41 protein-coding genes and 1 rRNA gene (1 of these 42 running past the window's edge) are annotated in these 57671 nt (G+C 72.4%); 19 read left to right on the forward strand and 23 right to left on the reverse strand.

Features of this window, described 5'->3' with window-relative positions:
- A 5S ribosomal RNA gene (gene rrf / locus AB0472_RS38880) occupies positions 1–87 on the forward strand; the annotation flags it as partial.
- 111 nt (positions 88–198) lie between these two features.
- Here rrf and AB0472_RS38885 read toward each other — a convergent pair.
- Genes AB0472_RS38885 through AB0472_RS38905 form a run of 5 tightly spaced genes read right to left on the reverse strand, consistent with a single transcriptional unit; the run spans position 199 to position 5851 of the window.
- The gene (locus tag AB0472_RS38885; RefSeq protein WP_366363887.1) at positions 199–1509 is read right to left on the reverse strand and encodes a DUF58 domain-containing protein; all 1311 of its coding nucleotides are present in this window, start codon (positions 1507–1509) and stop codon (positions 199–201) included.
- Positions 1509–2498, reverse strand: a complete 990-nt coding sequence (locus tag AB0472_RS38890) for a MoxR family ATPase (RefSeq protein WP_366363974.1) — start codon at positions 2496–2498, stop codon at positions 1509–1511. The genes AB0472_RS38885 and AB0472_RS38890 overlap by 1 nt, the downstream gene beginning before the upstream one ends.
- Positions 2498–3694, reverse strand: a complete 1197-nt coding sequence (locus AB0472_RS38895) for a DUF4350 domain-containing protein (RefSeq protein ID WP_366363888.1) — start codon at positions 3692–3694, stop codon at positions 2498–2500. The genes AB0472_RS38890 and AB0472_RS38895 overlap by 1 nt, the downstream gene beginning before the upstream one ends.
- Positions 3691–4476: a DUF4129 domain-containing protein gene (locus tag AB0472_RS38900; protein ID WP_366363890.1), complete on the reverse strand. Its 786-nt coding sequence runs from the start codon at positions 4474–4476 to the stop codon at positions 3691–3693. Before AB0472_RS38900 ends, AB0472_RS38895 begins: the two co-directional genes overlap by 4 nt.
- Before the next feature lie 4 nt (positions 4477–4480).
- Positions 4481–5851, reverse strand: a complete 1371-nt coding sequence (locus AB0472_RS38905) for a hypothetical protein (protein WP_366363892.1) — start codon at positions 5849–5851, stop codon at positions 4481–4483.
- A 140-nt stretch (positions 5852–5991) separates the two neighbouring features.
- Here AB0472_RS38905 and mtnA point away from each other — a divergent pair, with 140 nt between their 5' ends.
- From mtnA to AB0472_RS38945, 8 genes are all read left to right on the forward strand, one after another.
- Positions 5992–7131 (forward strand): S-methyl-5-thioribose-1-phosphate isomerase, encoded by a 1140-nt coding sequence (gene mtnA, locus AB0472_RS38910; protein WP_366363894.1) that lies wholly within the window; start codon positions 5992–5994, stop codon positions 7129–7131.
- 381 nt (positions 7132–7512) lie between these two features.
- Positions 7513–7722, forward strand: coding sequence for a PLDc N-terminal domain-containing protein (locus AB0472_RS38915; protein ID WP_366363896.1), 210 nt, complete (start codon positions 7513–7515; stop codon positions 7720–7722).
- 266 nt (positions 7723–7988) lie between these two features.
- Positions 7989–8678, forward strand: coding sequence for a two-component system response regulator MtrA (gene mtrA, locus AB0472_RS38920; protein WP_015659998.1), 690 nt, complete (start codon positions 7989–7991; stop codon positions 8676–8678).
- Position 8679: 1 nt separating this feature from the next.
- Complete coding sequence (gene mtrB / locus AB0472_RS38925) at positions 8680–10725, forward strand: MtrAB system histidine kinase MtrB (RefSeq protein ID WP_366363898.1); 2046 nt, start codon at positions 8680–8682, stop codon at positions 10723–10725.
- Positions 10715–12571: an LpqB family beta-propeller domain-containing protein gene (locus AB0472_RS38930; protein WP_366363900.1), complete on the forward strand. Its 1857-nt coding sequence runs from the start codon at positions 10715–10717 to the stop codon at positions 12569–12571. Before mtrB ends, AB0472_RS38930 begins: the two co-directional genes overlap by 11 nt.
- Positions 12572–12879: 308 nt before the next feature.
- Positions 12880–13827 carry a ComF family protein gene (locus AB0472_RS38935; RefSeq protein WP_366363902.1) on the forward strand — a complete coding sequence of 316 codons (948 nt, stop codon included), beginning with the start codon at positions 12880–12882 and terminating at the stop codon, positions 13825–13827.
- A gap of 282 nt (positions 13828–14109) precedes the next feature.
- Complete coding sequence (gene raiA / locus AB0472_RS38940) at positions 14110–14835, forward strand: ribosome-associated translation inhibitor RaiA (RefSeq protein WP_366363904.1); 726 nt, start codon at positions 14110–14112, stop codon at positions 14833–14835.
- A gap of 207 nt (positions 14836–15042) precedes the next feature.
- Positions 15043–15792, forward strand: coding sequence for a response regulator transcription factor (locus AB0472_RS38945; protein WP_366363906.1), 750 nt, complete (start codon positions 15043–15045; stop codon positions 15790–15792).
- Positions 15793–15834: 42 nt separating this feature from the next.
- Here the strand turns inward: AB0472_RS38945 and AB0472_RS38950 are convergent, their stop codons facing one another.
- Both AB0472_RS38950 and AB0472_RS38955 read right to left on the reverse strand, forming a co-directional pair.
- Positions 15835–17052, reverse strand: a complete 1218-nt coding sequence (locus AB0472_RS38950) for a crosslink repair DNA glycosylase YcaQ family protein (protein WP_366363908.1) — start codon at positions 17050–17052, stop codon at positions 15835–15837.
- A 49-nt stretch (positions 17053–17101) separates the two neighbouring features.
- Positions 17102–17677 carry a GNAT family N-acetyltransferase gene (locus tag AB0472_RS38955; RefSeq protein ID WP_366363909.1) on the reverse strand — a complete coding sequence of 192 codons (576 nt, stop codon included), beginning with the start codon at positions 17675–17677 and terminating at the stop codon, positions 17102–17104.
- A 290-nt stretch (positions 17678–17967) separates the two neighbouring features.
- On the opposite strand from AB0472_RS38955, the gene secA reads away from it, so the two are divergent.
- Positions 17968–20808, forward strand: a complete 2841-nt coding sequence (gene secA / locus AB0472_RS38960) for a preprotein translocase subunit SecA (protein WP_366363911.1) — start codon at positions 17968–17970, stop codon at positions 20806–20808.
- A gap of 109 nt (positions 20809–20917) precedes the next feature.
- On the opposite strand, the gene AB0472_RS38965 is transcribed toward secA, so the two are convergent.
- Positions 20918–21379 (reverse strand): Rv3235 family protein, encoded by a 462-nt coding sequence (locus AB0472_RS38965; protein ID WP_366363913.1) that lies wholly within the window; start codon positions 21377–21379, stop codon positions 20918–20920.
- A gap of 337 nt (positions 21380–21716) precedes the next feature.
- On the opposite strand from AB0472_RS38965, the gene AB0472_RS38970 reads away from it, so the two are divergent.
- The 3 genes from AB0472_RS38970 to AB0472_RS38980 all read left to right on the forward strand — a co-directional run bounded on the left by AB0472_RS38970 (position 21717) and on the right by AB0472_RS38980 (position 28508).
- A complete protein-coding gene (locus tag AB0472_RS38970; RefSeq protein WP_366363976.1) occupies positions 21717–22232 on the forward strand; it encodes a hypothetical protein in 516 nt (171 codons plus the stop codon).
- A 92-nt stretch (positions 22233–22324) separates the two neighbouring features.
- On the forward strand, positions 22325–22990 hold the full coding sequence (locus tag AB0472_RS38975) for an HAD family hydrolase (RefSeq protein WP_366363915.1): 666 nt from the start codon (positions 22325–22327) through the stop codon (positions 22988–22990).
- Positions 22991–23570: 580 nt separating this feature from the next.
- The gene (locus AB0472_RS38980) at positions 23571–28508 is read left to right on the forward strand and encodes an NAD-glutamate dehydrogenase (RefSeq protein WP_366363917.1); all 4938 of its coding nucleotides are present in this window, start codon (positions 23571–23573) and stop codon (positions 28506–28508) included.
- Between the two features lie 99 nt (positions 28509–28607).
- On the opposite strand, the gene AB0472_RS38985 is transcribed toward AB0472_RS38980, so the two are convergent.
- A complete protein-coding gene (locus AB0472_RS38985; RefSeq protein ID WP_366363978.1) occupies positions 28608–29465 on the reverse strand; it encodes an ABC transporter ATP-binding protein in 858 nt (285 codons plus the stop codon).
- 22 nt (positions 29466–29487) lie between these two features.
- The gene (locus tag AB0472_RS38990) at positions 29488–30405 is read right to left on the reverse strand and encodes an ABC transporter permease (RefSeq protein WP_366363919.1); all 918 of its coding nucleotides are present in this window, start codon (positions 30403–30405) and stop codon (positions 29488–29490) included.
- 380 nt (positions 30406–30785) lie between these two features.
- On the opposite strand from AB0472_RS38990, the gene AB0472_RS38995 reads away from it, so the two are divergent.
- The 3 genes from AB0472_RS38995 (at position 30786) to AB0472_RS39005 (ending at position 32855) form a co-directional block, all read left to right on the forward strand.
- Entirely contained in the window at positions 30786–31412 is a 627-nt protein-coding gene (locus AB0472_RS38995) for a TetR/AcrR family transcriptional regulator (RefSeq protein WP_366363921.1), read from the forward strand.
- A 78-nt stretch (positions 31413–31490) separates the two neighbouring features.
- Positions 31491–31868, forward strand: a complete 378-nt coding sequence (locus AB0472_RS39000; RefSeq protein ID WP_366363923.1) for a DoxX family protein — start codon at positions 31491–31493, stop codon at positions 31866–31868.
- A gap of 60 nt (positions 31869–31928) precedes the next feature.
- Complete coding sequence (locus AB0472_RS39005; protein ID WP_366363925.1) at positions 31929–32855, forward strand: RNA polymerase sigma-70 factor; 927 nt, start codon at positions 31929–31931, stop codon at positions 32853–32855.
- A gap of 7 nt (positions 32856–32862) precedes the next feature.
- On the opposite strand, the gene AB0472_RS39010 is transcribed toward AB0472_RS39005, so the two are convergent.
- The 3 genes from AB0472_RS39010 to AB0472_RS39020 are packed head-to-tail and all read right to left on the reverse strand — an operon-like array spanning position 32863 to position 36073.
- Entirely contained in the window at positions 32863–33801 is a 939-nt protein-coding gene (locus AB0472_RS39010; protein WP_366363927.1) for an ADP-ribosylglycohydrolase family protein, read from the reverse strand.
- A gap of 19 nt (positions 33802–33820) precedes the next feature.
- On the reverse strand, positions 33821–34801 hold the full coding sequence (galE, locus tag AB0472_RS39015; protein ID WP_366363929.1) for a UDP-glucose 4-epimerase GalE: 981 nt from the start codon (positions 34799–34801) through the stop codon (positions 33821–33823).
- Between the two features lie 54 nt (positions 34802–34855).
- On the reverse strand, positions 34856–36073 hold the full coding sequence (locus AB0472_RS39020) for a glycosyltransferase 87 family protein (protein WP_366363931.1): 1218 nt from the start codon (positions 36071–36073) through the stop codon (positions 34856–34858).
- A 355-nt stretch (positions 36074–36428) separates the two neighbouring features.
- Between AB0472_RS39020 and AB0472_RS39025 the strand changes: the two genes are divergently transcribed.
- Positions 36429–38009, forward strand: a complete 1581-nt coding sequence (locus AB0472_RS39025; protein WP_366363933.1) for a glycosyltransferase family 39 protein — start codon at positions 36429–36431, stop codon at positions 38007–38009.
- A gap of 24 nt (positions 38010–38033) precedes the next feature.
- Here the strand turns inward: AB0472_RS39025 and AB0472_RS39030 are convergent, their stop codons facing one another.
- Positions 38034–38534, reverse strand: coding sequence for a MarR family transcriptional regulator (locus AB0472_RS39030; RefSeq protein ID WP_366363935.1), 501 nt, complete (start codon positions 38532–38534; stop codon positions 38034–38036).
- Between the two features lie 135 nt (positions 38535–38669).
- Here AB0472_RS39030 and AB0472_RS39035 point away from each other — a divergent pair, with 135 nt between their 5' ends.
- Positions 38670–39086, forward strand: a complete 417-nt coding sequence (locus AB0472_RS39035; protein WP_366363937.1) for an organic hydroperoxide resistance protein — start codon at positions 38670–38672, stop codon at positions 39084–39086.
- Here AB0472_RS39035 and AB0472_RS39040 read toward each other — a convergent pair.
- The 9 genes from AB0472_RS39040 to AB0472_RS39080 all read right to left on the reverse strand — a co-directional run bounded on the left by AB0472_RS39040 (position 39076) and on the right by AB0472_RS39080 (position 56413).
- Entirely contained in the window at positions 39076–40545 is a 1470-nt protein-coding gene (locus AB0472_RS39040; protein WP_366363939.1) for a hypothetical protein, read from the reverse strand. The two genes, AB0472_RS39035 and AB0472_RS39040, sit on opposite strands and share 11 nt — an antisense overlap.
- A 72-nt stretch (positions 40546–40617) precedes the next feature.
- Entirely contained in the window at positions 40618–41970 is a 1353-nt protein-coding gene (locus tag AB0472_RS39045) for a hypothetical protein (RefSeq protein ID WP_366363941.1), read from the reverse strand.
- Positions 41967–44192 carry a CDP-glycerol glycerophosphotransferase family protein gene (locus tag AB0472_RS39050; RefSeq protein WP_366363943.1) on the reverse strand — a complete coding sequence of 742 codons (2226 nt, stop codon included), beginning with the start codon at positions 44190–44192 and terminating at the stop codon, positions 41967–41969. The genes AB0472_RS39045 and AB0472_RS39050 overlap by 4 nt, the downstream gene beginning before the upstream one ends.
- A 2-nt stretch (positions 44193–44194) precedes the next feature.
- Positions 44195–46387, reverse strand: a complete 2193-nt coding sequence (locus tag AB0472_RS39055; RefSeq protein WP_366363945.1) for a bifunctional glycosyltransferase family 2 protein/CDP-glycerol:glycerophosphate glycerophosphotransferase — start codon at positions 46385–46387, stop codon at positions 44195–44197.
- Between the two features lie 124 nt (positions 46388–46511).
- Positions 46512–48773 (reverse strand): bifunctional glycosyltransferase family 2 protein/CDP-glycerol:glycerophosphate glycerophosphotransferase, encoded by a 2262-nt coding sequence (locus tag AB0472_RS39060; RefSeq protein WP_366363947.1) that lies wholly within the window; start codon positions 48771–48773, stop codon positions 46512–46514.
- Positions 48774–48929: 156 nt separating this feature from the next.
- A complete protein-coding gene (locus tag AB0472_RS39065; RefSeq protein WP_366363949.1) occupies positions 48930–49769 on the reverse strand; it encodes a carbohydrate ABC transporter permease in 840 nt (279 codons plus the stop codon).
- Positions 49766–51097: a sugar ABC transporter permease gene (locus tag AB0472_RS39070; RefSeq protein WP_366363951.1), complete on the reverse strand. Its 1332-nt coding sequence runs from the start codon at positions 51095–51097 to the stop codon at positions 49766–49768. The genes AB0472_RS39065 and AB0472_RS39070 overlap by 4 nt, the downstream gene beginning before the upstream one ends.
- Before the next feature lie 7 nt (positions 51098–51104).
- A complete protein-coding gene (locus AB0472_RS39075; protein WP_366363953.1) occupies positions 51105–52481 on the reverse strand; it encodes an ABC transporter substrate-binding protein in 1377 nt (458 codons plus the stop codon).
- Positions 52482–52633: 152 nt separating this feature from the next.
- Positions 52634–56413: an FHA domain-containing protein gene (locus tag AB0472_RS39080; protein ID WP_366363955.1), complete on the reverse strand. Its 3780-nt coding sequence runs from the start codon at positions 56411–56413 to the stop codon at positions 52634–52636.
- 431 nt (positions 56414–56844) lie between these two features.
- On the opposite strand from AB0472_RS39080, the gene AB0472_RS39085 reads away from it, so the two are divergent.
- Positions 56845–57671: the start of a serine/threonine-protein kinase gene (locus tag AB0472_RS39085; protein WP_366363957.1), read on the forward strand. 925 nt of this gene lie beyond the right edge of the window; 827 of the gene's 1752 nt are visible here — the first part of the coding sequence; it begins with the start codon at positions 56845–56847; its stop codon lies beyond the right edge, outside the window.

The following is a 57671-nucleotide window of genomic DNA, read 5'->3' on the forward strand; positions in this document are numbered from 1 at the left end:
GGTTACATTCCGAACCCGGAAGCTAAGCCTCACAGCGCCGATGGTACTGCAGGGGGGACCCTGTGGGAGAGTAGGACACCGCCGAACAAATATTGGGAAAGGCCCACGCCATTGGCGTGGGCCTTTCTGCGTTTACGGGCTTTTGAGAGCTCCGGTAGAAACCGGCAGAGGCCGGCTGCGGCCCCTGCCGTCCGCGAATCAGAGCCGGCCCGCGGCTTTCAACGCCAGATACGCGTCCGCCAACGCGGGAGCGAGGTCATCCGGCGTCGCGTCCACGACCGTCACTCCGTGTCGGCTGAGTTGCTCCGCGGTCCGGTGCCGTTCGCTCTGCGCCTGCGCGGCCGCCGCTGCCTCGTACACCGCATCGGCGTCTCCACGGGCCGTCGCCATGCGGGCGATGTGCGGGTCGGCCACCGAGGCGAGGAGAACCGTGTGCCGTTGGGTCAGCTGGGAGAGCACCGGAAGCAGACCCTGCTCGACCGGAGCGGTGTCCAGCGTCGTGAGCAGGACGATCAGGGAACGCCGCGGGGCCGTGCGGAGTGCCGTGGCGGTGAGGCCGCGGGCATCCGTCTCGACGAGCTCGGGCTCCAGCGTGGCCATCGCGTTGACCAGGGAGGGGAGGACGTCGCCTGCCGCCCGGCCCTGGACCAGAGCGCGGACCCTACGGTCGTAGGCGAGCAGATCCACACGGTCGCCCGCGCGTGAGGCGAGGGCCGCCAGGAGGAGTGCCGCGTCCATGGACGCGTCCAGGCGGGGCGCGTCGCCCACCCGGCCGGCGGAGGTACGTCCGGTGTCGAGGACAAGGAGGATGCGCCGGTCGCGCTCGGGACGCCAGGTGCGCACCGCGACCGCCGACTGCCTGGCCGTTGCCCGCCAGTCGATGGAGCGGGTGTCGTCGCCGGGAACGTACTCGCGGAGGCTGTCGAATTCCGTGCCCTCGCCGCGGGTCAGGACGCTGGTGCGGCCGTCGAGCTCACGCAATCGGGCGAGTTTCGACGGCAGATGCTTGCGGCTGGTGAAGGGGGGCAGAACCCGTACAGTCCAGGGCACTTGGTGGCCGCTCTGGCGGGAGAACAGGCCGAGGGGGCCGTAGGAGCGGATCGTGACGCGGTCCGCCCGGCGGTCGCCGCGGCGGGTGGGGCGCAGGCGGGTCGTGACGCGCCGGCGTTCACCCGGGGGGACGGTCAGCTGGTGGCGCGAGGCCTCGACCTCGGTGCCCGGCTGCCAACTGCTGGGCGGCCAGCCGTCCCTGAGCCGGGCCCGGAGGGGGCGCCCGGACGGGTTGGTCACCGTCAGGGTGACGTCCGCCGTCTCGCCCAGGCGGGCGGACGTGTCGCCGGCGCGGGTGAGCGAGAGGCGTCGTACCGGAGCCGCGAGGGCGAAGTCGCAGGCGCAGGCGAGGGCCAGTGGGCCGTCGACGGCGAGGATGCCCGTCCAGCTCGGCCCCCAGATGCCGATCGGGATCGATCCGATGGCCGCGATGAGGGCGGCGCGTCCGGTGAGGGGCATCAGCGGGGGACCGGGACGTGGGCGAGGATCGCGTTGATGACGGAGTCGGCGGTCACGCCCTCCATCTCGGCCTCGGGGCGGAGTTGGACGCGGTGGCGGAGGGTCGGCAGGGCGAGGGCCTTCACGTCGTCGGGGATGACGTAGTCGCGGCCGGTCAGCCAGGCCCAGGCGCGTGAGGTGGCCAGGAGGGCGGTGGCGCCGCGCGGGGAGACGCCGAGGGTGAGGGACGGCGACTCGCGGGTCGCGCGGCAGATGTCGACCACGTACGCGGTGATCTCGGAGGAGACGTTCGTCTTGGCGACCGCCGCGCGGGCGGCTTCGAGGTCGGCGGGGCCCGCTACGGGGCGTACGCCGGCGGCGCGCAGGTCGCGCGGGTTGAAGCCCTCGGCGTGGCGGGTGAGTACGTCGATCTCGTCCTGGCGGGAGGGGAGAGGGATCGTCAGTTTGAGGAGGAAGCGGTCGAGCTGGGCTTCGGGAAGGGGATACGTGCCCTCGTACTCGACGGGGTTCTGGGTGGCGGCGACCAGGAACGGGTCGGGGAGCAGGCGCGGGACGCCGTCGACGGTGACCTGGCGTTCCTCCATCGCTTCGAGGAGGGAGGACTGGGTCTTGGGCGGGGTCCGGTTGATCTCGTCCGCGAGGAGCAGGTTGGTGAAGACCGGGCCGGGCTGGAAGGAGAACTCGGCGGTGCGGGTGTCGTAGACGAGGGAGCCCGTGACGTCGCTCGGCATGAGGTCGGGGGTGAACTGGACGCGCTTGGTGTCCAGTTCGAGCGCGGATGCGAGGGCGCGGACGAGCAACGTTTTGGCGACTCCGGGGACTCCTTCAAGGAGAACGTGTCCGCGGCACAGGAGGGCGACGACGAGGCCGGTCACGGCGGGGTCCTGGCCGACCACGGCTTTGGCGATCTCTGCGCGCAGGGCCTCCAGGGAGGCCCGGGCGTCGGCCGGGTTCCCGGTGTTCCCGGCGTTGTCAGTGGTCGGGTCCATCATGGACGGCGTACCTCTCTTTCGAGGGCGTCGAGCTGGTCGGTGAGAGTGATGAGGGCCGCGTCGTCGCCGGGCGGCGGTCCGAAGAGCAGTGCCTGCAGGGCCTGTCCGTCGCCGTGGAGGTGTGCGGAGAGGGCGGGGAGCAGGGCTTCGGGCGCGTGCGCCTGGGAGACGGGGACGCCCACGAGAGGGGCGAGCCGGGTGCGGGCGGTGGAGCGAAGAGCGGCGGCCGCGCGGTCGCGGGCGCTGGCCTTGCGGTAGAGGCGGGCGCGGCCTTCGACGGTTTCGGAGGCGCGGATCGCCACGGGGAGTTTCTCTGGCACGAGGGGGCCGAGCCGGCGTGCCCGCCAGAAGGCGGCGAGGGCGGCGGCGATGAAGAGCTGGAGTGTGCCCCAGAGCCAGCCGGAGGGCAGCAGATCGAACAGGGATTTCTGGTCGCCGGTGTCGGTGGCCGTGGCGTCGGAGAGCGAGGGGAGGTACCAGACCAGATGGGTGCGCGAGCCGAGGAGTTGGAGGGCGAGCGAGGCGTTGCCCTGCTTGTCGAGGCGGTCGTTGAGCAGGATGTCGGGCGCGCCCAGGACGATGGTGTCTCCGTTTCCGGAGGCCGCGGGGATGCGGAGGAGCGTGGCCAGGCGCTGGCTGGGGTAGCAGGTGTTGGCGTCGAGGTGGGTGGTGGTGTAGCGGATGCCACCGGTGTCGGCGCTGCCGGCCCGCCGGGCCGCGTCCAGGGTGCAGTGCGGGTCGAGCGTGGAGCGGACGCTGTTGGCGGGGTCGGCGGTGACGCCAGGAGCGAGCCGTTCGACCGACGTGCTGCCGGCCGCGACCAGGACGGTGCGGCCGCCCGACGGGGCCGCCGACCTCTGCAGCAGGGACTGCTGGTGCGGGGTGAGCAGGTCGGGGACGGCGACGAGAAGGGTGGTGTCGGGGCCGGCCGCGGCGCGGGCCTCGGCCAGGGTGGTGACCACGCGGGTGTCCACGCCCCGGTCGGCGAGGAGCTCGGCGACGGCGCGGCTGCCGTAGGGGTCGGCGGAGCGTGGGTCGAGGTCGCCGTGCCGGGTGTCGGAGCGGATCACGGCGATGGCCACGGCTCCGGCGAGGACGAGCACCACGGCGAGGACGATGCCGCGGGTGCGGGTCCACACCTGGCGGGTGGTGGGCGCGGTGGAGGTGGCCGGGAAGGCTACGCTGGTGGTCATTCGGCGGCCCCCTGGCGGCTGTTGTGGGCCGCGCTGTGGGTGGTGCTGGTGAGGATCGGCTTGGTGCGTTCCAGGTCGCGGTCGAGCTCTGCGATGCGCTCGTACGACGCCTGGGTCGCCCTGCGGCCGCCGTACGTCACGTCGTCGAACTCCAGGGCCGCGGCGCGCAGCCGGTCGGTGTGGGCGGGCAGGGCGCGGCCCGCTTCGGCGGCGGCCTCGTCGGCGGTGCGGCCGGGGCGGGCGTCGAGCAGGGCGCGTTCCTCCAGGGCGCGGACGACGGCGCGCATGCGTTCCTGGAGGGCTTGGTTCCAGTGGCCCTGGGCGGCGTGTGCCTCCGCGGCCGCGCGGTGTTCGGCGGCGCTGCGGGGGCGGTCGTCGAACAGGGTGGCGGCGGAGACGGGCCGGCGGCGGGGGGTGCCCAGGCGCCACCACAGGGCGCCCAGGACGGCGATGACGGCCAGGACCACGACGACCAGGCCGAGCGCGCCTCCGGGCGTCGCGGACGCGGCGGCGGAGAGCAGGCGGTCGACCCAGTCCAGGACGGCGTTCAGGGCGCGCTGGAACAGTCCCGGGTCGTTCTCGTGGTACATCCGCTTGGACAGCTCATGCCGCGCCGCCTCCCGTGCGGGTTCGCGCGGGATGGTCACGGGTGGCTTGCCGTCCGAGCCGGCCAGCGCCGGCAGCGCTGCGAGTCCGGTTCGCGACAGGCCTCGTACGGCCTCCTCGGCGGCGCGCGGCAGGGCTGCGGGCACCGCTGCGAGGACTCCCCCCGTCAGGCTCACCGCATCAGCTCCCCGGGACGGTGCCGGGGGTGCCGGCGCCGTCGTTCTCGACGCCTGCGGCGCGGGCCAGTTCGAGGTCGAGGGCCTCGCGGCGGATGCGCTGGTCGATGTAGAGGAGCACGGTGACGCCCGCGTTGATCGGGAAGGTGAGCATGGAGCCGATCACCGAGCCGATGCCGCTGATGACGAGGAACGTCCAGCCGTAGTTGTTGTTGGTGTTCTCCAGGAAGCCGGTGAGGCCGTGTCCGCCTGCGTAGGCACCGATGAGGGTGAAGGGGATCACGGCGATCGACGAGACGATGTTGGCGATGATCGAGGCGAGGAACTGGATGCCGAAGACCCGCCACCAGGAGCCGCGGACGAGCTTCATGGAGCGGCCCAGGGACTTGGTGATGCCCTGCTTCTCCAGCATCAGGGCGGGCGAGGCCAGCGAGAAGCGGACCATCAGCCACACGGTGACCACGACGCCGGCGAGGATGCCGACGATGAGCAGGGCGGCGATGGCTCCGCTCGGGCCGCTCGCGAGCGCGACGACGATGCCGGGCAGTGCGCCGACGAGCAGGACTCCGACCGCGATGAGCCCGGTCACGAGGATGAGGCCGCACAGCTTGAGGACCTGCGAGCGGGCGTCGCGCCAGGCTTCGCCGATGGTCACGGACTTGCCGAGTACGGCGCGGCTGGTGACGGTCGTCAGCAGGGCTGTCGCGATGATGGTGCCGACCAGGGTGATCAGCAGGACCGCGCCCGAGCTGAGCGCGACCTCGCCGGCGGCGCGGCTGATCTCGGTGAGGGAGGCGCTCGGGTCGTTGAGGGCGTCGGTGGTCTCGGTGTCGTTCAGGACGAGGCCCTGGAGGAGGATCACCGCGACCTCGGTGATGACGGCGACCGTCAGCGAGATGCCGAGGACCGTGCGCCAGTAGGTGCGCATGGTGGAGACGGCGCCGTCCAGGATCTCGCCGACGCCGAGCGGGCGCAGCGGGATCACGCCGGGCTTGGCGGCGGGCGGGGGACCGCCCCAGCCGCCGCCCCAGGCTCCGTATCCGCCGGGCGGGCCGTATCCGCCGGGTCCTCCGCCGTAGCCTCCGGGCCCGCCGTAGCCGCCGCCGGGGGGTTGCCCGCCCCAGCCGGGTCCGGGGGGTGGGGGCGGCGGTGCCTGGCCTGGTGCCGGGGCGCCGGTGGGCGCGGACCACTGGCCGGGCGGCGGTTGTTCCTTGGACCACTGCGAGCCGGAGCCCTGTGGATCCGTGCCCGGCTGATCGGCGGGCGGTTCGGCAGGTCCTGCGGGGACGGGGCGGTCGGCAGGGGCGGACGCGCCGGGTTCCCGCCCGTCGGACGGGGCGGATCCGGGCGAGGCCCAGCCCGGAGTGTCGTTCATCGAAGCTCCTTCACGGTGCCCGTCCGCGAGCGCGGCGGCAGGTTGGCTGCCATCGTGCCATGGGGTGGGCGCCCAGTGACCTGCCGCGGTGGAGGCTGTGCACCTTCAATGGTCCGCCGGATACGGGGCAGACTGAGTCCATGGCTGATCAGTACGCGCAAACCGGCGAGGACAAGCGGCCGACGGGAATGCCAGTGATCCGGTGGGAGGAGCCGCCCGAAGGTCCCGTGGTGGTCCTTCTCGACCAGACCAGACTGCCGACGGAGGAGGTCGAGCTGGTGTGCACGGACGCGTCGGCGCTGGTCGAGGCGATCCGTTCGCTGGCGGTGCGCGGTGCGCCACTGCTCGGGATAGCGGGGGCGTACGGGGTGGCGCTCGCCGCCGTGCGGGGCTTCGACGTGGACGAGGCCGCGGCTGCGCTGTCGGGTGCCCGGCCCACGGCCGTGAACCTGTCCGCCGGGGTGCGCAGGGCCGTGTCGGCGTACCGGTCCGCTCTGGCCGAGAGCGGGGACGGCGGGGCGGCGGCCGCGGCGGCGCTGGGCGCGGCGCGGGCGCTGCACCGGGAGGATGCCGAGGCCAGCGCCCGGATGGCCGGGCACGGGCTGGCGCTGCTGGAGGAGCTGCTGCCCGGCGGAGGGCACCGGATCCTCACCCACTGCAACAGCGGGTCGCTGGTCTCGGGAGGGGAGGGCACGGCCTTCGCGGTGGCCCTCAGGGCGCATCGGGCGGGGCGGCTGCGGCGGCTGTGGGTGGACGAAACACGTCCGTTGCTGCAAGGCGCTCGCCTGACGGCATACGAGGCGGCTCGCAGCGGCATGGCGTACACCTTGCTCACCGACAACGCGGCCGGTTCGCTGTTCGCGGCGGGGGAGGTGGACGCGGTGCTGATCGGGGCGGACCGGATCGCGGCCGACGGATCGGTGGCGAACAAGGTGGGGAGCTATCCGCTTGCGGTGCTCGCGCGGTATCACCATGTGCCGTTCATCGTGGTGGCGCCGTTGACGACGGTGGATCCGGAGACACCGGACGGGGCCTCCATCGAGGTCGAACAGCGCGCCGGATACGAGGTGACCGAGCTCATAGCACCGCAGGTGCCGGTGACGGGAGCGGGGGGCGGGATTCCGGTGGCACCCCTGGGGACCCAGGCGTACAACCCGGCGTTCGACGTGACGCCGCCCGAGTTGGTGACGGCGATCGTCACCGAGGAGGGCGCTGTCTCTCCCGTGACGGCAGAGGCTCTCGCGGAGCTGTGTGCCAGGTCGCGCCGGGTGACGACTTAGCCATTGGGATGATGTCGGCTCGACCGACGGGAACGGCCCCTCCACCTGCGGCGATTCGCGGGCCAAGGGGCCGTGACATCCAGCGGCGACATCAACGGGTGTCGGAGTCGGACCGGTCGGCTCCCAGTTCCCGAATCCGAGCCGGCTGCCGAAGCAGGTGGTCGAGCCGGCCCACCGCCGTAATCACGTGGTGCCGTCCGCGGAATGAAGACGTGCCCGTCCGGATCTTCGAACCGCGGGCGTCCCGTGCTCGGCGCGCGCTCACGAAGCATGGTCGTGCGCATCCGGGTAGTGACGAGACGCCCGGTAATATCGTCCGTTGGTGGGGCCGGGCCGAGTCGCACGCGGATGGGCGTTCGCCCTTGCACGTGAGGTGACTCGATGTTGGTTTACGCGATGTACGTGATCGTTGCGGCGTTGTACGTCTATGCCCTGGCCGACTGCGTCAGGACCCCCGCGGCGCGCATTCGGCTGCTGCCCAAAGTGGGCTGGTTGGCCGTCCTGGTTCTGTTCCCCGTTCTGGGCGCCATCGGCTGGCGAAACCTGGGCAAGCGGTCCGCCCCGGTCGAGGGTCGGGCGTCTGCCGCCTGAGCGGCAGACGATGAGGACACCGAGGCCGGCGAACCGGGCGGGACCACGGAGACCTTCAGAGTCAACTTCATGGCTGGACCCTGGGCCTCTCCGCAGGGTGCGGTGCCGGTGCTGGCAAGAACGGCGTGCTCACCTGCGCAGCGCCTGACATCTACCGCCGGCATCGACGTTGGCGGACGGGGGCAGACAGTGACGGCCCCCTGCGGCTATCGTCACTGGCCGGTGACCCTGGTCACCTGCGTAACCTTCACCGTTATGAGAATGGGATGATGTCGTTTATGAAGGGACGAGTCCTTGTCGTCGACGACGACACCGCACTGGCCGAGATGCTCGGCATCGTGCTGCGTGGTGAAGGTTTTGAGCCGTCTTTCGTAGCCGACGGCGACAAGGCGCTGGCCGCTTTCCGTGAGACCAAGCCCGACCTGGTGCTCCTGGACCTGATGCTGCCCGGTCGGGACGGTATCGAGGTGTGCCGCCTGATCAGGGCGGAGTCCGGGGTGCCGATCGTGATGCTCACGGCGAAGAGCGACACCGTCGACGTGGTCGTGGGCCTGGAGTCGGGCGCGGACGACTACATCGTGAAGCCGTTCAAGCCGAAGGAGCTGGTCGCCCGGATCCGGGCGAGGCTGCGGAGGTCGGAGGAGCCGGCGCCGGAACAGCTCGCCATAGGTGACCTGGTCATCGACGTGGCCGGGCACTCGGTGAAGCGGGACGGGCAGTCGATCGCGCTGACCCCGCTGGAGTTCGACCTGCTGGTCGCGCTCGCCCGCAAGCCGTGGCAGGTGTTCACGCGGGAGGTGCTCCTGGAGCAGGTCTGGGGCTACCGGCACGCGGCGGACACCCGTCTCGTCAATGTTCACGTCCAGCGGCTGCGCTCCAAGGTCGAGAAGGACCCGGAGCGGCCGGAGATCGTGGTGACCGTCCGTGGTGTCGGATACAAGGCGGGACCGAGCTGACATGTCCGGTGACAGTGCCGCTTCGGCCCCCGGCCGGTCCGGGGACCGTCCGGAGCGGCCTGTCGGCGGGAAGCGGTTCGGTACGCGCTGGCGGCTGCTCTTCGAGGGTGGTCTGCTTCAGGGCGGGGTTCAGGGCAGTCCGGTGCTGCGCCTGTTCATGCGCTGGGTGCGACGGCCGCTGCTGCCGGTCATGCGGCTGTGGCGGCGCAACATCCAGCTCAAGGTCGTCGTCACGACCCTGCTGATGTCGCTGGGCGTCGTCCTGCTGCTCGGCTTCGTCGTCATCGGGCAGGTACGCAACGGCCTGCTGGACGCCAAGGTGAAGGCCTCGCAGAGCCAGGCCACCGGTGGTTTCGCGGTGGCCAAGCAGAAGGCCGACGAGGCCGCGACCGGTACCGGTGACACCGCGGTGTCGGCGGACGGCCGGCAGTCGCAGAACGTCACCTCGTGGATGAGCGACCTCGTCGAGTCCCTCTCCAGCGGTGGCCAGGGCGCCTTCGACGTGGTCACGCTGCCTGCGGGCGACAACAACAGCGGGGGCGGGCGCACCCGTGCCTCCGGGCAGGTCGACCCGACGGCCAGCGTGCCCGACGACCTGCGCACGCGGATCAACGGCAACACGACGGCCGCGCAGAGTTACACCCGGATCATCTACACGGACGACAAGGAGTCGCAGCCCGCGCTGGTCATCGGCAAGCAGGTCAGCGATCCGAACAACGATCCGTACGAGCTGTACTACCTCTTCCCGCTCACCCAGGAGGAGAAGTCCCTCAGCCTGGTCAAGGGCACGCTGGCGACCGCCGGGCTGTTCGTCGTCGTTCTCCTCGGGGCCATCGCCTGGCTCGTCGTACGGCAGGTCGTCACGCCGGTGCGGATGGCGGCCGGGATCGCCGAGCGGCTGTCGGCCGGGCGGCTCCAGGAGCGGATGAAGGTCACCGGCGAGGACGACATCGCGCGGCTCGGCGAGGCCTTCAACAAGATGGCGCAGAACCTCCAGCTGAAGATCCAGCAGCTGGAGGAACTGTCGCGGATGCAGCGCCGGTTCGTCTCGGACGTCTCGCACGAGCTGCGGACGCCGTTGACGACCGTCCGGATGGCGGCCGACGTCATCCACGAGGCCCGCGAGGACTTCGACCCGGTGACCGCGCGGTCCGCGGAGCTGCTCGCCGACCAGTTGGACCGGTTCGAGTCGCTCCTCGCCGACCTGCTGGAGATCAGCCGCTTCGACGCGGGCGCGGCGGCGCTGGAGGCGGAGCCGATAGACCTCAGGGAGGTCGTACGGCGCGTGGTCAGCGGGGCCGCGCCGCTCGCGGAGCGCAAGGGCACACACATACGCGTGCTCGGCGACCTGCAGCCCGTGGTGGCCGAGGCGGATGCCCGGCGCGTGGAGCGGGTGCTGCGCAACCTGGTCGTCAACGCCGTCGAGCACGGCGAGGGCAAGGACGTCGTCGTCAAGCTGGCCTCGGCGGGCGGGGCGGTCGCGATCGCGGTGCGCGACTACGGCGTCGGGCTCAAGCCCGGCGAGGCGACCCGGGTCTTCAGCCGCTTCTGGCGGGCCGACCCGGCACGCGCGCGTACCACCGGCGGTACGGGTCTGGGGCTGTCGATCGCCCTGGAGGACGCGCGACTGCACGGCGGCTGGCTGCAGGCGTGGGGGGAACCGGGCGGCGGCTCGCAGTTCCGGCTGACGCTCCCCAGGACGGCGGACGAGCCGTTGCGGGGCTCGCCGATACCCCTGGAGCCCAAGGACTCCCGGCGCAACCGGGGGCTCGGCCAGGCGGGTCTGCCGAGCGGCGCCGAGGACAAGCTGGCCACCGTGCCGGTGCAGCCCGGTGGTGGCCATGCGTCGTCGCTGGCGCCGATGACGCAGCGGATGGCCGCTGTGGCCCCCACTGCCGACCCGACCGCGCTGCCCGGCAACGGCGCGCGCGTGGTGCCCCGGCCGGCCCAGGGCGTCCAGCGTCAGGAGGGCCCGCCCGAGGCGGGTAGGGGCGGTGCCGGGGCGGACGAGTCGAACAAGCCAGGGGAGGCATTTCGTGGGCGCTGACCGCGAGGGGAGCGCCCGGCGCCGGATGGCGCGCGCGGTGGCGTACGCCGCCTGTGGGACCGTGGTTCTGGCCGGCTGTGCCTCCATGCCGGACAGCGGCGACCTGCGGGACGTCGAGTCGACGCCGCGGCAGGACACGCAGGTGCGGGTCTTCGCCATGCCGCCGCAGCAGGACGCTTCGTCCACGGAGATCGTGCAGGGCTTTCTGGAGGCCCTGACCAGCGACGATCCCAACTACGACACGGCACGCAAGTACCTGACCAAGGCCGCCGCGAAGACCTGGCGGCCGGAGTCGCAGGCCATGGTGCTGGCGAACGGGCCGAGCATTCAGACGGACCCGCGCCCGGCCGGCCGCGAGGGCACGAGCAGCATCACCTACACGCTCCAGGGCAGCCGGGTGGCCACCGTCGACGCGCAGCAGGCGTACGCGCCCGCGGACGGGGCGTACCGCAGGACCGTGCATCTGACGAGGGACGCCAAGAGCGGGCAGTGGCGCATCGACTCGCTGCCGCAGGGTGTCGTGATGGGCAGGTCCGACTTCCAGCGCAACTACACGTCGGTCGACAAGTACTACTTCGCCTCGGACACGTCGGCGGGGGAGACCGGGCAGCCGGTGGCCGTCGCCGACCCCGTTTTCGTGCGCAGCCGGGTGGACCCGACGACCCAGCTGGTGCGTTCGCTGCTCAGCGGTCCCACCACCTGGCTCCGCCCGGTGGTCCGGTCGAGTTTCCCGACCGGTGCGGCGCTGAAGAAGGGCGTGTCCGGGCTGACGCCGGACGACCAGAACCGGCTCACGGTGCCGCTGAACGTGAAGGCGTCCCGGATCGGCGCGGTCAAGTGCGGTGAGATGGCGACCCAGTTGCTCTTCACGCTGCGCAACCTGACGCCCACCGTGGACTCGGTCGCGCTGCAGTCCGTCAGCGGCGCCCACATGTGCGACATCACCGAGGAGCAGGCCGAGTCGACGGCCTGGCGTGCCTCCACCAAGCGCCCCGACTACCTGTACTTCCTCGACGGCAAGCACCGGCTGGTGCGGATGCCGACCGGAGGTGCCGGCACCGACGCCGGTGCCGGCACCAGCGCGGTCGCGGTACCGGGCCCGTTCGGCGTGGGCACCAAGCCGCTGCGGTCGGTGGCGGTCGCCCGCGACGAGCGGACGGCGGCCGGGGTCACCAGCGACGGCAGGTCCCTGTACGTCACCTCGCTCGCGTCGGACGGTTCGCTGGGCAACGCCGTGCTGACCAGTCACGGTGCGACCGAGGACGACCGGCTGACGGCCCCGAGCTGGGACGCCCGCGGCGACCTGTGGGTGGCCGACCGCGATCCCGCCAAGCCGCAGCTGTACATGCTGGTGCAGGGCGTGGGCCAGCCCGTGACCGTGCAGATGCCCGAACTGGACGGCCGTATCGAGGACGTGCGGGTCGCCGCGGACGGGGTGCGGATCGCGCTCGTCGTCGAGAAGGACGGCAAGCAGTCGCTGCTCGTCGGGCGGGTCGAGCGCACCAAGTCCGACGACCAGCAGGAGGTCTCGGTCCTCGAACTGCGCTCCGCGACCCCCGGATCCGAGGAGGTCACCGCGATGTCCTGGGCCGGGGACAGCAGGCTCGTGGTGGTCGGGCGCGAGCAGGGCGGTGTGCAGCAGACGCGGTACATCCAGGTCGACGGCTCGACGCCGGACGGGCCCGCGCCCGCGGCGCTCACGGGTGTCCTGGCGATCGCCGCGTCCGAGGACGACCGGGTGCCGCTGGTGGCCGACTCGCAGGACGACGGGATCGTCCGGCTGCCGTCCGGGGACCAGTGGCAGAAGGTGGTCAAGGACGGGTCGGCGCCGATCTACCCGGGCTGAGCCCCGCGCCGTCGGTGAACGGCCGTCCCGGTCCGGCGTCGAGCCGGCGGGGCGGCCGTTCGCATCGGTGCGGACGGGAGCCGTTGGGCGTGAACGCTGGGGTTGGACGTGGACGGGGGGCCATCGGACGTGGACGGGGGCCATCGGGCGTGGGCGAGGCCGTTGGGCGCCCCGGGCAACCGTCCTCCGGCAGGGCAACGCCCCCTTTCACCCGTGTGGGTGACGGGTTGTGCGTGTCTCGTGTAGTTGTCCACAGGCAGTTGTCCACAGGGGTGGCCGGTCGGGCCGGTCGTTGGCACAGTGGGCACATGCGGGGGTGGTGGCAGGACCTCACCGACCTGGTGCTACCGGCCGAGTGCGGAGGCTGTGGAACGCCTCGCACGGTGCTCTGCGACGGGTGCCGTGCCGCCCTGAGCGGGGCCGTACCGCGCCGGGTGCGACCGGTGCCGGAGCCGTCCGGGCTGCCGGCGGTGTACGCGGCGGCGCCTTACGCGGACGAGGTACGGGCGGCCCTCCTCGCCCACAAGGAGCGCGGTGCGCTGGCGCTGGCCGGGACGCTGGGCGCGGCGCTGGCGGGAGCGGTGCGGGCCGGGCTGCGGGACGGCTTCCGGGACGGCCCGGCCGGCCTTCGGGACGGTCGGACGGTCCGGATCGTCGCCTCGTGGAGCCGTAGGGCGGGTGGCGCCGGCCCGGACGAGCCCGTGCTGCTCGTCCCCGTGCCGTCCGCGCCGTGGGCGGTGCGGGCACGGGGACATGATCCGGTGCGGCGGATCGCCCTCGCGGCGGCCGCGGAGCTGCGGCGGGCCGGGGTCCCGGCCCGGGTGGTCCCGGTGCTGCGGCAGCGGCGGGCCGTCGCCGACCAGTCGGAGCTCAACGCCCGGCAGCGGTACGCGAATCTCGCGGGCGCGCTGGAGGTGACGGCGGGTGGTGCCCGGCTGCTGGCCGGGGGCCGGGTCTTCCTCGTCGACGACCTCGTCACCACGGGCGCCACCCTCGCGGAGGCGGCGCGTGCGGTGCGGGAGACGGCAGGGGCCGAGGGGGCCGAGGGGGCCGAAAGGGCAGGAGAGGCGAGGACGGCTGTGTATCGGCGCGCGGCCTGGGAAGGAAGGGAGGAACGGAAGACCGGACCGGCGGAAGAGCGGGTGAAGTGGGGACGCAACGCATCGGTATTGGCCGAGGTGAACGGCCTTGTGGGACCGGTCCGTGCCGCTGTGGTCGCGGCCGCTCCGGATTCTTTCGAAATGAACCGGAACTGACCGTGAACGTACATCGTTGCAGGTAGTGACGGGGTCAATTCACCTGAATGGAGGTACGCATCAGTAGAGGGTGACGACATCCGTCCGGGCGAGATATGTTCGGTTGTGAGGGAGAAAGCCGCAGGCCATGCCTCCCCAATCCGAATGCCGTGCCGCGGGTTTTCCGCAATCATCGCGGTGCTGGGGTGCAGATCTTGCCCATGGGGGAGGAGGAGGTGAAGTCGCCGAGTCCGAGGCTCCGGGGTTCACCGGAGCTGGGTGCAAAAAGGGAGATGCTCCGCAGTGCAGCGGAGTGATCCGGGAACGGAGTTCTGCGTGGACATCGTCGTCAAGGGCCGCAAGACCGAGGTGCCCGAGCGGTTCCGCAAGCACGTGGCCGAGAAGCTGAAGCTGGAGAAGATCCAGAAGCTCGACGGCAAGGTGATCAGCCTCGACGTCGAGGTGTCCAAGGAGCCCAACCCCCGACAGGCCGACCGTTGCGACCGGGTGGAGATCACGCTCCGCTCCCGCGGTCCGGTGATCCGGGCGGAGGCAGCGGCCAGTGACCCGTACGCGGCACTCGACCTGGCGGCGGAGAAGCTGGACGCGCGGCTGCGCAAGCAGCACGACAAGCGGTTCTCCCGCCGCGGTGCGCGGCGGATCTCGGCGGCCGAGGTCCCCGACCACGTCCCGGACGCGGCGACGCTCAACGGGAACGGCACCCCCGTCCACCCCGAGGACGCGGACGGAGTGCCCACCAAGAAGATGGGGTCCCTCGAGGTGCAGGGCGAAGGCCCCCTCGTGGTCCGCGAGAAGACGCATGTGGCCGCCCCGATGACCCTCGACCAGGCTCTCTACGAGATGGAGCTGGTCGGACACGACTTCTACCTGTTCGTCGACTCCGAGACCAAGGAGCCGAGTGTCGTCTACCGGCGACACGCGTACGACTACGGTGTCATCCACCTCAACACGGACCCGATGGTCGCCCAGGCGCAACCGCCCGCGGCGGGCGGCACGCTGGGCGGCTGACCGGCCCGGTCGGCAGGTGAGCCTGTGCCCCTGGACGCGCGCGTGCGCCCCCAGGGGCACCGGTGTGCGACCACTTCGCGCCGCGCTCGGTCACCCCGTTGACGCCCGGACATGGAATCATGGCCAGGGCGGCCCAACCGGTGGGCCGCTGCCTTGGGTTGGCGGATGGCACAGCACCACAGGCCACAGCCTTCAGGGGGAGGAACGATGGCGGACAGCTTCGGACCGATGCGGGACGGTGATGCCGGCGGCGGCGTCGTCGGCATGGGCCCGGACGCGGGCGGTACTCCACGCAAGGAACCGATCAGGGTCCTTGTCGTCGACGACCATGCCCTCTTCCGCCGCGGACTGGAGATCGTGCTCGCCGCCGAGGAGGACATCCAGGTCGTCGGAGAGGCGGGTGACGGCGCGGAGGCCGTCGACAAGGCCGCCGACCTGCTGCCCGACATCGTGCTGATGGACGTCCGGATGCCCAAGCGAGGCGGCATCGAGGCCTGCACCTCCATCAAGGAGGTCGCGCCCAGCGCGAAGATCATCATGCTGACGATCAGCGACGAGGAGGCCGATCTCTACGACGCGATCAAGGCGGGCGCGACCGGATACCTCCTCAAGGAGATCTCCACCGACGAGGTGGCCACCGCCATCCGCGCGGTCGCCGACGGGCAGTCGCAGATCAGCCCGTCCATGGCGTCGAAACTCCTCACCGAGTTCAAGTCGATGATCCAGCGCACCGACGAGCGCCGGCTGGTGCCGGCGCCGCGGCTGACCGACCGTGAACTCGAGGTGCTCAAGCTGGTCGCCACCGGGATGAACAACCGCGACATCGCGAAGGAGTTGTTCATCTCCGAGAACACCGTGAAGAACCATGTGCGCAACATCCTGGAGAAGCTGCAGCTGCACTCCAGGATGGAGGCGGTGGTCTACGCGATGCGGGAGAAGATCCTCGAAATCCGCTGAGGCGGTCCGGGGCGGCCGCGGCGGCCCCGGCGCGGGTGACGGTCAGCGCAGCGCGGCGATCAGGGCGCGGGTCACTTCCCTGAGGAGCGGCTCGCGCAGTTCGGGGGCGTCCACGTGCTCCACGCGCACCGTCGTGCAGTCCACCCAGCTCGCCGCCTCGACCAGCGCCTCGGCCACCGCCGGGACCGCCTTCGGGCCCTCCAGCGTGACCTGGCGGGCCACCAGGACGCCGCCCGCCTCGCGGGCGGGGTCCACCCGGCCCACCAGCCGGCCCCCGGCCAGCACCGGCATCGCGTAGTAGCCGTGCACCCGCTTCGGCTTCGGGACGTAGGCCTCCAGGCGGTGGGTGAAGCCGAAGATCCGCTCCGTGCGTGCCCGGTCCCAGATCAGCGAGTCGAACGGGGAGAGCAGCGTCGTACGGTGCCGGCCGCGCGGGGGTGCGGACAGGGCCGCCGGGTCCGCCCAGGCGGGCTTCCCCCAGCCCTCCACCTCCACCGGGACCAGACCCGAGTCGGCGATCACCGCGTCGACCTGCTCGCCCTTGAGCCGGTGGTAGTCGGCGATGTCCGCGCGCGTGCCGACGCCCAGCGACTGCCCGGCCAGCCGGACCAGGCGGCGCAGGCACTCGGCGTCGTCCAGTTCGTCGTGGAGCAGCGCGGCCGGGACCGCGCGCTCGGCGAGGTCGTACACCCGCTTCCAGCCGCGCCGCTGGACGCACACCACCTCGCCGTACATCAGGGCGCGCTCCACGGCGACCTTGGTGCCCGACCAGTCCCACCACTCGCTGGTTTTCTTCGCGCCGCCCAACTCCGTCGCGGTCAGCGGGCCTTCGCTGCGCAGCTGCTTGATCACCTGGTCGTAGGCGCCTGCGGGGAGGTCGTGGCTCCAGTGCGGGCGGTCGCGGTAGGCCCGGCGGCGGAAGGCGAAGTGCGGCCACTCCTCGATGGGGAGGATGCAGGCCGCGTGCGACCAGTACTCGAAGGCGTGCGGTCGTGCCGGAGACGCGTCCGAGGTCCCGGTCTGCCAGTAGGCGGCCTCGACCGTTCTGCGGCCGACCCGGCCGAGGCGGGCGTACGGGATCAGCTCGTGGGAGCGGGCGAGGACCGAGATGGTGTCGAGCTGGACCGCGCCGAGGTGGCGGAGCACGCCCCGGACGCCGGCACGGCGGTCGGGGGCGCCGAGGAAGCCCTGTGCCTTCAGCGCGATACGGCGGGCTTCGTCCGCCGAGAGGGTGGCGGCGGGGCGCGGGAGGGTCGTCATGGGTCGGACGATAGAGGGTGGCACTGACAGCCCGGCAGGAGCTGGGGTCTCAGTCCTGCGAGGGGGCCGGCAGGTAGGGCGCCGCGGAGGGCAGGCCCAGGTCCGAGGGGAGCAGCGAGCCGACCCAGCAGTCGCGTCGTACGCCCTTGTTGTTGAGAGAGGAGCGGAGGGTGCCCTCGACGGTGAAGCCGGCGCGTTCCGCGACCACGCGGGAGGCGTGGTTGCCGACCTCGGCACGCCATTCGACCCGGTCGATCGCCATCCGTGTGAACGCCCAGCGGGCGGCCGCGAGGGTGGCCTCGGTGGTGTAGCCGTGGCCGCGGTGCTCCTTGGCGGTCCAGTAACCCACCTCGGCCGTCCCCAGGGAGCGCATGGTCAGGGCGAGCATCCCGGCCAGCCCGCCCGTGGGCAGGAAGACGCCGAAGGTGAACATCGAGCCCTCGGACCAGCCGTCGGGGACCATCTGCTCCGTGAAGCTGCGGGCGTGCTCGGCGAGGTAGGGCGAAGGAATCGTCGTCCAGCGCTGAATCTCGGGATCCTGGACGGCCGCGTACACCGCGTCGGTGTCCTGCGGGCCGACCGCGCGCAGCAGCAGACGAGGGGTGGTGAGCGTGACGGGTTCCATCGGCTGATTCTCCTCGCCATGCCGTCCGGTACGCCATCGGTTTCGCTCTGTGTGAGCGAGTGATCACATTTCGCGCAATTCCTGGCTCCGGCGCGGCACTATCCGTGTGCCGCGGCCGTTGTCCCTGTGAAGCGTGGAACGGGCTCGCAGGGCCCGCAGGAAAGCGGCGGACGGTCCTCGGGGCGACAGGCCTCCCGACACGGCCGGGTCCTCGCATACGATGGCCGTTGCTCAGTACGTCAAATGGAAACCGACCCTCCCAGGCCCGACCGGCAAGGAGACTAACCCCCGTGTCCGTCCTCTCGAAGATCATGCGTGCAGGCGAAGGCAAGATCCTGCGCAAGCTGCACCGCATCGCGGACCAGGTCAACTCCATCGAAGAGGACTTCGTCGACCTCTCCGACGCCGAGCTGCGGGCCCTCACCGATGAGTACAAGCAGCGCTATGCCGACGGTGAGAGCCTCGACGACCTGCTCCCCGAGGCGTTCGCCACCGTCCGCGAGGCCGCCAAGCGCGCCCTCGGCCAGCGCCACTACGACGTGCAGATCATGGGCGGCGCGGCCCTCCACCTCGGCTACGTGGCCGAGATGAAGACCGGTGAGGGCAAGACCCTCGTCGGCACCCTGCCCGCGTACCTCAACGCGCTGGCGGGCAAGGGCGTCCACCTCATCACGGTCAACGACTACCTGGCCGAGCGCGACTCCGAGATGATGGGCCGCGTCCACAAGTTCCTGGGCCTCACCGTCGGCTGCATCCTCGCCAACATGACGCCGGCCCAGCGCCGCGAGCAGTACGCGTGCGACATCACGTACGGCACGAACAACGAGTTCGGCTTCGACTACCTGCGCGACAACATGGCGTGGGCCCAGGACGAGCTCGTCCAGCGCGGCCACAACTTCGCCATCGTCGACGAGGTCGACTCCATCCTGGTCGACGAGGCCCGTACGCCGCTGATCATCTCCGGCCCGGCCGACCAGGCCACCAAGTGGTACGGCGACTTCGCCAAGCTGGTCCTGCGCCTGAAGAAGGGCGAGGCCGGCAACCCGCTCAAGGGCCAGGAGGAGACCGGCGACTACGACGTCGACGAGAAGAAGCGCACCGTCGCCATCCACGAGTCCGGCGTCTCCAAGGTCGAGGACTGGCTGGGCATCGACAACCTCTACGAGTCGGTCAACACGCCTCTGGTGGGCTACCTGAACAACGCCATCAAGGCGAAGGAGCTCTTCAAGAAGGACAAGGACTACGTCGTCCTCGACGGCGAGGTCATGATCGTCGACGAGCACACCGGCCGTATCCTCGCCGGCCGCCGCTACAACGAGGGCATGCACCAGGCGATCGAGGCGAAGGAAGGGGTGGACATCAAGGACGAGAACCAGACCCTCGCCACGATCACCCTGCAGAACTTCTTCCGCCTCTACAAGCGCCACGACCACAGCGGCAAGGAGCAGCCCGGCCTGTCCGGCATGACCGGTACGGCCATGACCGAGGCCGCGGAGTTCCACCAGATCTACAAGCTCGGCGTGGTCCCGATCCCGACGAACCGGCCGATGGTCCGTAAGGACCAGTCGGACCTGATCTACCGCACCGAGGTCGCCAAGTTCGAGGCGGTCGTCGACGACATCGCGGAGAAGCACGAGAAGGGCCAGCCGATCCTGGTCGGCACGACCTCCGTGGAGAAGTCGGAGTACCTCTCGCAGCAGCTCTCCAAGCGCGGCATCCAGCACGAGGTGCTCAACGCCAAGCACCACGAGCGCGAGGCCTCGATCGTCGCCCAGGCCGGCCGCAGGGGCGCCGTCACGGTGGCCACCAACATGGCCGGCCGTGGTACGGACATCAAGCTCGGCGGCAACCCCGAGGACCTCGCCGAGGCGGAGCTGCGCCAGCGCGGCCTCGACCCCGAGGAGCACATCGAGGAGTGGGCGCAGGCCCTCCCCGCCGCCCTGGAGAAGGCCGAGCAGGCGGTCAAGGCGGAGTTCGAGGAGGTCAAGGACCTCGGCGGGCTCTACGTCCTCGGCACCGAGCGGCACGAGTCGCGCCGGATCGACAACCAGCTGCGTGGCCGTTCCGGCCGTCAGGGCGACCCCGGCGAGTCCCGCTTCTACCTCTCCCTCGGCGACGACCTGATGCGCCTGTTCAAGGCGCAGATGGTCGAGCGCGTGATGTCGATGGCGAACGTGCCGGACGACGTGCCGATCGAGAACAAGATGGTCACCCGCGCGATCGCGTCCGCGCAGTCGCAGGTCGAGCAGCAGAACTTCGAGACCCGTAAGAACGTCCTGAAGTACGACGAGGTGCTCAACCGCCAGCGCGAGGTCATCTACGGCGAGCGCCGCCGCGTCCTGGAGGGCGAGGACCTGCAGGAGCAGATCCAGCACTTCATGGACGACACGATCGACGCGTACGTCGGCGCGGAGACCGCCGAGGGCTTCCCGGAGGACTGGGACCTCGACCGCCTGTGGGGCGCCTTCAAGCAGCTCTACCCGGTCAAGGTCACCGTCGACGAGCTGGAGGAGGCGGCCGGCGACCGTGCGGGCCTGACCGCCGAGTACATCTCCGAGTCCATCAAGGACGACATCCACGAGCAGTACGAGTCGCGTGAGACGCAGCTCGGCTCCGAGATCATGCGTGAGCTGGAGCGCCGGGTCGTGCTGTCGGTCCTGGACCGCAAGTGGCGCGAGCACCTCTACGAGATGGACTACCTCCAGGAGGGCATCGGCCTGCGCGCGATGGCCCAGAAGGACCCGCTGGTGGAGTACCAGCGTGAGGGCTTCGACATGTTCACCGCGATGATGGACGGCATCAAGGAGGAGTCCGTCGGCTACCTGTTCAACCTGGAGGTCCAGGTCGAGCAGCAGGTCGAGGAGGTCCCGGTCGAGGACATCGAGGCCGCGGAGGGCGTCCAGGACGCGGTACCGGCGCAGGCGGGCTCCCGTCCCGAGATCCGCGCGAAGGGTCTCGAGGCGCCGCAGCGGCGGGGCATGCACTTCTCGGCCGCCACGGTGGACGGCGAGGGCGGCATCGTCGAGGGCGACTTCGACTACGACGACGAGCCGGCCCGCTCCGAGGCCGACGGCCTGACCCGCGCCGAGCGCCGCAAGCAGGCGAAGAGCCGCCGCGGCCGCAGGAAGTAACACCCGCGCCGGCGAACGCTTCACGAGGGCCGGTCCCCTGCAGAAGGGGGGCCGGCCCTTCGGCATGCACGGGGTGGTCACGGCGGGCGGCCCGGCCGGGCTCCGGCCGTCAGGGGCCGTGCGACGGGCGGGGACCGCCCATCTCCACCGCCGTGCAGCGCCAGCGCAGGTCCGCGCCCTGTTCCAGGCGGAAGGCCAGCGCGCGCAGCCGTTCGCCGGCGGCGATGCGGGCGAAGACCTCCAGGGCGCCGGAGCGGGGGACGTAGTAGCCGATGTCGCTCACGACGGGGTCGGTGCCGCGGGTGCGCAGGGGGCCGCGTTCGGCGAGGCGGGCCAGGTCGTCGTAGGCCTGCCCCGCGGTGTGCCGGAGCATCCAGTGGACGGGGCGGCGGCCGCTCAGGACGGCCAGCAGACGCTCCGCGAAAAGGTCGGTGGGCCGGGGGCCCGGCGGGGCCGCCGGAGGCGTGAGCGGCCGGCGGGAGGAGGGGGCGCCGGGACGGCGGGAGTCGCGGCGACCGGGAGGCCGGGTGGCCGGGCGGAGCTGGGCGGTCCTGGTCATGACCTTGTTCATGGGGGTCCCCGTTCGGCGGGCCCGGCGGGTACCGGGCGGTAACTTTGGGTTACGGATCTTGTACGGGGCCGGGACGGCGACAGCAAGGCGGGGCGGTCCGTGTCGGGGGCCCGGAAAGGTTCACCTATCCGAGTGGTCGGAGGTGCCGCAGACCCGCTGGGCGGGCGGTGGTACCGGGTGAATCCACGGGCGCGGGGTGGACGCCCCCGACGTCACCGCCCGGGACCCGAAAGGGGACGCGCGCACGTATCCTGAAGGCCCTCCGGACGGCGCCAGGCCTTCTCCGGAGGCCATGCCCGAAGCAGAAGTGAAGAGCCCGGAAGAGAGCGGCCCAGCCATGCGCGTCTACGTCCCCCTGACCCTCCCCGGGCTTGCCGAGGCGCACAGGACGGGCGAGCTGGGGACCGGTTCGTTCGCCGCCTACGCCGTCACGCCCGCGCTGCGCGAGTGGTACCTCTCCGACGACATGGAAGAGCTGGAGTACGCCGCGCTCAACCGGGCCGCGCTGGCCTCCCTGCGGCTGCTGGCCGCCGACCCGGACGCGATGCGGCGCCGGGTCGTGGTCGCCGTCGACGTGCCCGACGGGTCGGCCGCGGCGGACCCGGACAGTGGGCTCGACCCGGCGGCGCTGGGCGAGGTCCGGGTGTCCGGGACGGTGGCGCTGGCCAGGGCGGCCTCGGTGCACGTCGACTCCGACGACGCCGAGGAGGACGTGACGGCGGCCGCCGGGGCGCTGGCGGCCGCGGACGGCGGTGACGACGACGCGCAGTTCGTCGTGGACGGGGCCGAGGACCACGAACTGCTCTGGTACGCCACACAGGAGATCCCGAACCTGGTGGGGCTCGACGGCTGAGGCGCGGCCCACGGGGCCCGGCGGGACGTCCGTGACCTGCGGTGATGTTCCTGCGGTCTTGATTGTCATTGGTGGCGGGTAGCGTTTTTGGCATGGGGAAGCACGAAAGCGCACACATTGTCTGGGACTGGAACGGGACGCTGTTCCATGACAACGACGCGATCATCGGGGCGACGAACGCGGCCTCGGCCGAGCTGGGCCTGGCGCCGATCACGCTGGAGCAGTACCGGGCGCTGTACTGCGTGCCGGTGCCGAAGTTCTACGAGCGGCTGATGGGGCGGCTGCCGACGGAGGCCGAGTGGGAGGTCATGGACGTGATCTTCCACCGGTACTACGCCGAGCACCGCGCCAGGTGCGGCCTGACCGAGGGGGCGGCCGAGCTGCTGGCCGGGTGGCGTTCGGTGGGGCGCAGCCAGTCGCTGCTGAGCATGTACGTGCATGACGAGCTGGTCCCGCTGGTGCGCGGCTTCGGGATCGAGCCGCACTTCGTACGGGTGGACGGGCGGGTCGGGCCCTCCGGGGGCAGCAAGGCCGAGCACATGGTGCGGCACCTGCGGCAGCTGGCGGATGTGCGGCCGGGGCGGACCGTGGTGATCGGGGACGCGGCGGACGACGCGGTGGCGGCGCGGGCGGCGGGGGCGAAGGCGGTGCTGTACACCGGGGGGTCGCACGGCAGAGCGAGCCTGGAGGAGGCCGGGGTACCGGTCGTGGACTCGCTGGCGGAGGCGGTCGAGGAGGCGCAGCGTTTGGTGGCGTGAGCCGCCCGGGTGGGTTGGGGCCGGGGGCGGGGACGATTGCCTGCGCTTGCAGGGTGCCTCCCTCGGCCGAAGGCTGGGGGAGGCGCTGCGCGACCAGCCCCCACGCATCCGCACCATCACCAACGGTTTTCAGCCACCCCACACCCCCATGTCGGCCGAGCCGGCGCGGTGTCCCTGTGCAGAACGTCAAAGTTCCGCCCCCTGTTTTGTACACATACGGCTCATGACGGCCCCCCGGTCGGGAGCGATAGCCTTGGTGGCGTGATCAGCGCGATAGTTCGCGGGGGCATCGGTGCCCCTGCCCTGCGCCCGGTGAGCACGGAACACCTCCGTGACCGGGTGGCGGTCGCTGGTCTTCCCGGGCGGAGGGCGCCGAAGGCGGCCCAGGCAGGAGCGCTGCCGAGAGCAGCATCACACCTGCGGAGCAGCTCAAATATGGCTCAATACCCCCCGCTCGTCTCACCTTGCGGCATAGCGTCGGAGCGGACCGGAGAACCCGGCCGTGGCGTCGAGCCGCAGGGGGAAGAGCCCGTACTTCCTTCTACGTCACGCAATGGCGCGCGACAGGAGCCAGAGGACAATGCAGACCAAGCTGGACGAAGCCAAGGCCGAGCTGCTCGATCGGGCCGCCCGGGTAGCTGAGAACAGCCCGGCCGGGGGGCACCTACCGACTGGGACGACGGGAGAGGCGGACCAGGAGTCCGTTTTCGCGTTCCTCCAGCGCTACTACCTGCACACCGCACCGGAGGACCTGGCCGACCGCGACCCGGTCGACGTCTTCGGCGCGGCCGTCTCGCACTACCGCCTCGCCGAGACCCGCCCCCAGGGCACCGCGAACGTCCGGGTCCACACCCCGACCGTCGAGGAGAACGGGTGGACCTGCACCCACACCGTGGTCGAGGTCGTCACCGACGACATGCCCTTCCTCGTGGACTCGGTCACCAATGAGCTGACCCGGCAGGGGCGTGGGATCCACGTCGTCATCCACCCCCAGATCGCCGTCCGCCGCGACCTCACCGGCAACATGATCGAGGTGCTGCCCACCCCGGCCGTGGGCGAGGAACTGCCGCACGACGCGTACATCGAGTCCTGGATCCACGTCGAGACCGACCGCGAGACCGATCGCTCCGACCTCAAGCAGATCACCGCCGACCTGCTGCGCGTGCTCTCCGACGTCCGTGAGGCCGTCGAGGACTGGGAGAAGATGCGGGAGGCGGCCGTCCGCGTCGCCGAGAGCCTCGGCGAGGAGCCGGTCCCGGCCGACCTGCCGCGCCCCGAGGTCGAGGAGGCCCGCGAGCTGCTGCGCTGGCTGGCCGCCGACCACTTCACCTTCCTCGGCTTCCGCGAGTACCAGCTGCGCGAGGACGACTCGCTGGCCGCCGTGCCCGGCACCGGCCTCGGCATCCTGCGCTCCGACCCGCAGCACGCCGGCGAGGAGGGCCACCCGGTCAGCCCCTCCTTCGAGCGGCTCCCCGCCGACGCGCGCGCCAAGGCCCGTGAGCACAAGCTCCTCGTCCTGACCAAGGCGAACAGCCGGGCGACCGTGCACCGGCCGTCGTACCTGGACTACGTCGGCGTCAAGAAGTTCGACGCGGACGGCAACGTGGTGGGCGAGCGGCGCTTCCTGGGCCTGTTCTCGTCCGCCGCCTACACCGAGTCGGTGCGCCGGGTGCCGGTCATCCGCCGCAAGGTCGAGGAGGTGCTGGAGCGGGCGGGTTTCTCGCCCAACAGCCACGACGGCCGCGACCTGATGCAGATCATGGAGACCTACCCGCGCGACGACATGTTCCAGACCCCGGTCCCGGAGCTGGAGTCGATCGTCACGTCCGTGCTGTACCTCCAGGAGCGCCGTCGGCTGCGGCTGTACCTGCGCCAGGACGAGTACGGCCGCTACTACTCGGCCCTCGTGTACCTCCCGCGCGACCGCTACACCACCGGTGTGCGCCTGCGGATCATCGACATCCTGAAGGAGGAGCTCGGCGGCACCAGCGTCGACTTCACCGCCTGGAACACCGAGTCGATCCTCTCCCGGCTGCACTTCGTCGTCCGCGTCCCGCAGGGCACCGAGCTGCCCGAGCTGTCCGACGCCGACAAGGACCGCATCGAGGCCCGCCTGGTCGAGGCGGCCCGCTCCTGGGCCGACGCCTTCGCCGAGGCGCTCAACGCGGAGTGCGGCGAGGAGCGCGCGGCCGAGCTGCAGCGCCGCTACACCAACTCCTTCCCCGAGGGCTACAAGGCCGACCACACCCCGCGCGCGGCGGTCGCCGACCTGGTCCACCTGGAGCGGCTCACCGAGGAACCGGGCAACGACTTCGCCCTCAGCCTCTACGAGCCGGTCGGCGCCGCTCCCGGCGAGCGCCGCTTCAAGATCTACCGCAAGGGCGCGGCGATCTCCCTGTCGGCCGTGCTGCCGGTCCTGAACCGGCTGGGCGTCGAGGTGATCGACGAGCGGCCGTACGAGCTGCGCTGCGCGGACCGGACGACCGCGTGGATCTACGACTTCGGGCTGCGCATGCCGAAGGTGTCCGGCGGCGGCAACGGCGACTACCTGGGCGACGACGGCCGTGAGCGCTTCCAGGAAGCGTTCGCGGCGACCTGGACCGGCCTCGCGGAGAACGACGGCTTCAACGCGCTGGTGCTGAGCGCCGGGCTGAGCTGGCGGCAGGCGATGGTGCTGCGGGCGTACGCGAAGTACCTGCGGCAGGCCGCCTCCACGTTCTCCCAGGACTACATGGAGACCACCCTCCGCAACAACGTCCACACCACCCGGCTGCTGGTCTCCCTCTTCGAGGCGCGGATGTCGCCGGACCGGCAGAAGGCCGGCCTGGAGATCACCGACGCCCTCCTCGAAGAGCTGGACGCGGCCCTCGACCAGGTGGCGAGCCTCGACGAGGACCGCATCCTGCGTTCCTTCCTGACCGTCATCAAGGCGACCCTGCGCACCAACTTCTTCCAGGAGACGGCCGACGGCAGGCCGCACTCCTACGTGTCCATGAAGTTCGACCCGCAGGCCATCCCGGACCTCCCGGCGCCCCGCCCGGCGTTCGAGATCTGGGTGTACTCGCCGCGCGTCGAGGGCGTGCACCTGCGCTTCGGCAAGGTCGCGCGCGGCGGTCTGCGCTGGTCCGACCGGCGTGAGGACTTCCGCACCGAGATCCTCGGCCTGGTCAAGGCGCAGATGGTGAAGAACACCGTCATCGTGCCGGTCGGCGCCAAGGGCGGCTTCGTCGCCAAGCAGCTGCCCGACCCGGGCGTGGACCGGGACGCGTGGCTCGCGGAGGGCATCGCCAGCTACAAGACGTTCATCTCGGCGCTGCTCGACATCACCGACAACATGGTGGCCGGCGACGTCGTGCCCCCGCAGGACGTGGTCCGGCACGACGAGGACGACACCTACCTGGTGGTCGCGGCCGACAAGGGCACGGCGACGTTCTCCGACATCGCCAACGAGGTGGCCGGCAGCTACAACTTCTGGCTCGGCGACGCCTTCGCCTCCGGCGGCAGCGCGGGCTACGACCACAAGGGCATGGGCATCACCGCGCGCGGCGCCTGGGAGTCCGTGAAGCGGCACTTCCGGGAGCTGGGCGTCGACACCCAGACCGAGGACTTCACCGTCGTCGGCATCGGTGACATGTCCGGTGACGTGTTCGGCAACGGCATGCTGCTCAGCGAGCACATCCGCCTGGTCGCAGCCTTCGACCACCGGCACATCTTCATCGACCCGAACCCGGACGCGGCCACCTCCTTCGCCGAGCGCCGCCGCCTGTTCGACCTGCCCCGCTCCAGCTGGGGCGACTACGACACCGGCCTGCTCTCGGCCGGCGGCGGGATCTTCCCGCGCAGCGCGAAGGCCATCCCGGTCAACGGCCACATCCGCGAGGCCCTCGGCATCGAGGAGAAGGTCACCAAGCTGACCCCGGCCGACCTGATGAAGGCGATCCTCGCAGCACCGGTCGACCTGCTGTGGAACGGCGGCATCGGCACCTACGTCAAGGCGTCGACCGAGTCCAACGCGGACGTCGGTGACAAGGCCAACGACGCCATCCGCGTCGACGGCGCCGACCTGCGCGTCAAGGTCGTCGGCGAGGGCGGCAACCTGGGCCTGACCCAGCTGGGCCGGATCGAGTTCGCCCGCCAGGGCGGCAAGATCAACACCGACGCCATCGACAACAGCGCCGGCGTGGACACCTCCGACCACGAGGTGAACATCAAGATCCTGCTCAACGGCGCGGTCGCGGACGGCGACATGACGGTCAAGCAGCGCAACAAGCTGCTCGCCGAGATGACCGACGAGGTCGGCGCCCTGGTGCTGCGCAACAACTACGCCCAGAACGTGGCGATCGCCAACGCGCTGGCCCAGTCCGGGGACATGCTCCACGCCCAGCAGCGCTTCCTGCGCCACCTGGTCAGGGAGGGCCACCTCGACCGGGCGCTGGAGTTCCTGCCCACCGACCGCCAGATCCGTGAGCGCATCGGCACCGGCCAGGGCCTGACCGGCCCGGAGACGGCCGTGCTGCTGGCGTACACGAAGATCACGGTCTCCGACGAGCTGCTGGCCACCACGCTGCCGGACGACCCGTACCTGAGCAGCCTGCTGCACGCGTACTTCCCGACGGCCCTGCGCGAGCGGTTCGCCGCCGCGCTCGCCACCCACCCGCTGCGCCGCGAGATCACCACCACGGTGCTGGTCAACGACACGGTCAACACCGGTGGTACGACCTACCTGCACCGGCTGCGCGAGGAGACCGGGGCCTCCCTGGAGGAGATCGTCCGGGCGCAGACCGCGGCCCGCGCCATCTTCCGCTCGGCCCCGGTGTGGGACGCCGTGGAGGAGCTGGACAACAGGGTCGACGCGGCCGTCCAGACCCGGATCCGGCTGCACTCCCGCCGCCTGGTGGAGCGCGGCACCCGCTGGCTGCTCAACAACCGGCCGCAGCCGCTCCAGCTCCTGGAGACCGTCGACTTCTTCGCCGAGCGGGTCGAACAGGTCTGGCAGCAGCTGCCGAAGCTGCTGCGCGGCGCGGACCTGGAGTGGTACCAGCACGTGTACGACGAGCTGTCCGGCGCCGGCGTGCCGGCCGAACTCGCCACCCGCGTGGCCGGCTTCTCGTCCGCCTTCCCGGCGCTGGACATCGTCTCGGTGGCCGACCGCACGGGCAAGGAGCCGCTGGACGTCGCCGAGGTCTACTACGACCTCGCCGACCGGCTCGGCGTCACCCAGCTGATGGACCGCATCATCGAGCTCCCGCGCGCCGACCGCTGGCAGTCGATGGCCCGCGCCTCCATCCGCGAGGACCTGTACGCGGCCCACGCGATGCTCACCGCCGACGTGCTCGCCGCGGGCAACGGCACCTCGACGCCCGAGCAGCGCTACGAGGCCTGGGAGCAGAAGAACGCCGCGATCCTGGGCCGGGCCCGCACCACCCTGGAGGAGATCCGCAGCTCGGACTCCTTCGACCTGGCCAACCTGTCGGTGGCCATGCGGACGATGCGGACGCTGCTGCGCACGCATTCGTAGCCGCGCGGCCGTGGTCGTGTCCCCACGACACGAAGGGCGCCCCGAGCCGGTGACGGCTCGGGGCGCCCTTCGTGTCGGTGTCCGCGGGCGGGACCTGCTTCAGGAAGGCTGGGCGGCCTTCGGCTGCGGCTTGGGCTTCGTCTTGTCGGACTTGTCGCCGGTGAAGGCCTCGTACTCGGCGAGCACCTCTTCGGTCGGCCCGTCCATGCGCAGCACACCGCGCTCCAGCCACAGCACCCGCTCGCAGGTGTCGCGGATGGACTTGTTGTTGTGGCTGACCAGGAAGACCGTGCCCGCGTGCTGGCGCAGCTCGCGGATCCGCTCCTCGGACCGCATGCGGAAGGACGCGTCACCGGTGGCCAGCGCCTCGTCGATGAGGAGGACGTCGTGGTCCTTGGCGGCGGCGATGGAGAAGCGGAGCCGGGCGCCCATACCGGAGGAGTAGGTGCGCATCGGGAGGGTGATGAAGTCGCCCTTCTCGTTGATGCCGGAGAAGTCGACGATGTCCTGGTAGCGCTCCTTGATCTCCTCGCGGGACATGCCCATGGCGAGGCCGCCGAGGTAGACGTTCTTCTCGCCGGTCAGGTCACCCATCAGGGCCGCGTTGACGCCGAGGAGGGAGGGCTGGCCGTCGGTGTAGATGGCGCCGTTCTCCACCGGGAGCAGGCCGGCGACCGCCTTGAGCAGGGTCGACTTGCCGGAGCCGTTGGTGCCGATCAGGCCGATCGCCTCGCCCTTGTAGGCGACGAAGGAGACGTTCTTGACCGCGTGCACCTTGCGGACGCCGGCCGCCTGCTCCGCTTGCTTGCGGCGCAGCATGCGGTTGAGGGCGGCGGTGGCGGAGCCGCGTCCGGCGCCGGTGCCGTTGACCCGGTAGACGATGTCGACGCCGTCGCAGACGACGGTGGGGACGTCGCTCACGGTGCGGGACTCCCGCACCGTGGGGGTGTCGCTCATGCTGGGGGTGTCGCTCACGTTCTCAGCCACGGCCGTACGTCTCCTCAGCCTTCCAGAAGTAGATGAACCCGCCGACGCCGAAGACCAGGGCCCAGCCGGTCGCGACGATCCACACGTGCGGCGGCAGCTGGCTGGCGTGGAAGCTGTCGATCAGGGAGAAGCGCATCAGGTCGATGTAGACAGCGGCCGGGTTGTCCTTGAGCACCGGGTTGACCCAGCTCGGCAGACCGTGGTGGTTCTTGGTCAGCTTGTCGATGTTCCACATGACGCCGGAGATGTACATCCAGGTGCGCAGGATGAACGGCATCAGCTGGGCGATGTCCGGGGTCTTGGCGCCCCACCGGGCCATGATCATCGCGAAGCCGGCGTTGAAGGTGAACTGCAGGATCAGCGCGGGGATCGCCAGCAGCCACGAGGTGGACACCGGAACGCCGACGCAGAGCAGGATGCCGACCAGGGCGCACATGGAGAACAGCAGCTGCTGGAGCTGCTGGAGGCAGAAGGAGATCGGCAGCGCGGCGCGCGGGAAGTGCAGGGCGCGGACGAGGCCCAGGTTGCCGGAGATCGCGCGGGTGCCGACCATGATCGAGCTCTGCGTGAACGTCCAGATGAACACGCCGGTGACCAGGAACGGGATGTAGTCCGGCACGCCGCGCTTGGTGCCGAGCAGCACACCGAAGATGAAGTAGTACACGGCCGCGTTCAGCAGCGGGGTCATGACCTGCCAGACCTGGCCGAGCTTCGCCTGCGCATACTGGGCGGTGAGCTTGGCGGTGGCGAACGCGACGATGAAGTGCCGTCGCTCCCACAGCTGGCGGATGTACTGGGGCAGGGAGGGACGGGCGCCGCTGACCGAGAGACCGTACCGGGCGGCGAGCGCCGCGAGGTCGTCCTCGGCCGTGACCGGGGCCGGGGGCGGTGTGTGGAGAACCTGGGTCACATCCGCTGCTTTCACTCGGAGGGTGGGGGTGCGGCGCCCGGCTGGGCGCCGGGCCCGTCATCCGGCGTTTCCTTACGCTTCTCTTTACGTTTTCTCACGTCGGAACGGGACCGTATCGTCGCAACGGGAGCGTAGGCCGAGTTGGCGTCGGAACGCAACCGTTTCGTCGTCACGGACGGATGTGGGCCGTAACACTTTCGAGGTCGGGGCGCGACCGATTCGTTGCGGCGTGCTGTGGGCGCCTGTTCGGTACGGCGGTGAGCTGGGCGGTGTGCACCCGGACCGCGTTGCGGGCGCGTTGCGGCGTTCAGGTGGCGGCTCGGTGTCGGTGCGTCGTCGGAACGCAACCGTTTCGTCGTTACGCCCCTATGCTGGGTGACATGACGACGAACGCCGAGGAGTCCCAGACGCGTCCGCGCCGACGAGCCCCCGCCGGGGCGGCCGTCCTCCGCGAGGACGTGACCGAGGCCATCCGGGCCGCCGTCTTCGAGGAACTCGCGGCGGTCGGGTATGCCCGGATGTCCATCGAGGGCATCGCACGCCGCGCCGGTGTCGGCAAGACCGCCGTCTACCGCCGCTGGCGCTCCAAGCTGCACCTGGTCCTCGACGTCGTCTCCGCCCTCGCCGTGCTGGGCCTGCCGGTGCCCGACACCGGCTCCCTGGAGGGCGACCTGCGGCTGCTGTACGAGGTCACGTCCCGTGCGCTGCGTCATCCGGTCGCCTCGCAGATCATCCCGGACCTGCAGGCCGAGGCGGCCCGCAACCCCGAGATCGCCGAGGCCATGCAGAAGACGCTGCGCGAGGGTCAGGAGGGCGTCGCCAGCAAGATCATCGAGGCGGCGCAGCGGCGCGGCGAACTTGCCGAGGGCCTCGACGACGACCTGGCGATGGATCTGATCTCCGGCCCGCTGTACTGGCGCTCGGTGGTGATCCGCACGCCGAAGCTGCCGAAGGGGTACCTGGCGGCGCTGGCCCGCGGGACCACGGAGGCGCTCAAGGCGCTGTAGCCACTCGAGCGTGGATGTCACAGGCCCCGCGGCCGTCTCGTCGTAGAGGCGCAGGCATCCTCGAACAGGGAGTGGACGATGAACCTCGCGCTGTGGATCACCGCCGGGCTGCTCGCCGTGGTGGCACTGGCCGGCGGGATCAGCAAGACGTTCGTGCCGAGGGAGAAGCTCGCCTCGGCGCACGGCGGCGGCTGGACCGGTGACGTCGGTGACGGATTCGTGCGGACGCTCGGCGTCCTCGAACTCCTGGCCGCGGCCGGCCTGGTCCTGCCCGCCGTCACCGGCGTCGCGCCGGTACTGGTGCCGGTGACCGCCACCGCCTGGGTCCTGCTGATGACCGGTGCGATGATCACCCACGGCCGGCGCGGAGAGCGGCCGTTCGTGGCGCTGAACCTCTTCTACCTGGCCCTCGCGCTGGTCGTCGCGGTGGGCCGGTTCGGCCCGGGCGCCTTCTGAACTTCCGGCACTTCCGACGGGACACTGTCACCCGGGGGCACAGGACATGGGGGAGCGGACATGAAGACCAGGACCGAGGAGTTCCAGGAGCTGCGGCCACTGCTGTTCTCGATCGCGTACCGGCTGCTGGGCAGCGTCGTCGAGGCCGAGGACGCCGTCCAGGAGGCGTGGCTGCGCTTCGCCGGCTCACCGACGGAGGTCAGGTCGCCGAAGGCCTTCCTGTCGGCCGCCGTGACCCGGATCTCGATCGACGTACTGCGCTCGGCCCGGGTCCGCCGCGAGGAGTACGTCGGCCCCTGGTTCCCCGAGCCGCTGCTCGCCGACCCCTACGAGGACCCGGTCCGCTCGGCGGAGCTGGCCGACTCCGTGTCGATGGCGGCCCTGCTGCTCCTGGAACGGCTCAGCCCCCTGGAACGCGCGGTCTTCGTCCTGCGCGAGGTGTTCGACTTCGGCTTCCCCGAGGTCGCGTCGGCGGTCGGCCGTTCGGAGGCGGCCTGCCGCCAGCTGGCGGTCCGGGCCCGGCGCCACATGGCCGAGGGCCGCCCCCGCTTCGAGGCCGACCGCGGGGAACGCGAGGAACTGGCCGCGCGCTTCTTCGAGGCTCTCCACGAGGGCGATGTCGCCGCCCTCCAGGAACTGCTCGCCGCCGACGTGTCGCTGGTCGGCGACGGCGGCGGCAAGGCCCCGCAGCTGGCCCGCGCGGTCCTGGGCGCCCAGAACGTGGCCCGCCTGCTCGCCGCCGTCTTCCCGGCGCTGGCCCGCATCGAGGTGACCACCGAACGGCACGAGGTCAACGGCCAGCCCGGCGCGATCCTCCATGACCGCCGGGGCAGGGTCCTGCAGACCTTCTCCCTCGACATCCTCGACGGCCGCATCCAGACCATCCGCCTCATCCTCAACCCCGACAAACTCTCCCACATGGGCCCGGTCGCCGACGCCTGGGCCATCTCCGAGGAACTCAAACAGACCCGCAGGACCGGGGAGTGACGGGCTCTCAGGAGCCGAGGCGACGCGCCAACGCCGACAGGTCCGCCACCCGCAGCACCCGGTCGCCGAACCCGGGCAACGGCACGTGCAGGACGTCCGTCCACCGCTCCGGTACCGCCCCGAGGCCGTGGACGGCACCGGCCAGGGCGCCGGTGACCGCAGCGACGGTGTCCGTGTCACCGCCCAGGTCGACGGCTGCCCGGACGGCTTCCTCGTAGGAGGAGGTGGTCCGCAGCGCCCAGACCGCGGAGCCGAGACAGGGCCACACGGCGCCGTTGAACTCGGTCGCGAGGCCGGGGTGCCAGCCGGGGCCGAGGACGGTGGCGTACCGGTCCCGGTGGCCGGGGTGGACCGCCGCCAGTGATTCCGGTACGGCGGCCGTCGGGTCGTCCCCGGACAGGGCGACCCGCAGCAACTCGTGCAGGATCGCGGTGCCCTCCCAGGCGGCCCGGTCCCCGTGGGTGAGCGCGGCCAGCCGGCGGCCGGCGTCCATCGTGCCGTCCCGGCCCAGCGGGGCGAAGTACACCCCCGACGTCGCGGCACGCATCAACGCTCCGTTGCCCGCGGCGCGTTGGCTGACCTGGAAGTGCAGGGCGGCGGCGAGGTCCCACGGGTCCCCGCTGCCCAGCACGGCCTCGGTCTGCAGTCCGATGTCCTTCGGCTCGGCAGCGGCCCATCGCCGGAACCGCCGGAAGACGTCCGGGAGTTCGAGGCCGCCCTGTTCCACCAGGGACTCCCCGACCAGTACGGCCATCTGCGTGTCGTCGGTCGCCTCGCCCGGCTCCCATCCGCCGCCTCCGCACATCTCACCGCCGTGCCCGGCCCTCGGGAACCGCGCGGAGAAGGCTCCCTCGGGGCCGAACTCGAAGGGCGCGCCCAGGGCGTCACCGACGGCGGACCCGATGACGGCGCCCAGGACACGGTCGAGGCGGGAAGGGCGGGACATTCCCGCAGGGTACGCGGGGTCAGCCCCGGCCCGCCCCCGGATGGAGGCGTAGCCAGCCGGACCAGGCCGAGGTGATCATGTCGTGGACGTCGTGTTTGGCCTTCCAGCCGAGTTCGGTGGTGATGCGGTCGGCGGAGGCGACGACGCGGGCCGGGTCGCCGGGGCGGCGGGCGGTGACGGCCGGGGGCAGGTCGTAGCCTGTGACGGCGTTGATGCGGTCGATCATCTCGCGGACCGAGACGCCCTCACCGCGCCCGATGTTGAGGGTGAGCGTGCGGCCCGGCTCGGCCTGGAGGGCGCGGGCCGCGGCCACGTGGGCCTCGGCGAGGTCCACCACGTGGATGTAGTCGCGGACGGTGGTGCCGTCCGGCGTCGGGTAGTCGGCGCCGAAGATGCGCGGCGGGGCGTTCTCCGTGAGCTTCTCGAAGACCATCGGGACCAGGTTGTAGACGCCGATGTCGGCGAGTTCGGGGCGGGCCGCGCCGGCCACGTTGAAGTAGCGGAGCGAGGCCGTGGCCAGGCCGGTGGCCCGGCCCGTCGCACGGACCAGCCACTCGCCCGCCAGCTTCGTCTCGCCGTACGGCGACATCGGCACGCACGGCGTCTCCTCCGTCACCAGCTCGACGTCCGGCATGCCGTAGACCGCCGCGGAGGAGGAGAACACGAAGGACGGGACCCGGGCCTCCGTCACGGCCTGCAACAGGACGCGCAGGCCTTCGACGTTCTCGTGGTAGTACTCCAGCGGACGGTCCACCGACTCGCCGACCTGCTTCTTCGCCGCCAGGTGCACGACCCCGGTCACCTCGTGCTCGGCCAGCACCCGCGCGACCTTCTCGCCGTCGAGCGTGGAGCCGACCACCAGCGGCACGTCCTTCGGCAGGCGCTCGGCGATGCCGGTGGACAGGTCGTCGTAGACCACCGTCCGCTCGCCCGCCTCCGCCATCGCGCGTACGACGTGCGCCCCGATGTAACCGGCGCCGCCGGTGATCAGCCAGGTCATGTGTGGCCGTCCCCTCCGTGAGTTGGCCCGTGGTGTTCGTCAGCCGCGTGTCCGTCAGCCGCGGTCACTCCTCAGTGAACCAGGTGCCGCCGACATCCGCGGACGGGCGAACTGACGCACCGCGGTCATGCGGACACCCGACGTGTCCGCACGGCGGCGGGTGGCGCGCCACAGCCGGGTCAGGGAGAGCACGGCGGCGGTGGCCAGCAGGCCGTTGCGGGCCAGCATCAGCAGGCAGCCCGTCCACGTGCAGTGGACGACCTCGGCGTAGAACGCGGGGTAGGCCACGGCACTGATCGCGGTCGCCGCCAGGACGAGCGCGGCGACCGGACGCTGGGTGGTGTGCCGCGAGGTCAGGCAGACGGCGGCCAGGCCCAGCAGCCAGATCATGTACTGCGGGCTGATCACCCGGCTGGTGACGGTGAACAGGAGCACGGCGCTCAGCGCCGCGTCGTACGGGGTGGCCGGGGTCCAGTGCCGGGCCCGTACCCGCCACACGAGCAGCAGCGCGAAGGCGGCCGCGGTGAGCGCGAGGGACGCGGTCGCGACCGCGCGCACGTACGGGCCGACCAGTTCGATGGCGCCGTACTGGTAGCGGGCGGTGCCCCGCCAGCCGGCGTGCCGCGCGAGGCTCAGCGCGGTGCCGCCGAGCGACTCGATCTGCACGCCCCGGCCGCCCTGCTGACGGAGGAACGCGAGCGGGTTGCGGAACGACACCACGAAGACGGCCAGGGTCACGGTCCCCGTCAGGGCCGCGGTCAGCCACGCCCTGCGGGTCGGACGCCCGCGCTCCAGGCCCAGCAGCACCAGCGCCGGCCACACCTTCACCAGCGCGCCCAGTGCCGCGAGCGCACCGCACGCGCGCGTGGAGCGCTCCAGCGCCAGCAGGGCGAGCACGGCGAAGGCGGTGACCTCCACGTCGTAGCGGGCCAGCGGGAGGTGGAGCAGCAGCGGCAGGCCGCCGGTCCACAGGGCCGCGCCGAGCAGGGTGCGGCCGGGACGCCGGCCCGCGCGGGCGAGTGCCACCGTGACCAGGGCGTCGGTGGCCAGGGTGAGCGCCACGAACGCCTGGAAGTAGCTCAGTTCCGGCACCAGCCCCGGCGCCAGCAGCACCGCGCCGGCACCCGGCGGGTACTGCCACAGCGTGTCGTGGGCCGGGAACGCGCCGTGCGACAGCACGCCGTACCAGTGGAAGTACAGCCGCCACACTTCGCGCGCGACCGATCCGTGCCCCAGGCGCCGCTCGTTGTTGTGGGCGAGGAGCCACAGCATCACCGCGCGCGTGGCGGCCCAGGCGACGGCGAGGCGGAGAAGCGGTGGGAAGCGGCGCGGGGGGAGTCGCGGGGGGAGACCCGAGGCGCCGGACGGGCGGCGCAGACGCGGGAGTCGAACAGACGGGGCGAACGGGAGGCGTGGAAGCGGAGTGTACGGGTGGCGATTCATCGACCGCGAGCGTAAGCCGCGCGGATGGTGTATCCATGCCGATACGCCGTCATTACCCGGCAAAGGTTGGCTAATCGCAAAAGATCGGGCCGTGGTGAGTATCGGGCCTCTCGTAAAAGCACATCCGCGAACGACGCGGACAGAAGACGACAGCCGGCCGGCTCCACGGAGTCGGCCGCGCCCGTTGGGCGGCCCGCGGTGGCCGCGGGCCGCCCCGTTCCTCGCCGTGGCCGCCCCGGCCGCGGTGATGCTCGCCGTCGGCTTCTGGGGGCTGCACCGCGGCGGCATGTGGCGCGACGAGGCCGTCACCTACCAGGTCGCCCGGCGCACGGTGCCGCAGATCTGGCGGCTGCTGCACGAGGTCGACGCCGTGCACGGCCTGTACTACCTGCTGATGCACGTGGTCCTCGCCACCGACCCCGGCCACCCCGGCGAGGTCGTCCTCCGGCTGCCCTCGGTGTGCGCGGCGGCCGGCACCGCGGGCCTGGTCGCCGCCCTCGGCATGCGCCTGGCCCGGCCGCGCGTCGGCCTGTGGGCCGGGCTGCTGTACGCGGTCACCCCGCTGGTCGGCCACTACGCGCAGGAGGGCCGCTCGTACGCCCTGGTCGCCGCGGGTGCCACCGGCGCGACCCTGCTCCTCGTCCGGGCGGTGCGGGAGGAGGGGCGCAGGCTCTGGTGGTGGTACGGCGCCGTCCTCGGACTCACCTGCTGGCTGCACGAGTTCGCCGTCCTGCTGCTGCTCGCGCACGCGGGAACCCTGGCACTGGCCCGTTCGTCGGGAAGGGTGTGGCGGCGGTGGGGCTGCGCGGCCGGGGGTGTGGCGCTGTCGCTGCTGCCGATGGTCGTGGTCTCGCGCGGGCAGTCGGCCCAGGTGGCCTGGCTGCGGGAGCCGGACGTGGAGACCGCGCAGGAGTTGCTGCGCCAGTACCTCGGACCGACCGACGGGGTGTACTGGGCGTGCCTGGCGCTCGGACTGCTGGGGCTGACGCGGCTGGTGGGCCGGCGCGGCGAGGTGACCCTCGCGGCGGTCGCGCTGCCGCTCGCGGTGCTGCCCCCGGTGGCACTGATGCTGGCCTCGCAGCTCACCCCGCTGTACGTCGACCGGTACGTGCTGTACGCGCTGGCCGGGGCGCCGCTGCTGGTGGCGCTCGGCGCGGACCAGGTCGCCCGGGTGCTCGGCCGGCTCTGGTCCCGCGGCACCCGGACGGCGCCCAGGTCGCCCGCGCTCACCCTGGCCGGGGTCCTGGCGGTTCTCCTCGCCTTCACCCACCAGGTGCCGCTGCTGCGGGCGGACCGGGTGGCGGGCACCCGGCCCGACGACCTCGGGGCGGTCGCGGCGGCGGTGGCCCGGGTGCTGCGCCCCGGCGACCCCGTGCTGTTCCTGCCGGCTCACGCGCGCGGGGCGGAGCTCGCGTATCCCGCCGACTTCAGGTCCACGAGGGACGTCGCACTGGCCGAGCCGGGGCCGGTGTCGGGAACGTTGTACGGGCGGGAGGTGGGGGTGGGGACGCTGCGCCGGCGGTTGGCGGGCGCCGACGAGGTGTGGGCCGTGATGGAGAAGTACGCGCTGGTGAGCGGGTACCGGCCGCGGCTTCCGACGGAGCGGGCCAAGTGGGCCGTGCTGAACCAGCAGTTCGTGCTGCGGGAGGAGATGGTGATCGACCGGGTCGCGCTGCGGTTGTACGTGCGGCCGATTCGGGCGGGTTCGGAGGAGTCCGGGCTGCAGGCCGGTGGGGGCCGGCCACGCGGTTCCCGGCGCCCCTGACGGGGCGCTCCGTACCGGCCCCGCTCAGCGGGAACCCTCCTCCAGAGCCGCCGCGTCCAGAGTCCCCGTCAGCTGGTCCAGGCGCTCCTTCAGGCCCCGGATCTCCTCGACGTCGAAGCCCGTCGCCGCCACGATCCGCCGGGGCACCTCCAGCGCCCGCTCGCGCAGCGCGGCCCCTTCCTCCGTCAGCCGTACCTCCACCGAGCGCTCGTCGCGCGTGCTGCGTTCGCGGCGTACCAGGCCCGCCGTCTCCAGGCGCTTGAGCAGCGGGGACAGGGTGCCGGAGTCGAGGCGCAGGTGTTCGCCGAGCCTCTTGACCGGGAGGTCGCCCTGTTCCCACAGCACCAGCATCACCAGGTACTGCGGGTAGGTGAGCCCGAGGTCCTTGAGGATCACGCGGTACACGCCGTTGAAGGCGCGGGACGCCGCGTGCAGGGAGAAGCAGATCTGGCGGTCCAGGTGGAGCCACTCCGCCTCGGGGGAGGGGCTCGGGGCGGGGCTGGGGGTCGGGGTCGTCGCGGTCATGGCTCAAGGGTACCGCTCGCGGGTCATTTAGTTGTGTGCAATTGAATTGTGTGCTCTACTTGTGGTCGTGAGGGCGGCGGGAACGGGAGCCGCCGGACACCGACACTTCGAGTACTTCGAGAGGGATGGTCTTCGATGGACGCCATCTACACCGCAGCCGCCACCGCCACCGGCCGGGAAGGGCGGGCGGTCAGCTCGGACGGCCAGCTGGACCTCACGCTGGCGTTCCCGCCCGCGCTGGGCGGCAACGGCCAGGGCACCAACCCCGAGCAGCTCTTCGCCGCCGGCTACGCCGCCTGCTTCGCCAGCGCCCTCGGTGCCATCGGCCGCCAGGCCAAGGTCGACACCGGCGAGATCTCCGTCACCGCCGAGGTCGGCATCGGCAAGGACGAGTCCGACGGCGGCTTCGCGCTCAAGGTCACCCTGCGCGTCGAGCTTCCCGAGGCGCTCGCCGACGAGACCGGCGAGAAGCTGGTCCACCAGGCCCACGCCTTCTGCCCCTACTCCAAGGCCACCAAGGGCAACATCCCGGTCGAGCTCGTCATCGAGTAACCGATCGGGTGACCAGCGGTACCGGGGATGCGTCCCCCGCCCGGGTGAGCCGCGCGAGCACCTCCCCGGTTCGCCGGCTCCAGTCCACGACCACCGCCCCCGCGGGCAGCCGCTCCTGCCGCGTCAGCAGCAGCCAGCGCGCCCGGGGGCGGTGGTCGTGGCCGTCGGTCAGCGCGATGCCGTACCCGGGGAGCAGCCGCACGGCGTAGTAGGCGTCCGTGACCACCGGTTCCCCCGGGCCGATGTGCCGGGCAGCCCAGTCGTACGACGGCCAGCGCGGCGGCTGGACGAAGCCGACCGGATCCACCGAGCGCGGTACCACCGCCCCGGCCTGCGCGGCCAGAAAGCCCAGGCAGGCCCCGCCGGCCGCGGCCCAGCCCAGCACCCGCCGCCCCCCGCACCAGGGCCGCTCCGACGCCAGCTCCACGGCGAGCGCGCACTGCGGCGCCAGCAGCACGAGCCCGAGCAGTGCGGCCGCCCGCCCGCACACCAGCACCAGGCACTCCAGGGCGAACAGCAGCACGAGCGGATCACGCCAGGCCGCGGGCCCCGCCGCCCCGCGCACCGGCGAACCGCCCGCCCGCCGTGCCCGCAGCCACAGTGCCGGGATCCCGAGCAGCGCCAGCCAGCACCGGCCGGCCCACCCGCCCACACCGGCGTACGACCCGTACGCCGACGGCGGCAGCACGCGGGCGTGCGTCCCGAGGGCGAGCGCTGCCACCGCCACCGTGCACAGCAGCGCCCACCGTCCCCACACCGCGGCCCGCCACCCCCGCTGCCACCCCGCCACGAACGCCACCGCCCCGGCCGCCGCGCCCGCCCCGGTCACCGGGTCGACCAGCGCCACCGTCGCGTACAGCAGGCCGAGCGCCGCATAGCCGGACAGGCTGCGCAGGCCGCTCGGGCCGACGTAGCGCACCCGGCGCAGGTCGCGGGCGCGGGCGCCGGTCAGGGCCCAGGCCCAGAGGGTCACGCCGAGGGCGAACGCGGACGGATAGCCGAGGCTGCCGGTCAGCGGCAGCAGGGCCAGCGAACCCCCGCCCCAGGCCGGCCGCGTGCCCCACAGCACCGACACGAAGCCCAGCGCCAGCACCGGTGCCCACGGGCGCGGGGTGAGGACGCGGACCAGCCGGCCGAGACCCGTCAGGAGTACCAGCAGGTTCAGCGGGCCGCACACCCGCAGCAGCTGCCACCCCGTCAGCCCGGTCAGCCGGGCGAGCGCGCCCTGGGCGAGCACGTAGGGGGAGACGGCGGGATCCGTCAGGCCGGCCCGCAGCCGGGCCACCGCCGCCGCGTGCAGACCCGCCTCGCAGCACGGCGGCACCCGCCAGTACGCCAGGGTCATCAGCAGCCAGAACAGCAGGCCGAAGACCTGGTATGGGGTGAGTCTGCGGACGCGGCCGCCGCGCAGGGCGGTGGAACCACGCGTGGCGCGCCGGAGCAGGGCGCCGGTGCTCACCGGAGGAATCGGACGGGACGGACCATTTGCCAAGTGTTCCCGTCCGCCCCGACCGCGCTGCCGTCCATCACCTCATCGAGTGACGCCGACCGCCCTGGGCGGCCCCTGCACGGGAAGCGGGACCGACCGGCGCACCAGCGGTTCGAGGAGCAGGGGCACGCCCACCACCGGCAGCAGCCACGCCAGCACGATCATCCGGTCGCCGAAGACGGTGATGTCGGGGTGACCGGCCTGGGTGAGGATCCCGGTTCCGGCGGCCGCCAGCAGGAAGACGCCGAAGGCGGGCCGCCGCCGCGCCCCCCACGCCCCGGCCGCCAGCAGGGCCGGGAACAGCGGCTCCGTCAGCTGCCGCCGCAGCCACTCCACCCAGAAGTCGAACTCCAGATGGAGGAACTCCCGCCACGGGTGGGCCCGGTCCGGGTGGGTGTAGTGGCCGGTCAGCAGGTCTTGCACGCTCTCCGCCTCGGAGGGGTAGCGCAGCAGCCGGGCCAGGAGCACGGTGCCCGCCACCGCCGCGCACCCCACCACCGCGATCACCACCACCCCGCGCCCGGGACTCCGCCCACCACTCCGACTCTGTCCGCCGCCGGGACTCCGCCCACCGCCCTGACTCTGTCCGCCGCCGGGACTCCGCCCGCTCCGGCGGTGCCGCCACAGTGCGACCACCGCCGCGGCCCCGGCCAGGCACGCACCGAGGAAGAGCGCCTGCGAGTGCTTCACGCCGAACAGCGCGAGCAACGCGCCCGCCACCCACGCCGCCCCCGCCCCCGTCCGCCCCGCGAGGACCAGCGCACATCCCCGCAGTGCCGCCAGGGTCAGGGCCAGCATCAGGCCCTCCGTCATCGGCCGCATCGCGGTCGTGCCGACCGGCAGCACGTAGTACAGGGCCTGCCCGGTCAGCGCGAGCGGCACCGGTACCGACACCGTCCGCAGCACCAGGAAGACCAGCACCCCGCCCGCGCCCGCGACCAGCACACTCGCCAGCCACACCCCCCACGTCACCCCGAACACGGCGACGAACGGCACCAGGAACACCGGGTATCCCGGCCGCACCTCGAAGATCCGCCGCAGCCGGGGGGCCACGAACGGCACCACGTGCCCGTCCGTCTGCGCGCCCCCGGCCCGCAACCGCCGCTCCACCCGCCGCAGTTCACCGGCCCGGCACTGCGCGAACACCGGGCCCGCCGGACTGGGCGCGTGGAAGCGCAGCACGTCCACGCGCTGCGCGCGCTGCGCCGCCGACGCCCTGCCGGCGCACACCCAGTCCACCGTCCGGGCCGCCGCCTCCCGCTTGCCCGCCCCGGCCAGGGTCAGCGCGTACGACACGTAGTTCTTGGAGTCCGGTGTGTCCCGGCCGGTGACATCGGCGAGTTGCAGCACCGCGAAGACGGCGGCCAGCACCAGCACCCAGGTACGCGGTCTCACGTCGGCGCCAGCAGGTCACGCGCGCCGGCCGGACCGGGCACCCGGCCCCGCGGCTCCGGCATCGCCTCGCCGAGCAGCAACGTCCGTACGACCCGTTCGGCGGCCCTGCCGTCGTCGAACTCGCAGAACCGGGACCGGAAGTCGGCCCGCAGCCGCGCCGACTCCTCGTCCCGCCAGCCGCCCGAGGCGAACAGCCACGCCAGCTCCCGGTAGGAGCGCGAGACATGGCCCGGCGCCTCGGCGGTGATGTCGAGGTAGGCGCCCCGGCTCGCGGTGTACGTGGGCCAGTCGTCGGCGTGCACGACGATCGGCCGGTCCAGGTTCGCGTAGTCGAACATGATCGAGGAGTAGTCGGTGACCAGGGCGTCCGAGGCCAGCATGACCTCCTCGGCGTGCGGTTCACCGGTCGCGTCGACCACGATGCCGCGCCGGTGCAGCTCGGCCAGGCCCAGCCCGCGCGCCGGACCGGTCGCGAGGGCCGGATGCAGGCGGACCACCAGCGTGTGCCCCGCGCCGAGGTCGGCGGCGAACCGGGCCAGGTCGATCCGGTCGACGTGCCCGCCCCGGACGTAGTCGCGGCGGGTCGGCGCGTAGAGCACCACGGTGTGGCCGGCCGGAATGCCGTGCCGGGCCCGGAAGTCCGTCGGACCACCGGTGACCAGGACGTCGTTGCGCGGGCTGCCGGTGCGGGCCGACGCGAAGTGGCAGGGGTAGGCCCGCTCCCACACCAGCTCCGAGTGGCGGTTGGCGACCAGGCTGTGGTCCCAGCGGTCGGCCCGGCGCAGCATCTGCGGCACGTCGAGACCGAGCCGGGCGCCGGGCTTGCCCAGCAGGTCGGCGCCCAGGTACTTGAGCGGGGTGCCCCGGTGGGTGTGGACATGCACGGCGCCGGGCCGTTTCACCAGCGTGCCGGGCCAGTTGACGTCGTTGACGAAGAACTTCGCGCGGGCGGCCAGCCGCAGGTACTCCGGGGAGTCCAGCAGTACGTGGTCGACGCCGGCCGGCAGCTGCGCCGCGACCTCCGCGTCCCGCACCACCCAGACGCCGCGCAGCCGCGGGGCGATCTCCCGGGCCGCCCGGTACACCGCCGCCGGGTCGCCGCGCAGCCCCTGGTGCGAGGCCGCCGAGTACAGGACCAGGTCCTCGTCCAGCGGGCGCGGACCGCGGAGCCCGGTCAGCACGCGGCGGGCCCGGGCGCCCGCCGCCCGCCGTACCCGCAGCGCCTGCCCGCCGCCCGCCCGTCCGGCCCGCGCGGCCTGCTCCCGCAGCCGGTACGACGCGTACGACCCGCCGAGCACACCGAGGTCGGCCCCCGCGGCCCCGTCGGTCCCGACGGCGGCCGTCGTCTCCTCCGGCCGGAACGCCCGGTACAGCTCCGCCGTCCGCCGGAAGAACTCGGCCCTGGCGGCGGGCGGCAGCCGGTCCGGCTTGGCGAGGATGTCCAGGCAGTGCTCGCCCATCTTCCGGTGCAGGCAGGGCCGCCAGCCGGCCAGTTCCGGGTGGGCGTCGACGAAGGCGAAGACCCGCTTGTACTGCTCGTGGACGTCGAAGTGCTTGCGGCTGGTGGTGGAGAGGATGCTGCCCTGCCGGCGCTGGCGGTAGTTGACGCAGATCCGGTCGAGGGTGGCGATCCGGGCCGCGCTGAGCATGACCGGGAAGGTCCAGGGGGTGTCCTCGTAGTAGCCCGGCGGGAACCGGAAGCCGTTCTCCTCGACGAAGTCACGCCGGTAGGCCTTGTTCCACACCACCATCAACAGGTCCAGGATCTCCGGGCGTTCGGCCGCCGTGAAGACGCCGTCGGTGGCACTCAGCACCTCCGCCAGGGCGTTGCGCCGGGTCCCGCCCCACCAGTAGGTGCGGGCGTAGTCGAAGACCAGCACGTCCGGGTCGCCGCTCTCCGCCAGCCGGTCGGCGACCGCGTGCAGCGCGCCCGGCGTCAGGGTGTCGTCGCTGTCGAGGAAGAGCACGAAGTCACCGGTGGCGTGGGGGAGTCCGGCGTTGCGGGCGCGGCCGAGGCCGACGTTCTCCGGCAGGTGCAGGACCCTCACCCGCGGGTCGCGGGCCGCGTACTCGTCGAGGATCGCGCCGCTGTTGTCCGGCGAGCGGTCGTCGACGGCGATCACCTCGATGTCGTGGAAGGACTGCTCCAGGACCGAGTCGAGGCACTCGCGGAGGAAGCCCTGCACCTGGTAACAGGGGACGATCACACTGAGTCGGGGCACGGTCAGCTCCTGACGAGGGTCGCGGCCGGGGCGGGCAGGCGTTCGGCGAGCGGGATCACCGCCGGGATGTCCTCCGGTGGCCGGCCGAGGAACACCCGGCGTACGACCCGTTCGGCGGCCAGGCCGTCGTCGAACTGGCAGAACCGCGTGCGGAACTCGGCCCGCAGCCGCCGGGACTCCGGGCCCCGGTAGGAGCCGTCGCGGAAGATCCGGGCCAGTTCCTCGGGGGTGTGCGCGACCGGGCCCGGCGGTTCGGCCATCAGGTCGAAGCAGACGCCCCGGGTCTGCCGGTAGACCTCCCAGTCGTCGGCGTAGATCACGATCGGCCGGTCCAGGTTGGCGTAGTCGAACATGATGGAGGAGTAGTCGGTGATCAGGGCGTCCGCGGCCAGGCAGACGTCCTCGGCGGAGCGGTGCGCGGTCACGTCGATGACCCGGCCGGAGCCCGCCGCACGGCCCCGGTCGTAGAAGTAGTGCGCGCGCAGCAGCACGACGACGTCCTCGCCGGCCGCCTCGCAGAACGCCTCCAGGTCGAGGCCGGGCTCGAAGCCGCTGTGGTGGTCGCGGTGGGTGGGGGCGTAGAGCACGGCCGTCCTGCCGTCGGGGACGCCCAGTCCGCGGCGGGCCCGGACCACGTCGTGGGCGGACGCCGTGTAGTAGACGTCGTTGCGCGGATAGCCGTACTCCAGGGTCCGGTAGGAGCCGGGGAAGGCGCGTTCCCAGGTCTGGGTGGAGTGGCGGTTGGAGGAGAGGTTGAAGTCCCAGCGGTCGACGCGGCCCAGCAGCTTGGTGAAACTGCCGGTCTGTGCGGCGACCACCGGGTACGTCGACTGGTCGACGCCCATCTTCTTCAGCGGGGTGCCGTGCTGCGTCTGCACGTGCACGCTGCCGGGCCGCTTGACGACCCCCTCGGCGAAGTTCGCGTTGTTGACCAGGTACTTGGCGCGGGCCAGCACCTCCCAGTACCGGCGGCTGCCGATCACCACGCACTCCACGTCGTCCGGGACGGTGTGTTCCTGGCCGGCCTCGACCAGGAACACCGAGTGGACGCGCGGGGCGAGTTCGCGGGCCACGGCGTGGATCGCGGCCGGGTTGCAGACGTAGCCGCGCCCCCAGTACGCGCAGTACACGGCGAGGTTCGGGTCGAGTGGGCGGCGCAGGTCGAGGGCGTACCGGAGCCGGGTGAGCGGCATCCGCGGGCGCGGCAGCCGTGCGGCGGCGCCGGACGCGATCCGGTTGGCGCCGCGCAGCGTGCGGAACGCCGTGTACGCGCCCGCCGCGAGCAGCCGGTGCTGGACACCCACGCTCCCGCCCGGCATCCGGAACCCCGCCGGGCGGTGCGCGCGGTGCAGCCGGGCCGCCCGCCGGAAGAACGCCCGGTGCCCGGACGGCATCCGCTCCGGCCGCGCGGCCGTCCGCAGTACCACCGCGAAGACCTGCTCGAACAGCGCCCGCGCGCGGTCGCCCGGCAGCGCCGCGGCCCGCTCCAGCACCAGCTCCGCCTGGTCGAGGAGCTCGTGCTGGTGCGGCCCCGGCAGGTTGAGCCGGCTGCCCTGCCGGCGCAGCCGGTGCCGTACGACCACCGAGCGGAGCACCGCGATCCGTTCGGCGGCGACGGTGACCAGGCCGCCCCAGCCCAGGTCCGTGAAGTGCCCGTCCGGGAAACTCAGCCGCCGCTCGGTGAGGAAGGACCGGCGGTAGACCGCGCTCCAGGCCGGCAGTGCCACGCCGGTCAGCCGCGGTGCCCGGTCCGGGGCGAACCCGCCGCTCGGGACGCCCGCCAGCAGGGGCGCCGCCGGGTTGCCCGGCTCGCCCTCCCACCAGGGGGCCCGCTCGTGCTCGGCGTACAGGACGTCCACGTCGCCCGTCTCGGCGAGCCGGGCGTCCAGCAGCGCCAGCGCGCCCGGGACCAGGACGTCGTCGCCGTCGAGGAAGAGCAGGTACGTGCCGCGCGCCGCCCCCATCCCGGTGTTCCGGGCCCCGCTCAGCCCGGCCGACGGCGGTGAGTGCACCGGCACCACCCGGGAGTCCCGCTCGGCGTAGGCGGCGGCGACCGGGGCGGCCGGGGCGTCGGGCGCGTCGCAGACCGGGATCAGCTCCAGGTCGCCGAAGGACTGGGCGAGGACCGAGTCCAGCGCCTGGGACAGCCGGCCGGCGACCCCGTGGGACGGGACGATGATGCTGAAGCGGGGCATGCTGCTCTTTCTCAGGTGTGCATGCGGCCGGGCCTTCCCGTCGGCCGCCAGGTGGACGGCCGGGACGGAGTGGGCCGCGAGGTGTTGGGGGGCATGGAAGAACTCCCTGGAAGGCAAACGGCGATCAACGGCTCTCGGTGACGGGCAGATGGCCGGAAGGTTGCGGAACGGTGGCCAACGGGGGGTGGGCGAGCGCCGAGGCCGCCGACGGCACGGGGTGCCGGTCCGGCAGCGGGACGAACTCCGGCAGCCCGGCCGTCTCCCCGAGCACCACATGCCGTACGACCCGCTCGGCGGCGCGCCCGTCGTCGAAGCGGCAGAACCGGTCCCGGAACGCGGCCCGCAGCTCGGCGGAGCGGGAGCCGCGCCAGTGGCCGCCGGCGAAGATGTCGATCAGTTCGTCCTCGGTGCGGGCGACCGCGCCGGGCGGGCTGGCGCGCAGGTCGAAGTAGGTGCCGCGGGCCGCGTCGTAGGCGTCCCAGTCCTGGGTGTGCACGACGATCGGCCGGTCCAGGTTGGCGTAGTCGAACATGATGGAGGAGTAGTCGGTGACCAGCGCGTCCGCGGCCAGGCACAGGGACTCGACACCGGGGTGGTCGCTGACGTCGATCACCCGGTCCCCGGACGCGAGCGGGCCGCCGTGCCAGTAGTGGGCGCGGGCCAGGATGACGAAGCGCGGGCCGAGGCGGCGCACGATCCGGTCCAGGTCGAGGGCGGGCCGCTGGGTGCGCCGGTAGTCGCGGTGGGTGGGGGCGTACAGGAGGGCGACCGCGTCCTCGGGGACGCCGAGCGACTCCCGGATCCGGGTGACGTCGGCCGAGGTGGCCTGCTGGAAGACGTCGTTGCGCGGGTAGCCGTACTCGAGGGTCCGGTATCCGCCGGGGTAGACGCGCTCCCAGGTCAGGGTGGTGTGGCGGTTGGCGGACAGGACGTAGTCCCACTTGTCGACGCCGCGGAGCAACTCCTCGAAGTCCATGCCGGCCGCAGCCGCGGGGTGTTCCTGGAGGTCGAGGCCCATGTGCTTGAGCGGGGTGCCGTGCTGGGTCTGCACGAACACCTGGCCGGGGCGCTTCGTCAGCCGCCGGTCGAAGTTGACGTTGTTGACCAGGTACTTGGAACGGGCCAGCGCCGTCCAGTAGGCGAAGGTGCCCGGCCGCAGCCGGCGCGGGCCCGGCGGGATCGCGTGGTGGTGTTCCGGGCGGGCGACCCAGGCCGTGCGGATGTGCGGGGCGTGGGTGCGGAACGCCGCCTCCAGCGCGCCCGGGTTGCAGCCGTGCCCGCGGTTCCAGTAGGCGGCGAAGACCGCGCGGTCGGCGCGCAGCGGGAGGCGCAACTGGATCCGGTAGTGCAGCTGGAGCAGGACCGAACGCAGACCGCGGGCGGACTTCACGCCGGCCTTGACGGTGCGGCGGCGGGCGGACATCGCCCACTGGAGCGCGCGGTAGGTACGGTGCAGGCCGTAGCGGACGAGAGCATGGCGGAGCCGGGTGCGCAGCGGGACGTTCGAGCCCACCGCGTGATGGCGCCGGCAGTGGGCCCGGGCCGTGCGCAGGAACTCGCCGCGGCTGCCCTTCGGAAGCCGGTTCCGGCTGGTGAACACCGTGCTGAGGTGGTCGACCATGCGGCGGAACAACACCGGCCGCCAGTCAGCCAGTTCGGGGCGCTCGGCGAGGAACGCGAAGACCCGGTCGTACTGTTCGAAGATGTCGAAGTGCTTGCGGCTGGTGGTGGACAGGATGCTGCCCTGCCGCCGCTGCCGGTAGTGCACGCAGACCCGGTCGAGGGTCGCGATCGACCCGGCGGCCAGCAGGGCCGGGTAGGTCCACGGCGTGTCCTCGTAGAAGCCGGGCGGGAAGACCAGGCCGTTCTCCTCGACGAACTCCCGCCGGTAGGCCTTGTTCCAGGCCACCATGAGCACCCGGAGCAGGCCGGGCCGGTCCGCCAGCCGGAAGGGCGCCGGACCCTCCTCGGTCAGCTGCGGGGCGGCCTTGTTGCGCTCCGCCCGGCCGGTCCAGAACGTCCGCGCGTAGTCGTACACGAGCACGTCAGGATCGCCCGTCTCCTTGATCCGGTCGGCGATCGCCCGCAGCGCGTCCGGCGTCAGCGTGTCGTCGCTGTCCAGGAAGAGCAGGTAGTCGCCGCGCGCCTGGGCCATCCCCGCGTTGCGGGCACCGCCCAGACCCTGGTTCTCCGCCAGATGCAGGGCCTTCACACGCGCGTCCCGGGCCGCGTACTCGTCGATGATCGTGCCGCAGGCGTCCGGCGAGCAGTCGTCCACGGCGATCAGTTCCAGATCCGGGTACGACTGCGAGAGCACCGAGTCCAGGCACTCGGACAGATACGCCTGGACCTGGTACGCGGGGACGATGACACTGAACCTGGGCAAGGGACATCCATGGGTCGGTCGGCGCGGGCGTTCTGCCCGGGAACGGCCAATGGAATGATTTGGTTACGGTTCGTTACGGCATGTGGGTTACGTCCCGTGGACGGGCAGGGGCGAGCCGGTGGCCGGCTCGCCCCTTACTGACGGTCCCTTCTACGGTCACTTGACCGCGCCCGCCATCACCCCGGTCACGAACTGCCGCTGGAACGCGAAGAACACGGCCAGCGGGATCACCATCGAGATGAAGGCGCCGGGCGCGAGGACGTCCACGTTGTTGCCGAACTGGCGTACCTGGGTCTGCAGCGCGACCGTGATCGGCTGCGTGCCCGACTTCGTGAACACCAGCGCGACCAGCATGTCGTTCCACACCCACAGGAACTGGAAGATGCCGAGGCTCGCGATCGCCGGCCCGCCGAGCGGCATCACCACCCGCGTGAACAGCCGCAGTTCACCGGCACCGTCGAGACGGGCCGCCTCCAGCAGCTCGCGCGGGATCTCCGCGAAGAAGTTGCGCAGCAGGAACACCGCGAACGGCAGCCCGAAGCCGACGTGGAAGAGGATCACCCCGAAGATCGTCCCGAACAGCCCTATCTTCCCGAAGAGTTCGGCGATCGGGATCAGCGCGACCTGGACGGGCACGACCAGGAGACTGACCACGATGAGGAACCACCAGTCCCGGCCCGGGAACTCCATCCACGCGAACGCGTAACCGGCCAGCGCCCCGATGACCACGACCAGGACCGTCGCCGGGACGGTGATCAGGACCGTGTTCCAGAGGGAGTGGGTGATGTCGCTGTTCTCCAGGAGCTTCTGGTAGCTCTCGAACGTCAGCTGGGACGGCTTGCTGAAGACGTGCCACCAGCCGCTCGCGCTCATGTCGTCCGGCGACCGGAGCGAGGAGGCGAGCAGGCCGATCGTCGGCACCAGCCAGAACAGCGCGACGACGATCAGGAAGACGCGCACCAGACCGCCGTTGATCTTGTCCAGCAGCCAGCTCATCGCCGCTCCTCCCGCCGCAGCCGACGCACGTTGAACCACATCACCGGGATGACGAGCAGCAGCAGGAACACCGCGATCGCGCTCGCGATGCCCGGCTGGCCCTCCGAGAAGCCCTTGCGGTACAGCTCCAGGGCCAGCACGTTCGCGTCGTCCTGCGAGGAGCCCGGCGCGATGATGTACACGAGGTCGAAGACCTTCAGCACGTTGATCATCAGGGTGACGGTGACCACCGCCAGGACCGGTGCGAGCAGCGGCACGGTGACCTTGCGGAACACCTGCCACTCGGTCGCCCCGTCGACCCTTGCCGCCTCCAGCAGCTCCCGGGGCACCCCGGCCAGCCCGGCCGCGATCAGCACCATCGCGAAGCCGGCCCACATCCACACGTACGACCCGATGATCGCTGGGGTGACGAGGGACGGGCCGAGCCAGTCGACGCCGTTGTAGGGCTGCTTGAAGTTGCTCGCGGGCAGCCGGAGCCGTGCCCCGTCGGCCGCGGCGGGCAGCGTGAAGGTGCCGTCGGCCGCGGCCTTCGTCGACGCCACCACCTTGCCGTTCTTCACCGCCTCGACCCGCATCCCGTCGTAGCCGAGTTCGGACGGGTCGGGGGCGCCGAGGGTGCCGACGCCCTTGCCGCGGGTGAAGTCCTGCCAGGTGGTGCCGGTGATCTTCCCCGGGTCGGCCTTCGCCGCCACGGCCTTCTTGGCGCCGTCGGGCATCTGGTCGGGGGCGACGCCGACGAGCGGCAGGGTGACGGTCTGCCCGGTGTGGACGGCCGCCGCCGTGATGAAGCCGCCCTGGTCCGCTTTGAGGGGCGACTCGCGGCCGGGGTGGGCGTTCGGGAACGCGGAGGACTGGGCGAAGGTGTCGTGGATGCCGACCCAGACCGCGTTGGCGACGCCCTTGTCCGGGTCCTGGTCGTAGACGAGGCGGAAGATGATCCCGGCGGCCAGCATCGAGATCGCCATCGGCATGAAGACGACCAGCTTGAACGCCGTGCCCCAGCGCACCCGTTCGGTCAGCACCGCGAAGATCAGGCCGAGGGCCGTGGAGACCGTCGGCGCGAACACCACCCAGATCACGTTGTTCTTCAGGGCGGTACGGATGCCGTCGTCCGTGAAGATCGCCTTGTAGTTGTCGAAGCCGGCGAACCCGTCCCCGTTCGCGTTGTAGAAGCTGCGGATCAGCGAGTACCCGATCGGGTAGACCACGAGCGCGCCGAGCAGCACCAGGGCGGGGAGGAGGAAGAGAACCGCCGCGCTCCTGCGGGTGCCGGTCACGCTCCTGCGGCGGCCCGGTGGAGCGGGGGCCGTGGTCGAGGGTGCGGCCATCGCCGGGTCAGCTTCCGCTGCCGTAGGCGGCCGCCGCGTCCTTCTCCAGTTTCGCCTGGGTCCCCGCGATGTCCGTGGGGTTCTGCAGGAAGTCCTGGAGGTCCTTCCACTCGCCCTTGCCCGGGGTGCCGCCGAACGCCTGCGGGGCCTGGTCGGACATGTCGAAGCGGAAGTCGTCACCGGACGCGATCAGCGACTTGGCGATGGTGCGCTGCACCTCGTTCGGGTAGGCCGAGTCCGGCACGCTCTTGTTCGGCGAGAGGTAGCCGCCGAGCTTCGCCTGGATCGTCGCCGCGTCCGGGGAGGCCAGGAACTTCGCCAGCGCCTGGGCGCCCTTGGAGTCCTTGAAGATCACCGCCGCGTCGCCGCCGGAGACCACGGGGGCCGTGGAGCCGACCGACGGGAACGGGAACACCTTGGCGTCCGTGCCCACCTTCGCCTTGGTCTCGCCGATGTTGACCTGCACGAAGTCGCCCTCGTACACCATGGCCGCCTTCGGCTGGTCGCCGCCGGTGAAGGTCTGGGTCACCGAGGCCGGGAACTCCGTCTGCAGCGCGCCGGACGCGTTGCCCGCGACGTACCCCTTCTTGCCCCAGACCTGGGCCAGTGTGGTCAGCGCCTGCTTCACCGACGGGTCGGTCCACTTGATCCTGTGCTGGGCGAGCTGGTCGTACTTCTCCGGGCCCGCCTGGGAGAGGTAGACGTTCTCGAACCAGTCGGTCAGCGTCCAGCCGTCGGCGCCGCCGACCGAGAACGGGGTGACGCCCGAGTCGTACACCGCCTGCGCCGTCGTCAGCAGGTCCTGCCAGGTCTTGGGCTCCTTGGCGCCCGCGTTCTCGAAGACCTTCGCGTTGTACCAGACCAGCGACTTGTTGGCGGCCTTGTAGTAGACGCCGTACTGCTTCCCGCCGACCTTGCCGATGTCCTGCCAGCCCTGCGAGTAGTTCTTCTGCACTTCCGTGATCGTGTCGGCGCTCAGCGGCTTCGCCCAGCCCTTCTGCACGGCCTGTTTGATCGCGCCGGGCTGCGGCAGCAGCGCGATGTCCGGCGGCTGGCCCCCCGCGATCTTCGATCCCAGGAAGTTGATGATCGGGTCCTGGGCGGGCACGAAGGTGACCTTCGCGCCGGTGCGCTTCTCGAACTCCGCGAGCACCTGCTTGAAGTTCTTCTGCTCCTGACCGGTCCAGACGGCGGCCACTTCCAGGGTGGTGCCGTCGAGCTTCGGGAGGCTGAGGGTGCTGGACCCGGTGGCGCCGGTGCTGGTGTCGCCGTCGGACTTCTTGTCACTGCTTCCGCACGCGGCGAGTGCGAGCGATCCCGCGAGCAGGGCGGCGAGTGTGGCGAGGGCCCTGTGTGTCCGGACGGTGCTGCTGTTACAGCGCATCACTTCCCCGTTCGTCGTTCTTCGTTGAACGTCAGAACTCTGTCCCGTGCGCTCCGGTGTACGCGGGCGCCGCGTACGCGGCAAGTGGGCCGACAGGTCAGCGCGGGGGATCGTGATCACGTTGTGATCGGTGACCCGGGTTGTGCCCCCACTCACAGAAGTGAAGGAACCTCCGCCGCGGAGACCTCCTTCGCCGCCCGCTCCACCGCGCTCGCCAGCAGGGCCAGGTCGGTCGGGCCGTTGCCGAGTTCGCGGATCGGCCGGCGGGCCGGGGGGTCGCCCATGCGCTGCCAGTCGAGGGCGACCACGGTGGGACGCTGGGTCGCCGTGCGGGGGATGCGGCCCGTGACCCGGCCCGTCTGGAACGCCGTGCCGCGCCCGTCCGGGGTGGTCAGGCGGCCACGGCCCGGGGCCGGTTCGTCGGGGCCGTCGGCCGGGGCGTCCAGGGTGATACGCAGGGTGGCCTGCCGGGCCGGTTCCGTCTCCGCCGTACGGCCGCCGGTGCCGGCCGCCGCGACCAGGTGGACGCCGAGCCGCTCGCCCTCCTTCGCCACCGCCTCCAGCGCCCGCATCACGGAACCGGCGGCCGGCCGCCCCGGTGAACCGAGCGCGGGAGAGACCAGGGCGTCCAGGTCGTCGACCACGACCACGAGCCGGGGGAGCGGGGGCGGCGGCGCCTCCGTACGGGCACGGGCCGCGGCACCGGCCGCCGGACGCAGCCGGAGCGTCGAACTCGGCGGGGCCTCTATGTCCGCGGCGCCCGAGGCGGCGGGGCGGGCCCGCTGCGGGACGATGCGGCCGGAGATCTCCCGCCGCGCGTGCCAGTCGGTGAAGTCGGAACGGCCCAGCAGCTCGGCCCGCCGCTTCAGCTCGGCGCTCAGCGACTGCGCCAACTCCCGCATCCGCACCGGGTCGTTGGCGGTCAGGTGGGTCGTGACGTGCGGTATGTCCGTGCAGACCCGCAGGCCCTCGCCGTGCCCGGCACCCGTGCCGACGCCGTCCCGGCCGTCGATCAGGACGATCCCGAGCCGGTCGGGGCGCTCGGCGGCGGCCAGCGAGGCGACCACCGCCCGCAGCAGCTCCGTACGGCCGCTGCCGGGCGGGCCCTCGACCAGCAGATGCGGTCCCTCGGTCACCAGGTCGGCGGTGAGCGGGCCGCGCGGTCCGGCGCCGAGCACGGCGCGGGCCCGGCCGCCCAGCGACTCCGTGTCGTCGGCCGCGTCCGCCCAACGGGCCATCAGCGAGGCCGGGGTGGCCCTCGCCAGCCCCAACTCGTCCAGCAGCCGGGCGGACTGGGGGAGCGGGGCGGCCATGCGCGTGTGCCGGTCCGCGCCGGGGCCGTCGGGGCGCAGCGGGGCGAGCGCCCGCGCGAACCGCTCGGCCCAGGCGGGGGAGACCGCGTCCACCGCGGCCAGGGTGCCGGGCCCGACCGGGCCGGCCGGACCGGCCTGGCCGGGACCGCCGGCGGAGACCCGCATCAGGTGCAGCGCCGTCGCCACGTCGCCGCTCAGCAGGGCCACCGCCCCGCACTCCCGGAACGTCGGCGTCACCGCGCACGCCTCCTCGTAGGTCCGGCCGACCGGTGAGGTGGACGAGGTGGGGGCCGTCTCCGCCAGGCAGACGACGTGCACGCCCGCGCGCGGTCCGGCCACGGTCAGCCGGGCCACCGCCTCGCGCAGTGCGGAGCCCCCGGGATCGCCGTCCACGACGACGACCGTGTACGGCCCCGGGAAGGCGCTCTTGCCGTCGTCGGCGCCCAGGTCGTGGCGGGCCCAGGAAGGGCCCTTGGCGGCTTCGGGGGAGGCGGCGTCCGCCGCCGTACGGGCCTGGCCGGGGACCGGCGCGGGTGCGGGGCGGTCGGACGGGGTGGCCGGTCGGCGGGCGGCGGTCAGCTCCTCGGTCCGCCGCAGCAGCTCCTCCACGCGGGCCGCCGCCTGTTCACGGTCGTAGGCCAGCAGCAGGCGGCAGTCCTGGCCGTGTCCGGGGCGGACGTGCGGGAGCCAGCCGAGCCAGGACCATTCGGCCGTGCGCTCCTCCAGGGGGCGGGCCCGGTCCGCGCTGATCAGGACGATCTCCAGCAGGTCGGGCGAGTGCAGTGCGGCGAGCTGGGCCAGCACCGCGCGGGCCAGGCCCGCCAGGCGGGTGCGCGGACCGGCCAGGCCGAGGGCGCCGGACTCGCGCAGATCGGCGGTGACCGGGACGGCGGGGAGCAGGCCCGAGCCGTCGGGCGTCGCACGGTCCGCCGTGCCGAGCCGGACGGTGAGCGCCTCCGGGTGGCCGGGGCCGCGCTCCCAGAGGCGGGGGCCGGGGCCGAGCGCGGTCAGCAGCAGGGCGGCCGGGTCGGGCCAGGTCTCCGGCCGGGCGGGCACATCGGCGGACGCGGCACCGCCGTCCTGCGCCGTCGTCCCCTCGTCGGCGGCCGACGGGGGCTCACCGCGTCCGCCGGCCAGCCGCCGCGCCCAGGCCCCGAGCCCGCCGCGCCTGCGGGCGCCGGGCAGGGCGGGGGCTTCGGTACCGCGCAGCGGGGTGCCTTTGCGTCGGCCGGAGGGAGCGGGGGCATCGGCGGGGTCGGGGGGGAGAGCGCTGCCGTCGGTGGCGTCGGGGGCCGCGGTGCGGGGGGCGGTGCTTCGCGCGCCCGCGGAGCTTCGGCCGTTTCCGGCGTCGCCGGCACCGTCGGAGGGGCCGGGGCGGTCGCCGAGCACTCCGGACCGGCCGGCGTGTGTGTCGCCCGAGGCATGTCTGACGGCGGAGCCGGGTGCGGTGCCGGGGTCGTGCGCCGCGTCTCGTCCGTACGCCGTGCCTGCTCCGTGGGACGCGCCGGCGCCGTACGCGGCCTCGGATCCGTGTGCGGCGCCCGGGTCGTGGGCGGCGGCAGCGCCGCGCGGGCCCGGCAGCGTGCCGCGGGTCCCGGGCGCGGGGTGTCCGTGCCGGTCACCGTCGTACCCGCGGTCGGCCGACGGCGGCTCGGTCCGCTGCCCCGCGGACGGCGCGAACCCGCCCGCGCGCCCGCCGTGCCCGGCCCCGGATCCGCCCGCCCGCCCGGTCCACGGCGGCCCGTCGGCTCCCCGGCTCTCGATCCTCGGCGCGTCCCCCTGGGCCGGTACGACCGGTGGCTCCGCCGGGCCGTGCTCCGGGCTGCCGGCCGCCCCGCCCGCGGCTCCCCAGCCCGCCGTGCCGTAGGCGTGGTGGGCACGGTCGGCCGACGCGGCCGCACCGCTCCCGGCGGCGGGACCGTCGCCGTAGCTCTCCCCGCCGCCCGGCAGCACCCGCACGCACCCGTCTCCGTCGGGTGCCGTGCCCACCCGGGCCCCGGGTCCCCCGGACGGCGTAAGCCGCAGCGCCGATTCGCCGATGCGCAGGAGCGAGCCCGGGGTGAGGCGCACCGGGCGGTCGGTGACGCGGCTGCCGTCCAGGACGGTGCCGTTGGTCGAGTGCAGGTCGGCGACCGAGACCCGGCCGTCGGCGGCGACCGTGACCGCGCAGTGCAGCCGGGAGACGTCCGGGTCGTCGAGCGGGACGTCGGCGTCGGCGGAGCGGCCGATGGTGATCTGGCCGCCGTGCAGGAGGTGGACCCCGCCCGCGTCCGGGCCGGCGATCACGTGCAGCTGGGTCGGGGCGTCGTCCAGCTCGGGATGCGGCTCGGGGGCCGCCGGGGCGCCCAGGGACAGCACGGCGCCGTCGACCAGCGGGGGCTCGCCCAGGATGCGGCGGCGGGCGTCCAGCCGCTCCGTCCCGGCGTACAGCACGACCGGGGCGCCGCTCTGCTCCCGGCCGCCCAGGCTGCCGTCCCCGGTGACCGCCGAGGCCAGTCCCGACGCCACCGCGGCCAGGTCCGTGCCCGAGGGCGCCGTCACCAGCACGTCCCGGCTCGCGGAACGACCCCGCTGCGCGGCAGGGCCCAGCGGGTCTACGACGGTCAGCCGGATCTGCATCGCCGTCAGCGGTCCCTTCTGCGCGGGCGCGGAATTCCCCCCACCACCACGAGCACGTCGGCCAGTTCTGCTGTCAAGCGCATCCTCGCACCTGCCACTGACAACGTGCCCACGCCCCGATGGTAAGTGATCTTGATTGGTCAGCTCTGCCCCTAAAAGTGCCTGACCAATACCGTGCGGGCGATCAGTTGAGATCGGTCACGTCCGAGCTCGGCAACCAGCGGACCGAAGCGAGCGTCTTTTCATCGAACGCAGGCCGGAACGCCAACGTATGGGGACACGTCGGGACGCTTGTCGACTCCCTGCCGAGGAGGGGAAAGCACAGCCGGACGACACCCCGGTCCCGGGCACCACGGCACTAGAGTGGGTCGGACACATGGGTCGGAGACTTCAGCAACCAGCCATTCAGCAAGCAGCAGGGAGCGCATGACGTGCGGCCGGTAGGCAGCAAGTACCTCCTGGAGGAGCCGCTGGGACGCGGCGCCACCGGTACCGTCTGGCGTGCCCGCCAGCGGGAGACCGCGGGCGCCGAGGCGGCCGTGCCCGGCCAGCCCGGCGAGACCGTCGCGATCAAGGTCCTCAAGGAAGAGCTCGCGAGCGACCCCGACATCGTGATGCGCTTCCTCAGGGAGCGCTCCGTGCTGCTCCGGCTCACCCACCCGAACATCGTCCGGGTCCGCGACCTCGTCGTGGAGGGCGATCTCCTCGCCCTGGTCATGGACCTCGTCGACGGCCCCGACCTGCACCGCTACCTGCGCGAGAACGGCCCCTTCACGCCCGTCGCCGCCGCCCTGCTCACCGCCCAGGTCGCCGACGCGCTCGCCGCCAGCCACGCCGACGGCGTGGTGCACCGTGACCTGAAACCGGCCAACGTGCTGCTCGCCCAGTACCACGGCCAGATGCACCCGATGCTGACCGACTTCGGCATCGCCCGCCTCGCCGACTCCCCGGGGCTGACCCGCACCCAGGAGTTCGTCGGCACGCCCGCGTACGTCGCCCCGGAGTCCGCCGAGGGCCGCCCGCAGACCTCCGCCGTCGACATCTACGGCGCCGGCATCCTGCTGTACGAGCTGGTCACCGGCCGCCCGCCGTTCTCCGGCGGCAGCGCCCTGGAAGTCCTCCACCAGCACCTCAGCGCCGAGCCCCGGCGTCCCTCCACCGTCCCCGACCCGCTGTGGACGGTCATAGAACGCTGCCTGCGCAAGAACCCCGACGACCGCCCGAGCGCCGAGAACCTCGCACGCGGCCTGCGGGTCGT

It is taken from the genome of Streptomyces sp. NPDC086777 (assembly GCF_040702065.1).
GTDB lineage: Bacteria > Actinomycetota > Actinomycetes > Streptomycetales > Streptomycetaceae > Streptomyces.

Excerpts from the sequence above, each read along its gene's own strand:
- AB0472_RS38975 (WP_366363915.1), top strand. The coding sequence starts at position 22,325 with ATGGGGAAGCACGAAAGCGCACACATTGTCTGGGACTGGAACGGGACG.
- AB0472_RS38915 (WP_366363896.1), top strand. The coding sequence starts at position 7,513 with ATGTTGGTTTACGCGATGTACGTGATCGTTGCGGCGTTGTACGTCTAT.
- AB0472_RS39075 (WP_366363953.1), bottom strand. The coding sequence starts at position 52,481 with ATGCGCTGTAACAGCAGCACCGTCCGGACACACAGGGCCCTCGCCACA.
- AB0472_RS39005 (WP_366363925.1), top strand. The coding sequence starts at position 31,929 with ATGAAGACCAGGACCGAGGAGTTCCAGGAGCTGCGGCCACTGCTGTTC.
- AB0472_RS38955 (WP_366363909.1), bottom strand. The coding sequence starts at position 17,677 with ATGGAACCCGTCACGCTCACCACCCCTCGTCTGCTGCTGCGCGCGGTC.
- galE (WP_366363929.1), bottom strand. The coding sequence starts at position 34,801 with ATGACCTGGCTGATCACCGGCGGCGCCGGTTACATCGGGGCGCACGTC.
- AB0472_RS38985 (WP_366363978.1), bottom strand. The coding sequence starts at position 29,465 with ATGAGCGACACCCCCACGGTGCGGGAGTCCCGCACCGTGAGCGACGTC.
- AB0472_RS38890 (WP_366363974.1), bottom strand. The coding sequence starts at position 2,498 with ATGGACCCGACCACTGACAACGCCGGGAACACCGGGAACCCGGCCGAC.
- AB0472_RS38950 (WP_366363908.1), bottom strand. The coding sequence starts at position 17,052 with ATGACGACCCTCCCGCGCCCCGCCGCCACCCTCTCGGCGGACGAAGCC.
- AB0472_RS39055 (WP_366363945.1), bottom strand. The coding sequence starts at position 46,387 with ATGCCCCGCTTCAGCATCATCGTCCCGTCCCACGGGGTCGCCGGCCGG.
- mtrB (WP_366363898.1), top strand. The coding sequence starts at position 8,680 with ATGTCCGGTGACAGTGCCGCTTCGGCCCCCGGCCGGTCCGGGGACCGT.
- AB0472_RS39065 (WP_366363949.1), bottom strand. The coding sequence starts at position 49,769 with ATGAGCTGGCTGCTGGACAAGATCAACGGCGGTCTGGTGCGCGTCTTC.
- AB0472_RS39080 (WP_366363955.1), bottom strand. The coding sequence starts at position 56,413 with ATGCAGATCCGGCTGACCGTCGTAGACCCGCTGGGCCCTGCCGCGCAG.
- AB0472_RS39000 (WP_366363923.1), top strand. The coding sequence starts at position 31,491 with ATGAACCTCGCGCTGTGGATCACCGCCGGGCTGCTCGCCGTGGTGGCA.
- AB0472_RS39070 (WP_366363951.1), bottom strand. The coding sequence starts at position 51,097 with ATGGCCGCACCCTCGACCACGGCCCCCGCTCCACCGGGCCGCCGCAGG.
- mtrA (WP_015659998.1), top strand. The coding sequence starts at position 7,989 with ATGATGTCGTTTATGAAGGGACGAGTCCTTGTCGTCGACGACGACACC.
- AB0472_RS38885 (WP_366363887.1), bottom strand. The coding sequence starts at position 1,509 with ATGCCCCTCACCGGACGCGCCGCCCTCATCGCGGCCATCGGATCGATC.
- AB0472_RS38980 (WP_366363917.1), top strand. The coding sequence starts at position 23,571 with ATGCAGACCAAGCTGGACGAAGCCAAGGCCGAGCTGCTCGATCGGGCC.
- AB0472_RS38905 (WP_366363892.1), bottom strand. The coding sequence starts at position 5,851 with ATGAACGACACTCCGGGCTGGGCCTCGCCCGGATCCGCCCCGTCCGAC.
- AB0472_RS39020 (WP_366363931.1), bottom strand. The coding sequence starts at position 36,073 with ATGCTGTGGCTCCTCGCCCACAACAACGAGCGGCGCCTGGGGCACGGA.
- AB0472_RS38895 (WP_366363888.1), bottom strand. The coding sequence starts at position 3,694 with ATGACCACCAGCGTAGCCTTCCCGGCCACCTCCACCGCGCCCACCACC.
- mtnA (WP_366363894.1), top strand. The coding sequence starts at position 5,992 with ATGGCTGATCAGTACGCGCAAACCGGCGAGGACAAGCGGCCGACGGGA.
- AB0472_RS39010 (WP_366363927.1), bottom strand. The coding sequence starts at position 33,801 with ATGTCCCGCCCTTCCCGCCTCGACCGTGTCCTGGGCGCCGTCATCGGG.
- AB0472_RS38995 (WP_366363921.1), top strand. The coding sequence starts at position 30,786 with ATGACGACGAACGCCGAGGAGTCCCAGACGCGTCCGCGCCGACGAGCC.
- AB0472_RS38945 (WP_366363906.1), top strand. The coding sequence starts at position 15,043 with ATGGCGGACAGCTTCGGACCGATGCGGGACGGTGATGCCGGCGGCGGC.
- AB0472_RS39035 (WP_366363937.1), top strand. The coding sequence starts at position 38,670 with ATGGACGCCATCTACACCGCAGCCGCCACCGCCACCGGCCGGGAAGGG.
- AB0472_RS39030 (WP_366363935.1), bottom strand. The coding sequence starts at position 38,534 with ATGACCGCGACGACCCCGACCCCCAGCCCCGCCCCGAGCCCCTCCCCC.
- AB0472_RS38965 (WP_366363913.1), bottom strand. The coding sequence starts at position 21,379 with ATGAACAAGGTCATGACCAGGACCGCCCAGCTCCGCCCGGCCACCCGG.
- AB0472_RS38970 (WP_366363976.1), top strand. The coding sequence starts at position 21,717 with ATGCGCGTCTACGTCCCCCTGACCCTCCCCGGGCTTGCCGAGGCGCAC.
- AB0472_RS38935 (WP_366363902.1), top strand. The coding sequence starts at position 12,880 with ATGCGGGGGTGGTGGCAGGACCTCACCGACCTGGTGCTACCGGCCGAG.